We start from the raw sequence: 57,671 nt of genomic DNA, 5'->3' as shown, positions 1-57,671 counted from the left end.
ACGGGGCGAAGACGTTCGTCCTGCAGGACGAGGACGGCCAGACGGTCGAGTCGCACTCGATCTCCGCCGGACTCGACTACCCGGGTGTCGGCCCCGAGCACGCCTGGCTCGCCGACATCGGCCGCGCCCAGTACATCCCCGCGACGGATGCCGAAGCCATGGACGCGCTGCGCCTGCTGTCGCAGACAGAGGGCATCATTCCCGCCATCGAGTCCGCGCACGCGCTGGCCGGGGCGTTGCGTCTCGGCCGTGAGCTCGGCCCCGACGCCCTCATCGCCGTCAGCCTTTCGGGACGCGGCGACAAAGACATGGACACGGCCGCGCGCTGGTTCGGTCTCTACGACAAGGGGGCCACGGCATGAGCTCTCGCGTGGCCGCCGCCATCGATGCGGCGAAGGCGGAGGGACGCGGCGCGTTCGTCGGCTATCTGCCGCTCGGCTACCCCGATCTGCAGACGAGCATCGATGCCGCCGTCGCGCTGGCGGAGAACGGCGCCGACATCCTCGAGCTGGGCCCGCCCTACTCCGACCCGGTCATGGACGGGCTCGTCATCCAGGAGGCGACCCAGGCCGCACTCGCGGCAGGTTTCCGCCTGCGCGACACCTTCACCGCCGTGCGGGCGATCGCCGATCGGGTGGATGTGCCCATCCTCGTCATGACGTACTGGAACCCGGTGCTGCAGTACGGCGTCGAGCGCTTCGCCGACGATCTGGTCGCCGCCGGGGGCGCCGGTCTCATCACGCCGGACATCACTCCCGACGCCGCCCCCGACTGGATCGCCGCCTCCGAGCGCACCGGCCTCGACCGCGTCTTCCTGGCAGCTCCGACCTCGACCGATGAGCGACTGCGAATGATCGCCGAAGCCTCCACGGGCTTCGTCTACACGGTGTCGACGATGGGCATCACGGGCGAGCGCGCCGAACTGGATGCCGCCGCACGCACGCTCGTCGGGCGCCTGCGCGGATTCGGTGTGGAGCACGCGTGCGTCGGGATCGGCATCTCTACGCCGGACCAGGTGACCGGCGTGCTGGAGTACGCCGACGGCGCGATCGTCGGGACGGCGCTCGTGCGAGCGTTGCGTGACGGCGGGGTCGACGCACTCGCCGCCGAGACCCGCGCGCTCACGGCCGGCACCGGGCGCTGACGCCCCCGCGGCGACACGTGACGACGCTGGCAGCGAAGTAGACTGCCCCTCGTGCTTTCCTCCGCCTCCGTCGTCGCCAGCATCCCGAGCCCGCCGATCAGTTCCTTCCAGATCGGCCCGCTGACGATCCACTTCTACGCCCTGTGCATCCTCACGGGAATCGTCGTCGCGGCCTTCATCACCAACCACCGCCTCACCAAGCGCGGCGCGGAGTCGTGGGTCGTCATCGACATCTGCCTGCTCGCCGTGCCCCTGGCGATCATCGGCGCGCGAGCCTTTCACGTGGTGACGCACTGGGGCTTCTACTTCGAGCAAGGGCGCGCATGGTGGAACCCGTTCGTCCGCGACGCGATCTGGAACGTGTGGGACGGCGGCATCGCGATCTTCGGCGCGCTCATCGGCGGCGCCATCGGCGCCTGGCTCGGCTGCAAGTGGACCGGCATCCGGTTCTGGACCTTCGCCGATGCTCTCGCTCCGGGCCTGCTGCTCGCTCAGGCGCTCGGCCGGTTCGGCAACTGGTTCAACCAGGAGCTGTACGGGCTTCCCACCGACCTGCCCTGGGGTCTGCAGATCGACTACCCCAACCCGGCGTGGCCGGTGGGACTGCCCGTCGGCACACTGTTCCACCCGACCTTCCTCTACGAGGTCATCTGGAACACGATGGGCGTGATCGTGCTGCTGTGGGCCGGTCACCGCTTCCGTCTGCAGTGGGGACGCCTGTTCGCGCTCTACCTCGTCTGGTACAGCGCCGGGCGCATCGTGTGGGAGAGCATCCGCATCGACCCGAGCGAAGTGTTCTTCGGGCTGCGCACCAACGTCTGGGCGGCGATCTTCGGGGTGCTCGTCGGAGTCGTCATCTTCGTCGTGCAGACACGCCGCCACCCGGGCTTCGAGCCGTCGCCGTACATGCGCGGCCGTGAGCGGAGCGGGGCTGTACAATCGCAGAACACCGATGAATTCGTGGACGTCAGCGCACCCCCGACAGCCGAATCCATCGCGGACGCAGCCACAAGCACTGTCACGTCGAAGTAGCACCGCGCCGATGCGCACGATGCTTCGACTTCTCCTCCGCTGAATACACCTCCGCTGAATGCCCAGGGCCGACGTCGTCCCCGATCAGTTTGACCATGAGGACGGTTGCCATGGCTTCGAGCCCCCGTCGTGAGAAGACCCACGAAGAACCCGAGATGCGCCCCGCATCGGGTTTCCCCGCCAAGCAGGGGATGTACAACCCCGCTTTCGAGAAGGACGCCTGCGGCCTGGCGATGGTCGCCACGCTGCGCGGCGAGCCCGGCCATGACATCGTCGAGCTCGCGCTGACGGCGCTGCGCAACCTCGAGCACCGCGGCGCGATCGGCTCGGACGCGGGCACCGGTGACGGTGCCGGCATCCTGACCCAGATGCCCGACGCGTTCCTGCGGGCCGTCGTCGACTTCGAGCTGCCTCCGGTGGGGGAGTACGCGGCGGGCATGGCTTTCCTGCCGCTGGACGAGGCCACCCGCGCCGACACCAAGGCGGGCGTGGAGCGCGTCGCCGCCTCGGAAGGGCTCACCGTGCTCGGCTGGCGCGACGTGCCGACCGAGCAGGAGCACCTCGGCAAGCTGGCATACGAGGCCCGCCCGCACTTCGAGCAGCTCTTCGTCTCGCGCCCCGCCGTCGGTGACGCGCCCGCCCTGAGCGGAATCGACCTCGACCGCCGCGTGTACCGGCTGCGCAAGCGCGCCCGCCGCGAGCACGACGCCTACTTCGTGTCGCTGAGCTCGCGCACTCTCGGGTACAAGGGCATGGTCACGACCCTCCAGCTCGAGCCGTTCTACCCCGACCTGCAGGACGAGCGGTTCCAGAGCGAGCTCGCCGTCGTGCACTCGCGTTACTCGACCAACACGTTCCCGTCGTGGCCTCTCGCCCAGCCGCTGCGGATGCTCGCGCACAACGGCGAGATCAACACAGTCGGTGCCAACCGCAACTGGATGCGCGCCCGTCAGTCCCAGCTCGAGTCCGAGCTGATCGGCGACATCCGTCCGCTCCTGCCGATCTGCACCGAAGGCGCGAGCGACTCGGCATCCTTCGACGAGGTGCTCGAGCTGCTGACCCTGACCGGTCGCAGCCTGCCGCACGCGGTGATGATGATGGTGCCCGAGGCCTACGAGAAGCAGGCCGACATCGCGCCGGATCTCCGCGCGTTCTACGAGTACCACTCGATGCAGATGGAGCCCTGGGACGGCCCCGCCGCCCTCATCTTCACCGACGGCACGCTCGTCGGCGCGACGCTCGACCGCAACGGTCTGCGTCCGGGTCGCTGGACCGAGACCACCGACGGGCTCGTCGTCATCGGCAGCGAGACCGGTGTGCTCGACTTCGCCCCCGAGCGCATCAAGCGCCGCGGGCGCCTGCGCCCCGGCCGCATGTTCGTCGTCGACACCGCCCAGCGCCGCATCATCGAGGACGACGAGGTCAAGGCCGAGCTCGCCGCGCTGCAGCCGTGGCAGGAATGGCTGGATGCCGGTCGCGTGCGCCTGAAGGAGCTGCCCGAGCGCGAGCACATCGTGCACCCGATCGCCTCGATCACCCGCCGTCAGCGCACCTTCGGATACACCGAGGAGGAGGTGCGCATCCTCCTCACGCCCATGGGACAGAACGGCGCCGAGCCGCTCGGCGCGATGGGATCGGACACGCCGATCGCGGTGCTCAGCAAGCGTCCGCGCCTGCTGTTCGACTACTTCGTGCAGCAGTTCGCGCAGGTCACCAACCCGCCGCTGGACTCGATCCGTGAAGAGGTCGTCACCTCGCTCGCCCTCGGGCTCGGTCCCGAGCGCAACCTCCTGGAGTGGGGTCCCGAGCACACCCGCACGATCACCCTCGATTTCCCGGTGATCGACAACGACGAGCTGGCGAAGCTGCAGAACATCGACAAGGCGCTGCCCGGGCGTCGCTCCGTCACCATCCGCGGTCTGTACCACCTGGAGCACGGCGAGGATGCGCTCGAACGCCGACTCGAGGAGATCTCGGCCGAAGTGGATGCCGCGATCGCCGACGGCGCCGAGTTCATCATCCTCAGCGACCGCGACTCCAACAAGGATCTGGTACCGATCCCGTCGCTGCTCATGCTGTCGGCCGTGCACCACCACCTCATCCGCCAGGAGAACCGGATGAAGGTCGGTCTCGTCGTGGAGGCCGGGGACGTGCGCGAGGTGCACCACGTGGCCACGCTCATCGGCTACGGCGCCTCCGCCGTCAACCCGTACCTGGCGATGGAAACCGTCGAGTACCTCGTTCGGGCCGGGTTCATCACGGGGATCACTCCCGAGAAGGCCGTCAAGAACCTCATCTACGCGCTCGGCAAGGGCGTGCTGAAGATCATGTCGAAGATGGGCATCTCCACCGTCTCGTCCTACGCCGGATCGCAGGTCTTCGAGGCCGTGGGCCTGTCGGAAGAGTTCGTCCGGAAGTACTTCACCGGCACCGAGACGAAGCTCGGCGGCGTGGGTGTGCGCGAGATCGCGGTGGAGAACCAGGCTCGCCATGACTACGCCTACCCCGAGGACGGAGCCGCACGCGCCCACGAGCGGCTGTGGACCGGCGGCGAGTACCAGTGGCGCCGCGACGGTGCACCCCACCTGTTCACGCCCGACACCGTCTTCCGCCTGCAGCACTCGACGCGCACGCGCCGTTACGACGTCTTCCGGGAGTACACGAAGCTCGTCGACGACCAGGCGTCCGAGCTCAAGACGCTCCGCGGCATGTTCCGCCTCAAGACCGGTGTGCGTCCGCCCGTGCCGATCGACGAGGTCGAACCCGTCTCCTCGATCGTGAAGCGGTTCTCGACCGGCGCGATGAGCTACGGCTCGATCTCGAAGGAGGCGCACGAGACCCTCGCGATCGCCATGAACTCGATCGGCGCCAAGTCGAACACGGGGGAGGGCGGCGAGGACGTCGACCGTCTGCTGGACCCCGAGCGTCGCAGCGCCATCAAACAGGTCGCCTCGGGACGCTTCGGCGTGACGAGCATGTACCTCACGCATGCCGACGACATCCAGATCAAGCTCGCTCAGGGCGCCAAGCCCGGCGAGGGCGGTCAGCTGCCCCCCGGCAAGGTGTACCCGTGGATCGCACGCACCCGCGGGGGTACCCCCGGCGTCGGGCTCATCTCACCCCCGCCGCACCACGACATCTACTCGATCGAAGACCTCAAGCAGCTCATCTTCGACGTCAAGCGCGCGAACCCCAAGGCGCGCGTGCACGTCAAGCTCGTGAGCCAGTCGGGCATCGGCGCGGTGGCGGCGGGAACCGCCAAGGCTCTCGCCGACGTCATCCTCGTCTCGGGCCACGACGGCGGCACCGGCGCGAGCCCGTTGAACTCGCTCAAGCACGCCGGAACCCCGTGGGAGCTGGGCCTGGCCGAGACGCAGCAGACCCTCATGCTCAACGACATGCGCGATCGTGTCGTGGTGCAGGCGGACGGTCAGCTCAAGACCGGCCGCGACGTCGTGATCGCGGCCCTGCTCGGGGCTGAGGAGTTCGGCTTCGCGACCACGGCGCTGGTGGTCGAGGGCTGCATCATGATGCGCGTGTGCCATCTCGACACGTGCCCGGTCGGCGTCGCGACGCAGAACCCCGTGCTGCGCAGCCGCTTCACCGGCAAGCCCGAGTTCGTCGTCAACTTCATGGAGTTCCTCGCACAGGAAGTGCGCGAGTACCTCGCCGAGCTCGGCTTCCGCTCGATCGAAGAGGCGGTCGGCCACTCCGAGATGCTCGACATGAACGGCGCGATCGACCACTGGAAGGCCAGCGGGCTCGACCTGACCCCGATCCTCGAGGGTCCCGCTTTCGGACCCGATGCACCTCGCCGTCACCTGCGCGATCAGGACCACGAGCTGGACCAGCACTTCGATGTGCCGCTGATCGAACGCGCCCAGGACGTCATCGCGCACGGGGGACACTTCTCGATCGATCTGCCGATCCGCAACACCGAGCGTGCCGTCGGCACGATGCTCGGCAACCGCGTCACCCTCGCCCACGGCGAGCACGGCCTTCCCTCCGGCACCATCGAGATCAATCTCACCGGTTCCGCCGGTCAGTCCTTCGGCGCGTTCCTGCCGTCGGGAATCACCCTGCGACTGGAGGGCGACTCCAACGACTACGTGGGCAAAGGCCTGTCGGGCGGTGAGATCATCGTCCGTCCGCCCCGCGGGGCGAGCTTCGACGCTGCGCAGAACGTCATCGCCGGTAACGTCATCGGCTACGGCGCCACCCAGGGAACGCTGTTCCTGCGCGGCGTCGTGGGCGAACGCTTCCTCGTCCGCAACTCGGGAGCAACCGCCGTCGTCGAGGGCGTCGGTGACCACGCGCTGGAGTACATGACCGGCGGCCTGGCCGTCATCCTCGGGCCGACGGGACGCAACCTCGGCGCGGGCATGTCCGGCGGCAGCGCGTACATCTACAAGCTCGACCGCGCCCTCGTGAACCGAGAGGCACTCGCCAGCGGCGAGCTCGAGCTGCTCGAGATGGGCTCGGGCGACGTGGAGATTCTCCGTGATCTGCTCGAACGCCACGTGACCGAGACGGACTCGGCCCTGGCCGCCGCTCTCCTGGACGACCTCGAGGCCGAGGCCGCGAACTTCGTCCGTGTCCTGCCGCGCGACTACGCCGCGGTTCTGCAGACCCGCCAGGAGGCGGCCGCCGAGGGGCTCGACCCCGACGGCGACGTCGTCTGGACCCGCATCTTGGAGGTGACCGGTGGCTGACCCGAAGGGCTTCCTGAAGACCACCGAGCGTGAGCTCCCGGCGCGCCGGCCGGTTCCCGTGCGCATCATGGACTGGAAAGAGGTCTACGAGCCGGGCGACACCGCCGTCCTGCGCCGTCAGGCCGGCCGTTGCATGGACTGCGGCATCCCGTTCTGCCACAAGGGCTGTCCGCTCGGCAACCTCATTCCGGAGTGGAACGACCTCACCTGGCGCGGCGAGGGTCGCGCCGCGATCGAGCGACTCCACGCCACGAACAACTTCCCGGAGTTCACAGGGCGGCTGTGCCCGGCGCCGTGCGAGAGCTCGTGCGTGCTCGGTATCAACCAGCCGGCGGTCACGATCAAGCAGATCGAGGTCTCGACCATCGACGAGGCGTTCGCGAACGGCTGGGTCGAGCCGGAGCCGCCCGCACGCCTGACCGGTAAGACCGTCGCGGTCGTCGGCTCGGGCCCGGCCGGACTCGCCGCTGCCCAGCAGCTGACGCGCGCCGGCCACACCGTCGCCGTGTACGAGCGTGACGACCGCATCGGCGGTCTGCTGCGCTACGGCATCCCCGACTTCAAGATGGAAAAGCGCCACCTCGAGTCACGCCTGCGTCAGATGCAGGACGAGGGCACGCGGTTCCGCGCCGGCGTCGAGATCGGCAAGGACATCTCCTGGAGCGATCTGCGTGCCCGCTACGACGCGGTCGTCATCGCCACGGGAGCCACACTCCCGCGCGAGCTCGCCATCCCCGGGCGCGACCTGGCCGGCGTGCACTTCGCGATGGAGTACCTCATCGAGTCGAACAAGGCCGTCGCCGGCGACCAGGTTCCGCAGCAGATCCACGCCGAGGGCAAGCACGTGATCGTCATCGGCGGCGGTGACACCGGTGCGGACTGCATCGGTACCGCGCACCGCCAGGGCGCGCTCAGCGTCACGAACCTCGCCATCGGCAAGCAGCCGCCGGCGAACCGGCCCGACCACCAGCCGTGGCCGATGACGCCGACCGTCTTCGAGGTCTCTTCGGCACACGAGGAGGGCGGGCAGCGCAGCTTCCTGGCCTCGACGGTGGAGTTCCTGGGCAACGAGGCGGGGGAGGTGCGCGCCCTCCGCGTTGCGGAGACGGAGTACCTGCCCGACGGCCGCCGTGTTCCCCGCAGCGGCACCGAGCGCGAGATCCCCGCAGATCTCATCCTCATCGCGATGGGTTTTACCGGCCCCGAGCGCGCCGAACTCGAGTCGCAGCTGGATACCGTGTTCACGGGCCGCGGCAACGTCGAGCGCGGCGATGACTACCAGACGACCGCGCCCGGCGTGTTCGTTGCCGGAGACGCCGGTCGTGGCCAGTCCCTGATCGTCTGGGCGATCGCGGAAGGTCGCGCCGCGGCGGCAGCCGTCGACGAGTACCTCATGGGACGCACGAGCCTGCCGTCACCGGTGCGCCCGACCGACGTCGCGATCGGCCTTCAGCCCGCGTAGGCTGAAATCACCCCCGAACAACCCATAGAGACCGGAGAGTCTTCAGTGAGACGCGCGAAGATCGTCGCAACCCTGGGTCCGGCCACCGAATCGTATGAGATGATCCGCGCGATCATCGATGCGGGCGTGGACGTCACCCGAATGAACCTGAGCCACGGCTCGTACGCCGAGCACGAAGTCCGCTTCGCGAACGTGCGCAAGGCCGCCGACGACGCGGGCCGCGCCGTCGCCATCCTCGTCGACCTGCAGGGCCCCAAGATCCGCCTCGGCAAGTTCAGCGACGGACCCCACGACCTCGCCGTCGGCGAGACGTTCCGCATCACCACCGAAGACGTCGTCGGCACGCGCGACCTCGTCGGCACCACCTTCAAAGGTCTCGCCGGCGATGTGAAGCCGGGCGACTTCCTCCTCATCGACGACGGCAAGGTGCGCGTCCAGGTGGAGAGCGTTGACGGCCCCGTCGTCACGACCAAGGTCATCGTCGCGGGCACCGTCTCCAACAACAAGGGCATCAACCTTCCGGGCGTCGCCGTCAGTGTTCCGGCGCTGTCCGAGAAGGATGAGTCCGACCTCCGCTGGGGTCTCCAGGCCGGCGCCGACCTCATCGCGCTGTCGTTCGTGCGCGACGCGGCCGACATCACCCGCGTGCACGAGATCATGGCGGAGGAGGGACGCAAGGTGCCCGTCATCGCCAAGATCGAGAAGCCGCAGGCGGTGGACAATCTCGAGGAGATCATCGACGCGTTCGACGGCATCATGGTCGCCCGCGGCGACCTCGCGGTCGAGCTTCCGCTGGAGGCCGTGCCGGTCGTGCAGAAGCGCGCTGTCGAGATGTGCCGCCGGATGGCGAAGCCCGTCATCGTCGCGACGCAGATGCTCGAGTCGATGACCCACGCTCCGGTGCCCACGCGCGCCGAGGCCTCCGACGTCGCCAACGCCGTGCTCGACGGCGCGGACGCCGTCATGCTCTCCGGTGAGACCAGCGTCGGCGACTACCCGGTCGTGACGGTGCAGACCATGGCCCGCATCGTCGAGTCGACCGAGGAGCACGGTCTCGAGCGAATCCGTCCCTTCAGCGCCAAGCCCCGCACGCAGGGCGGCATCCTGACCCTCGCCGCGAACGAGGTGGCGGAGTTCATCGAGGCGAAGTACATCGCCATCTTCACGGAGTCCGGCGACACCGCGCGCCGCATGTCGCGCCTGCGCCCCGGCATCCCGATGATGGCCTTCGCCGTCGACCCGGCCATCCGCCGCCGCATGGCACTGACGTGGGGCGTGCAGTCGACGCTCGTGGAGCACGTCGCGCACACCGACATGATGTTCATGCAGGTCGACGAGTTCTTCCTCGGCCAGGGCCTCGCCACCGAAGGGGACAAGGTCGTCGTGATCTCCGGTTCCCCTCCCGGAATCATCGGCTCGACCAACGACATCCGGGTGCACCGGATCGGCGACGCCGTTCACGGCAAGGCGCCGATCTACCAGTCGGAGAAGTAGGTCGCACAGACACCAGAGGGCGGATGCCGGGATTGCCGGCATCCGCCCTCTGCGTTGCGTGCCGGTGGTGGGAGTCGTCCCCACGGCCCCTCCACACGCCGCTCCGCGGCGCCCGGAGCCTCCGGCCGCGTGGGCCCACCCACACGCGCGTCCGACCACGACACCACCGCAACGCAAAATGCGGCGCCCATGGGCACCGCATCTTCCGTGCCGGTGGTGGGAGTCGAACCCACACGTCCGAAGACAACCGAGTTTGAGTCGGTCGCGTCTGCCATTCCGCCACACCGGCGCACGCGGACGTTCATCAGCGCACGTCCGGGATTGACCATACCGTAGGATTCAAAGGTGACTGAGCAGGAACCGAGCACGACTCCCACGGCATCCTCCCCGCGACGCGTCGTCGTCGCCGAGGACGAATCGCTGATCCGCCTCGACATCGTCGAGATCCTCCGCGACAACGGCTTCGACGTCGTGGGGGAGGCCGGTGACGGCGAGACCGCCGTGCAGCTGGCCACCGAGCTGCGCCCGGACCTCGTCATCATGGACGTGAAGATGCCCGTCCTGGACGGCATCAGCGCCGCCGAGAAGCTCAGCAAGAACCACGTCGCCCCTGTCGTGCTGCTGACCGCCTTCAGCCAGAAGGAGCTCGTCGAGCGCGCCAGCGAGGCCGGTGCCCTGGCCTACGTCGTCAAGCCGTTCACCCCCAACGACCTGCTGCCGGCGATCGAGATCGCCCTCGCGCGCTACGAGCAGATCATCACGCTCGAGGCCGAGGTGGCCGACATGGTCGAGCGCTTCGAGACCCGCAAGCTCGTCGACCGCGCCAAGGGCCTGCTCAACGAGAAGATGGGCCTGAGCGAGCCTGAAGCCTTCCGCTGGATCCAGAAGGCGTCGATGGATCGCCGACTGACGATGCAGGATGTCGCCAAGGCGATCATCGAGCAGCTCTCGCCCAAGAAGGGCTGAGCCGCCACCTCGTGCGGGGGCGCCGGCTCAGGATGCCGAGCGCTCCCTGATCATGTTCGTGATGCGGATCGTCGAGCAGCGCCGCCCCTGATCGTCGGTCACGACGATCTCGTGGACCGTGAGGCTACGGCCGAGATGAACCGGTGTGCAGACCCCCGTGACGATGCCGCTCGTGGCGGATCGCGTGTGGGTCGCGTTGATGTCGACACCGACGGCGAGTCGCCCGGGCCCCGCGTGCAGGTTGGCGGCCATCGAGCCGAGGGACTCGCCGAGAACGACGTACGCACCGCCGTGCAGCAGTCCGACCGGCTGCGTGTTGCCCTCAACGGGCATGGTCGCGACAGAGCGCTCGATGCTGAACTCCGTGAACTCGATGCCCATCTTCTCGGCGAGGGCGCCCATTCCGCGCTGACGCGCCCAGTCCATGCCGTCGTCGACAGGGGAGTTCTCAGCGGTCATCGTCCACCTTCGGAAGTGATCGGGTTGAAAGTTCCGGTGTCCGCCCCCGCGTCTAGAGTTGCAGGGTGACGGACTCCGCAAAGCCTACTCTCCTCGTCGTGGACGGCCATTCGCTGGCCTACCGTGCCTTCTTCGCCCTTCCGGTGGACAACTTCACGACGCGCGACGGTCAGCACACGAACGGCATCTACGGCTTCCTGTCGATGTTCGTCAACCTCGTCAAGGCGGAGCAGCCGACGCATCTCGCCGTCGCGTTCGACACCTCCCGTCACTCGTTCCGTACCGACGAGTACCCCGAGTACAAGGCGAACCGCTCCGAGTCGCCGGCGGAGTTCAAGGGCCAGATCCCCCTGCTGCAGGAGTGCCTCGCCGCGATGAACGTGACGGTGCTCACGAAGGAGGGCATCGAGGCCGACGACATCCTCGCGACCCTCGCCACGCAGGGTGCGGCCGAAGGCTATGACGTGCTCGTCTGCTCCGGCGACCGCGACACCATCCAACTCGTCACCGACGACGTGACGCTGCTCTACCCCAGCGTGCAGGGTGTGTCGCAGCTCAAGCGCTACACGCCGGATGCCGTCGTCGAGAAATACGGCCTGCCGCCCGCCAACTACCCCGACATCGCCGCGCTGGTGGGCGAGACCAGCGACAACCTGCCCGGGGTGCCGAAAGTGGGCGAGAAGACCGCCGTCAAGTGGCTCACACAGTGGGGGAGCCTGGACGCTCTGCTCGAGAACGCCGACAAGATCACCGGTGTCGTGGGGGGCAACCTGCGCGATCACCTCGACGACGTGCGGCGCAACCGCACCCTGAACGCCCTGCTGCGCGATGTCGAGCTCGGCGTCGGACCGGTCGACCTCGCGGTCCGGCCGATCGATGCGCAGGCTGTCCGCGACATCTTCGCCCGACTGGAGTTCCGCACGCTCCTGCCGCGCGTCTTCGAGGCCGTCGGCGCCGACCCCGAGGACGGCGCCGACGACACCGCGAGCGTGGTGACGGCGCCGAAGGCCGTCGAAGCCGATGCCGCCGCGATCGAGCAGTGGATCACGGCTCGCGGCGCGGCATCCGAGTCCGCCGAGGTGGCCCTCACGCTCACGACGGAAGGCGGTCTTCCGGCGCGCCTGGGGCTCGCAACCGGCGACGAGGCCATCGAGACGACCTGGGCGGCGGACGTCTCCGCGGTGCTCGGGCCGTGGCTGAGCAGCGATGCTCCGAAGGTAATGGCCGACGCGAAGCCGCAGGTGAAGGCCCTCCGACGCGCGGGCGTGCGCCTGCGAGGACTGGTGTTCGACCCGATCCTCGCCGGGTGGCTGCTGCGGCCCAGCTTCCCCGACAAGGGGCTCGGCGACCTGGTCGACCGTTATCTTGACGAGAAGCTGCCCGAGGCCGACCCGACCCAGCTGGTGCCCGAGACCGAAGGTGCCACACCGGGTCAGCTGTCGTGGTACGCGCTGCGCGTCGCCGACGCGATGCGGGCGCAGATGCCCGCGCCCGTCGCGCGCGTGATGACCGAGATCGAGCTTCCCACCCTCGACACCCTGGCCGACATGGAGGTGGCCGGCGTCGCCGTCTCCCACGAGAAGCTCTCGGGATTCTCTGCCGAGCTCGGTGCGCGCGCTGACGCGGTCGCCCAGCTCGCCTACGCCGAGATCGGTCGGGAGGTGAACCTGGGCTCGCCCAAGCAGCTGCAGGACGTGCTGTTCGAGCAGCTCGAGCTGCCGAAGACCCGCAAGACGAAGACGGGCTACTCTACGGATGCCGCGGTGCTCGCCGACCTGCAGGAGTCGAATCCGCACCCCTTCCTCGATCTTCTCCTGCAGCATCGCGAGGCGACCAAACTCCGACAGATCATCGAGTCGCTCGATGCGTCGATCGGCAATGATCGCGCCGCCGGCTCCGACGGCCGCATCCATACGACGTACGTGCAGACGGGCAGCCAGACGGGGCGTCTGTCGAGCACCGACCCGAACCTGCAGAACATCCCGATCCGCACGGAGGAGTCTCGGCGCATCCGCGCCGCATTCGAGGTCGGCGAGGGCTACGAGACCCTGCTGACGGCGGACTACTCGCAGATCGAGATGCGCATCATGGCGCACCTGTCCGGCGACGAGGGTCTCATCGAGGCCTTCAACTCGGGCGAGGACCTGCACCGGTTCGTCGGCGCACGGGTGTTCGGCGTCGAGCCGGCCGACGTGACCCCGGCCATGCGCACGAAGGTCAAGGCGATGAGCTACGGCCTCGTGTACGGCCTCAGCGCGTTCGGCCTGTCCAAGCAGCTGCGCATCGAACAGTCTGAGGCGAAGCTGCTGATGACCGAGTACTTCGCCCGCTTCGGCGCGGTGCGCGACTACCTGCGCTCCTCCGTCGAGCAGGCCCGTATCGACGGCTACACGGAGACGATCTTCGGACGCCGCCGTCCCTTCCCCGATCTCGCGAGCCCCAACCGCGTGCTGCGTGAGAATGCGGAGCGCGCGGCGCTGAACGCCCCGATCCAGGGCAGTGCCGCGGACATCATGAAGATCGCCCTCTTCCGCATCCACGACGAGTTCCGCGCTCAGGGTGTCGCGTCTCGGGTGCTGCTCCAGATCCACGACGAGCTCGTGGTGGAGGTGGCACCGGGGGAGTGGGAGACGGTCGAGAAGATCGTCCACGACCGTATGGGCGACGCCGCAGAGCTGTCGGTGCCGCTCGATGTCCAGATCGGCCGGGGCGAGAACTGGGACATCGCGGGGCACTGAGAGGGCGCGGCCGCGGTGGCATCCGGTTCCGCGGTCGTCGGCATCCCGCCCCACGTCGAGGCCGTGTCGGGATTAGGCTCAAAGAATGACTGATTCCCCCCGCACCCCCACGCCGATCGACGCGATCGCCGAGGCATGGGTCGACACCTGTGCCGAGCTTTCCCCGGGATTGGCCACCTACATCGGACGCTTCGAGCACAACGGTCGACTCGACGACTACTCGCTCGCCGGCGCCGCCGCGCGCGTGGACGCTGCGCGCGCCACCCTCGCCGCCCTGCAGGCCGCCGAGCCGGTCGATGAGGTCGACGTCGTCACCAAGGCCGACCTGAGCGGAGACCTGGAGCTGTCGATCGCGCTGTACGAGGCGGGCGCCCACCTGCGCGACGTCAACGTCATCGCCTCGCCCGCGCAGGAGCTGCGCAGCGTCTTCGACCTCATGCCCACCGACACGATCGAGGACTGGGCGGTCATCGCCACGCGGCTGTCCGCCATCCCCGAGGCGATCGGCGGCTACATCGAGACCCTCCGCGAGGGGATCGCGACCGGGGTCGTCCCGGCCCGCCGCCAGGTCACCGAGGTCATCGGTCAGATCGCGCGCTACACGTCCGACAACGGCTTCTTCGCGACCTTCGCCGCCGACGCCGCCCCCGCCGAGGGGCAGCTGCCCGCCTCGCTCGCCAAGGCTCTGTCCGGTCATGCCGGTGCGGCCCGGGTCGCGTACGACGAGCTCGCGAACTTCCTGCGCACCGAGCTCGCTCCCGCAGCCTCCGAGGTGGACGGCGTCGGTCGTGAGCTGTATGCGCTGCACTCCCGGAGCTTCCTCGGAGCGGTCATCGACCTGGATGAGACCTACGAGTGGGGCCTGGAAGAGCTTGCCCGTATGGTCGCGGAGCAGGAGGCCATCGCGAACGAGATCCTCCCGGGTGCGACCGTCGAAGAGGCCGTGGCCTTCCTCGAGAACGACGAAGCGCGCAAGCTCCGCGGCACGCAGGCCCTGCAGGAGTGGATGCAAGCCACGAGCGACCGCGCGGTGGAAGAGCTCGGCAAGACCCACTTCGACATCCCGGAGCAGATCCGTCGTCTGGAGTGCATGATCGCGCCCACCAACGAGGGCGGCATCTACTACACGGGCCCCACGGACGACTTCTCCCGTCCCGGTCGCATGTGGTGGTCGGTGCCCGAGGGCGTCGACTCCTTCGACACGTGGCGCGAGCTGACCACGGTCTACCACGAGGGCGTTCCCGGCCACCACCTGCAGATCGCCCAGGCGGTCTACAACCGCGCGGAGCTCAACTCCTGGCGCCGCCTCCTCGCGGGCTCCAGCGGTCACGCGGAGGGCTGGGCCCTGTACGCGGAGCGCCTCATGGAGCAGCTGGGCTACCTCGACGACCCGGCCGATCGGCTCGGCATGCTCGACGGTCAGCGCATGCGGGCCGCTCGCGTCGTGCTCGACATCGGCGTGCACCTGGGCAAGCCCCGACCCGACGGCGAGGGCATCTGGGATGCCGACTTCGCGCTCGAGTTCATGCGCCGTAACGTCAACATGTCGGACGAGTTCATCCAGTTCGAGGTCAACCGCTACCTCGGCTGGCCGGGTCAGGCGCCCTCCTACAAGGTCGGCCAGCGCATCTGGGAGCAGATCCGCGACGAGACGGCCGAGCGCGAGGGCGCCGACTTCGACATCAAGCGCTTCCACATGCGCGCGCTGCGTCTGGGCGGTGTCGGTCTCGACACACTGCGGATGGCACTGGCTCAGGGCTGATCCGGCCGAGAATCTCCGCACGGAATGATCACGGCACACGGGAGGTTCTCATTCGTATGAATGCAGAACTGGGACTGGACACCTTCGGCGACGTCACCGTGGGCGAGGACGGCGAGCGCGTGAGCGACGCCCAGACGATCCGCGACATCGTGGATCAGGCGGTGCTCGCCGACCAGGTGGGGCTCTCCTTCTTCGGCGTGGGGGAGCACCACCGCCACGAGTTCGCCGTGTCCAGTCCCGAGCTGGTGCTGGCTGCGGCGGCGGCGCGTACCGAGAGAATCCACCTCGGTACGGCCGTCACCGTCCTCTCCAGTGATGACCCGGTGCGCGTGTACGAACGCTTCGCGACGCTGGACGCGCTGTCGTCGGGTCGCGCCGAGGTGATTCTCGGCCGGGGTTCGTTCATCGAGTCCTTCCCGCTGTTCGGCTATGACCTGGGCGACTACGAGGTGCTCTTCGAGGAGAAGCTCGACCTCTTCTCACAGTTGCTCACCGAGAAGCCCGTGACCTGGCAGGGCACGACCCGGGCGGCGCTGACCAATGCCGACGTGTTCCCGAAGACCGAGAACGGCATTCGCGCGTGGGTCGGAGTCGGCGGCTCGCCGGAGTCCGTCGTGCGCACGGCCCGCTACGGCTATGGGCTGATGCTCGCCATCATCGGCGGCTCGGCCGACCGCTTCCGTCCCTACGTCGACCTGTACCACCGCTCACTGGCGTCTTTCGGTCACACCGAGGCGATGCCCGTCGGCATCCACTCGCCCGGTCACATCGCCGACACCGACGCGCAGGCGTGGGATGAGCTGTACCCGGCGATGGAGGCCAACCGCAACGCCATCGGCGCCGAGCGCGGATGGCCGCCGTACAGCCGGCTGCAGTTCCAGCACGACATCGGCCCGGAGGGCGCCGTCTACGCGGGATCGCCGGAGACCGTCGCACGGAAGATCGCCGCCACGATGAAGACCCTCGGCGCGACCCGCTTCGACCTGAAGTACGCCAACGGCACCCTCTCGCATGCGAAGCTCATGCGCTCGATCGAGCTGTACGGCACGAAGGTCGCACCACTGGTGTCGGAGATGCTCTCGGCATCCTGAGTAGCATTCAGGCATGACGGATGCCGCTGCCTCTCCCTCTGCGCCGACGCCGACCGGCACCGACGTGGGGGAGAGGCTGGACGCTCTGCCGTTCACCCGCCGACACCTGCGCGTGCTGACCGGCTCCGGCCTCGGCTGGGCGCTCGACGCGATGGACGTCGGGCTCGTGTCGTTCGTTCTCACGGCATTGATCGCACAGTGGTCGTTGACCGGCGAGCAGGCGTCGTGGATCGCGTCGGCAGGGTTCGTAGGGATGGCGGTCGGCGCGAGCCTGGGCGGCCTCCTGGCGGACCGTTTCGGCCGCCGCTCGGTGTTCGCGGTCACGCTGCTCGTCTACGGTCTGGCGACCGGGGCGAGCGCCCTGGCCGGGGGACTTGCGGCGCTCATCGCGCTGCGCGTGATCGTCGGACTGGGTCTGGGCGCCGAGCTCCCGGTGGCGAGCACCTACGTCAGCGAGATCGCCCCGGCACGCATGCGCGGGCGACTCATCGTCATCCTCGAGGCGTTCTGGGCTTTGGGCTGGACGGCGGCCGCGCTCATCGGCTTCTTCGTGATCCCGGCATCCGCCGACGGCTGGCGCTGGGCCTTCGCGCTCGGGGCGATCCCCGCGATCTACGCGCTGATCGTGCGCTGGTCGCTGCCGGAGTCACCGCGATGGCTCGCGCGGCGTGGGCGCCACGTCGAGGCCGAGGCGGTCACGCGCGCGTTCGAATCATCCCCGGCCCTGCACGGCGCGCGTCGTCGCCACACCCCGGAAGCGGCCGCGGCGGGCGCGCAGCTTGCGGGTCGCGGCCTGCGCGCCCTGTGGTCGGGGGAGTTCCGCGTACGGACCGCGGCGCTGTGGGTCGTCTGGTTCTGCGTCAACTTCTCGTATTACGGTGCCTTCATCTGGATGCCGACGATCCTGTTCTCACAGGGGTTCGGACTCGTGAAGTCGTTCGGCTTCACCCTCATCATCACGCTCGCACAGCTGCCGGGGTACGCCGTGGCGGCCTGGCTCATCGAGGTGTGGGGACGGCGTGTGACGCTGTCGGTGTTCCTGGCGGGATCGGCGCTGGCCGCGATCGCTTTCGGGACCGCGACGGGCGAAGGCATGATCATCGCCGCGGGGATGGCGCTGTCGTTCTTCAACCTCGGGGCGTGGGGCGCACTGTATGCCGTCACCCCGGAGAACTACCCCACGTCGCTGCGTGCGACCGGAGCCGGATGGGCCGCGGGTGTCGGCCGCATCGCGTCCATCGTGGCGCCGCTGAGTGTGCCGCCCCTGCTCGCCGCCGGTGGCGCACCGCTGCTTTTCGTCGTGTTCGCCACGTTCTTCGTGCTCGCGGCGGCGGCCGCGTGGGCCCTTGCCGACCATCGCGGGGCGGCACTCGACGACCGCTGAGGCCGCGGCATCCACTGTCATCCGTCCTCTTCTGCCGCTTTCGCGCTCCCGACGCGACCAGAGCGGACCGATGAACCCCGGGTGGGTCGCGGCGTAGGCTGAACGGATGGCAGATGTGCGCTTCGTGGCGATCGGCGACTCGTTCACGGAGGGTGTCGGCGATGAGCTGCCCGACGGCCGCGTGCGCGGGTGGGCCGACCTCACCGCGCAGGGATGGGCGCACTCCCGCGGCGAACCCATCCAGTACGCCAACCTTGCGATCCGCGGCAAGCTCATCTGGCCGATCGTCGCCCAGCAGCTCGAGCCTGCTCTCGCACTCAAGCCCACCCACCTGTCGTTCAACGGTGGCGGCAACGACATGCTGCGACCGCGCACGTCGATCAGCCACATCGCCGATGCGTTCAGCCAGGTACTCCGGCGGTGCGATGAGGAAGGCGTCACACTGATTCTGCTGTCGGGCGCCAACCCTTCGGCGCAGCTGCCGATGAACCGGCTCATCCAGCGACGCGGCGATCTCATGTCGGATGCCGTCGTGCAGCGCATCGCCGAACGCCCCGATGTCATCCGCGCGCTGAACTGGCCGGATGCCGAGCTGTCGGATCCGTCGTTCTGGTCTCAGGATCGCCTGCATATGAACAGTCGTGGTCACCACCGCGTCGCCGCCCGCGTCCTGGAAGCCATCGGGGAGAGGGTCCCCGACGGCTGGTGGGCGATGCCGGAGCTGCCGGATGCCGTGCGCCTGGCGGAGCGCGAGTACCTGCGCGAACACCTGGGGCCGTGGGTGCGCCGGCGCCTGACCGGCACTTCGTCGGGCGACGGCCGGGAGCCGAAGTTCGGCGGGACCTGGAGCCTGGTGGAGCCTCACTAGCCGTCCGTAGCCGAGCCCGTCAAGGGCATGTGCGCGCGGGGGACGTTCCGCCACCATGAGGACGTCCCATCCCCGAACAAGGAGACGCACGTATGAGCATCGGAGCCGGAATCGCACTGTTCGTCATCGGAGCGATCCTCGTTTTCGCCGTCAACGCCGACGTGCCGTACGTCGACCTCGACATGATCGGCTACATCCTGATGGGCGCGGGCGTGCTCATCTTCGTCATCGGACTCGTCCTCATGCTGCGCCGTCGGTCGACGCAGCAGGTGACGCGTACCGTCGAGCCCGGTGTCGGCGAGCGGATCACGCAGACCGAGTCCCGCACCTCGGGCGACGGAACGGTCTGAGGCTGTCGGCTGCCGCACGGCCGCGCGACGATCAGTCGGCGCGCGGCCGACGTGGCGGGTCCATCCCCAGCAGCACCCGCGTCTTGCGGCGCTCGATGACGATGAATGTCCAGCCGAGCGCCCAGAGGGGCACCTGCGCGAGGAATGCCAACCGGAACGCGTCCAGCCGATAGGTCTCCGGAGTGCCGGCGCCTTGCAGGTCGAGCGCGATCCCGATCGCGAAGATCGCGACCAGTGCGGCGAGGAAGCCGCCGACGTTCGTGATTCCCGTCGCGGTGCTCAGCCGGTGGGCGGGGTTGTGCGTGCGCGCGTGATCGAAGGCGATCATCGAGGCGGGGCCGCCCATCGCCAGCGACACGGCGAGCCCGTACAGCAGCCACAGCGGCGCGGGCCCGGGCCACGCGATCACCACCGTCCACGCGACGAACTGGGTGCCCACGGCCGGAAGCACCAGCGCCCGCGAGCGCAGGTGGGGAATGCGGCGAGAGATGTCGCCCATGATCGGTCCGAGGGCCATTCCCACCACGACATAGGTCGACAGGACGCCCGCGGCTTGCGCGAGGCTGAGTCCCTCGCCGGCGGTGAGGAACGGCGTTCCCCAGAGCAGCACGAACGCGGTGCCGGCGAACGGCGCCGTGAAGTGCGACCAGAACGCGAGGCGCGTGCCGGGATGCGCCCAGGCGGCGCGGATGCCGACGCCGGTGTCCATCGACGAACGCACGACCCGGATCGCGCCGGTGTTCGTATCGACGGAGACGTCCACTCGCAGCTGGGGCGGGTGGTTGCGGATCACCGCCCACACCAGGATGCCGAACAACACACAGAGTCCGGCGATGCCGCCGAACACGATCTCCCAGCTGGTCGCATGGAGCATCGCCGCGAGCGGGGCCAGCGCCAGGAGCTGTCCGGCTTGGCCGACGAGACCCGTCAGCTGACTCATCAGCGGACCGCGCTGCGCGGGGAACCACACGGCGACCAGACGGAGCACGCCGGGGAAGATCGCGGCGTCCCCGGCACCCAGCAGCATGCGGGCGAAGATCGCGACGCCGACGCTGGGGGAGAAGGCGAGGGTGAGCTGCCCGGCTGCCATCAGCAGCATCCCGATGGTCATGATGGGGCGGGCGCCGTAGCGGTCGAGGAAGAGCCCGATCGGAATCTGCATGCCGCCGTAGACGGCGAGCTGGACGACGGCGAACATCGAGAGCGTCGCGGCATCCGCTCCGAAGCGCTGCGCCGTGTCGACTCCCACCGCAGACAGCGACGAACGGTTGATGACGGCGAGCATGTACGCGGCGACACCGACGCCCCAGATGAGCCACGCTCTGGCATCCGGCCCGACGGACGCGGGGGAGAGGCGGGGGGAGCTCACCCCACAACGCTACTCGCGTGCGAGCGTGTACTCGGACCCTGAGCGCGTGCGCTCCAGGATGCCGTGGTCGACCAGATAACGCCGAAGCACGGCGACGTCGCCGTTCGGTGCGTAGGGCTCGAGTCGTTCGTTGACCTCGCGCTCGTCCATGATCGCCCCGGGGGACAACGCCCGCTCGGACACGAAGCGCAGCAGTGACGCGCGCTCACCGGCCTGAGAGGGGTAGCGATCGATTCGGCCGTCACGATCGAGGAAGCGTTCGGGACCCTGCGGCCGGGGCGCAGTGGCGAGCAGGGCCCGCAACGGGGCGTCGTCGAAGCGGATCCCGTCGACGTCCACGTCTAGGAGACCAAGCGCCTGCAATCGCTTTTGAGCGCGCGCGCGTCGACGCGGAGACAATGGTGCGGATGCCGTTTCGCCCAGCACCGCGCGGACGTCGTCATCGCGCAGCGCGGCGATGATCGCCCGCCACGCCTCGGGGGAGTCGGTCACGCTTTCAGGGTAGCGACGCGACCGATCTGACCTCGAACCGGACGTCTCACGAAGTTGCGAGATCTTTGCGGCGCGGAAGCGAGCGAGCATCCCCGAGATCATCAGTCCCACGATCTGGTTGAACGCGAACAGCAGTCCGATCAGGATGATGACGCCACAGATCCCGGCGATGAGAATCACTGGAGGGAAGATGACCGCTGCCAGCCAGGATCCATCGTCCATGACGTCAGAGTAGGCCACTGAATAGCGAGCTCGCCGTCACCGCCAAGATCTCGCGCGAGAGGCTCTTTCCCCTCGTGAGGCTGGAGCGGGGGAAGACTCATTCCCGTTTTCTGACATAATGTGCATTATCGGCAATTGCACATTGTCGCCGAAAAGCTCAGACCTCCGACCGAAGCGAACGCCCGAGGCTTCGCACGATCTGCTCGAGGATCGGCTTCGGCGTCGCGAAGATGAGGCGCGCGAAGCCCCGGCCGACGGTGCCGCACATGGCCCCTTCGGTCAGAGCCACTGACGCTTCGCGCCGGAAGTACTCGGCCGGGTTCGGTCCCGCCGCGGTGTCGCGGAAGTCGATCCACCCGACGTATGTGCCTTCGGCGGTCGGCATCCATGCCTGCGGGATCTCCTCCGCGAGAAGCGTGTGCAGCGTGTCGCGATTGTCCTGCAGGTACGGCAGAAGGTCGGCCAGCCAGGGGCCGCCCTGCCGGTAGGCGACGGTGTTGGCGATCGCCCCGAGGTTGCTGGCGCCGTGTGCGGCGAACAGTCCGGCCTGCTGCCATGTGTCGCGATCGCGCTGGCTGGAGATCACCAGCTGCGCGCACTTCAAGCCCGGCAGGTTCCATGCCTTGGAGGCACTCATCGCGGTCACCGTGTGCTGGGCGGCGACGTCCGAGACGGACGCGTACGGGATGTGACGCGATCCACTGAAGACGAGCGGCGCCCAGATCTCGTCGGAGAACACGCGCCCGCCGTTTCTGTCGACGACGGCGGCGACGTCGAGCAGCTCCTGTTCCGTGAAGACACGCCCGACCGGGTTGTACGGGTTGCACAGCAGCAGGAGCTCTCCTCCGTCGTCGAAGGCGCGCTGGAGCGCGTCCAAGTCGAACTCATACCGCCCCTCCTTGAGTGCCAGCGGCACCTCGATGACCTCACGCCCGCGCAGGGGCGGCAACATGAGGAACGGCATATAGGCGGGAGTGGGGACGATGATCTTCGATCCCGGCGTCGACCAGTTCTCCATCGCCAGGTCCAGCACTTGGAGCACGTCCGCGGCCGGGAAGATGTCGCCGACGGGAACCGACCACCCGTAGCGGCTCTCGATGAACTCCGCCGTCGCCTCCGAGAGGTCGGCGGCGATCCGGCGCGGCATGTAGCCGAACGTCCCCGCCTCGACCGCGTCGTGGAGCGCTTTCGTGATGCGCGGATCGATTCCGAAGTCCATCTCGGCGGTGAAGGCGCCCACCGCACCGTCGTCCGCAGACCACTTCGTTGCCCCCGTTCGGCGGAGATCGTCGAGAGAGATGGCGTTCACTCGCTGGGCAAAGTCGTTCACGACGGCTCCTTCATTCGGTGGGTGGACTGTTCGTCCGCTTCGGAGATCTCATTGAGGTAGTTGTAGATGGTGAAGCGGCTCACCTGCAGCGCGGATGCCGCCTTCTCCGCGGCACCCTTCAGCATGAAGAAGCCGCCGTTGGAGAGCTCACGGACAATCGCGATCTTGTGCCGCTTGCGCATGAGATCGACGGGGACGCCCTGGACAGCCGTGGCCTTCTCGATCAGCTGGAGGGCGAGCTCGTCGACGTCGGTGGCGAAGATCTCTTCGGTGTGCCCGACGGATGCCGACTCGTGCGGCGCGGCCGGCTCGGGCAGGTGGGGCGCGAGCATCTGGCCTGCGATCCGACTGAGATCCGCCCAGACGGCCTGGTCGCTGTTGACACAGAGGGCCGCCACCGCGTCGCCGCACGAATCGCGCACGATGACCGTCGACGATCGCAGCTGGCGCCCGTCCGGAAGCTTGGTCTCGTAGCCGATACGAGTACGGAAGTCGCGACGAGCGGCGGAGGCGAGAAGGAGATCGGTCGCCGGATCCCCCACGTCACGGTTCGTGACGTTCCCGTGAATCGCGACGATGGAGTTCGGCAGCTTCGACAGATCGTGAAGCAGCATCTCGCTCGAGGCCGGCAGGATCGGGCCGAGCGCGTCGACCAGGGATTCCATCAGCCCGATGAGCAGTTCGTGCTCATCCAGGCGTCCTCCCATCGCATCCGTGATGCGACTCTGGCTACGCGTCATGTGTCCTCTTCTCGGCAGTAGAGAGAGTATTACACGAAATGTTGCCCACTTCCATATCTCGTTGACCCTCCGCTTCGCCACCACCCTGTCCCCTCACCGGCGTGCGACATCCGCGCTGTCAACATCACGTTGAGTATCTCTACTTTTTCTTGACAACATATGTGCGGTGTGGCAGAACAGTACCGATCGTTGCGACAGAAGACTTCACATGCGACAACGCCGACGATGCGACGCAACCGTCCCGGTTCACTTCAGGTCCCGAACAACGAAGGAAATCTGCACATGGAAACCACCTCGGCACGGCCGGGAGACCCGCATCCGGGCACCTCCTCCCCCGCCACCATCACCGCCGCCGTCATCGACGACGCCGACGGCAACTTCAAGCGCCGGCTCGGCTGGCTCAGCCTCGCATTCCTCACCTTCACCAGCATGATGGGGTCGGGATGGCTGTTCGCCGCGTACTACGCCGGCAGCATGGCCGGTCCGGCCGCACTACTGTCGTGGATCGTCGCGGCCGTCGCCACGGCGCTCGTCGCACTCACGTTCATCGAGCTCGGCGTCACCCGCCCCATCGCCGGAGGCAACACCCGATGGCCGTCGATGATGTCCGGCCCCTTCATGGGAATCATGGTCGGCTGGCTGACTCTCGTCTCGACGGCGTTCGGCATGCCGAGCGAGGCCTCCGGTCTCGTCCAGTACGCCAGCGGCTGGTGGCCCGCCGTCCTTCAGGACGGCAAGCTGAGCGCCATCGGCCTGACCGTGGCCGCCCTCGTCCTCGTGCTCGTCACGATCCTCAACATGTTCGGCGTGATGGTGATGACGCGCATCGCCATCGTGCTGACGATCTTCAAGATCGCGGTCCCGCTGCTCACCATCGCCCTGCTGCTGGCGTCGGGGTTCGACGGTTCGAACGTCGCCACCGGCGGCGGCTTCGCCCCCTTCGGCGCGGGAGGCGTGCTGACCGCCGTCGTCTCCGCGGGTCTCATCTACTCGTTCGGCGGCGTGCAGATCCCGGCCCTCATGGCCGGTGAGACCAAGAATCCGCGCCGGAACCTTCCGATCGGAACGTTCGTCGGATTCGGCGCCGCCTTCGTGGTCTACATGCTCCTGCAGGTCTCCTTCATCTGGACCGTCCCCAACAGCATGCTCGCCGAAGCCGGCTGGCACGGGCTCAACTTCGACTCGCCGTTCGCCCAGCTCGCCGGTCTTCTGGGCCTGAGCTGGTTGATCCAGCTCCTGCTGATCGACGCCGTCGTCTCCCCCGGCACCGGACTTCTGACCGGGATGGGCGTGGCCGGCCGCAACACCTACGGGCTCGGTCAGTCGCGCTTCCTCCCGGCGATGTTCGCGAAGGTCACGAAGAAGACGGGCATCCCGGTCAACGCCCTCATCTTCAACCTCGTCATCTCCATCGTCTTCCTGCTGATGTTCCAGTCCTGGCAGGGCCTCGTCGCCGCACTCGGGTTCTACTTCGCGGTGGGTTACGGCGTCATCGCGGTGGCCGCCAGCGTCAGCCAGAAGGACCCGCGCCTCGTCGCCCGACCGTGGATGAAGCGCGGCATGCCCACCGTCGCGGCGGTCTCCTTCATCATCTCGGGTCTGCTGATGTACTGGTCCGGATGGAACCAGGTCTGGGTGGGCGTCGCACTGTTCATCGTGGCGGTGCCGATCGCCGTCATCAAGATGCTGCAGGACAGGAAGGTGTTCACCCCGCGCCTGCTGCTTCGCGGACTGTGGTTCCCGGTGTACCTCATCGCGCTGCTCGGGCTGTCCGCGATCGGCTCCTTCGGAGGAACGGGCACGATTCCCGCGCCGTGGGACTCCGTTGTCGCCGCCGTGGTCGCCGGGCTCTTCTTCTGGTGGGGCCACCGGGACTCCGCCGCATGGCTGGCTTCCCCGGAGGCGGAGAAGGCGGTCGGCGTCTACTACTGAGCGACGGGACGGGGTCGGCGGCCGCCGCGCGTCACAGTCAGCGGCCGACCCTCAACCGCGCTACCCTGAAAGCATCTCCACTCACAGGAGATCTTCAGAAAGGGCTTCGCCATGACTGCTGAACCTACTCTCGAGAAGACGGCGACCAACGGCATCCGGACCGCTCTCGGTCTGGGTGGCGCGCTGTCCGTCATCCTCGGCATCGTCATTCTCATCTGGCCCGGAAAGACGGCGATGGTCGTGACCGCGATCATCGCGATCTACGCCATCGTCGCCGGTCTCGTGTACGCGGGAATGGGCATCTTCGCAACCGGAAAGGGCGGATGGTCGCGCGTCGGTCACGTGCTGCTCGGCGTGCTCTACGTCGTCGCCGGCATCGTCGCGTTCTCCAACCTGGGCCTGGCCGCACTCTCGCTGGCCGTCTTCCTCGGCATCCTCGTCGGCATCATGTGGGTCATCGAGGGCGTCGTCGCGCTGTCGACGCTCGATCTGGCGCCTTCGCGCGGGTGGACGATCTTCTACGCCGTCGTCTCGATCATCGCCGGTGTCACCCTGCTGTTCTCGCCCCTGTGGGGCGCGGTCGTGCTCTGGTGGCTCCTCGGGATCTCGGCCATCGTCATGGGTGTCGTCCAGATCGGACGCGCGTTCTCGTTCGGCAAGTGACTCACCACGAAGCGCCCCGCTCGCCGAGAGGCAGCGGGGCGCTTCGTCGTTTCGGACTTCGCGCGGCTCAGCGAGCCGGCAGGTGACGCGACCACCATTCGAGGACCGCGTCGAATCTCTCCACGCGGTGACGCGGCCGGCCCGAGCGCGTCAGTTCGTGGTTCTCCCCCGGGAAGATGAGCATCTCGGCATCCGCCCCCTGCCGCTTCAGCGCCGCGTAGTAGCGGGTCGCCTGTTCGAGGGGGCACCGGAAGTCCAGCTCTGAGTGCATGACGAGGGTCGGCGTCCGCACGGACGCGACGACGGCCATCGGGCTCTGGCGCGCCATGTCGTCGGGCTCCGTGCCGACGTACTCGTCGCCGAAGAACGAGCCGATGTCGCTGGTGCCCTGGAAACTCACCGGGTCGAGGAAGCCGCGCTCGACGATGGCGCCGGCGAACCGGTGGTCGTGCGCGATGATCCACGCGGTGAGATACCCGCCGTAAGAACCGCCCTGGATGCCGACGCGTGCGCCGTCCAGACGAGCATCGTCCTCCACGACGCCGTCGAGGAAATCGAGGACGTCGGCCATGTCGACGGTGCCCATGGCGCCACGGATGCTCCGCCCGTGCGCCCGACCATATCCGGCGCTCCCCCGCGGGTTGCAGTAGACGACGGCGTATCCGGCATCGACGAGGACCTGCGTCTCATCGAACAGATGTATACCGTACGACGCATACGGGCCGCCGTGGATCTGCAAGATCACCGGGAAGGGGCCCTCGCCCGCGGGAACGACCACCCAGCCGTGCACGGGGTAGCCGTCACGGGCGACGATCTCACGCTCCTCCGGCCGCGCGAGGACATGCGCGGCGGCGGCCTCCCCGAACGTCGTGAGCGGCCCGGCGCCGAGCAGCGACAGCTCGCCGAGGCTGCGACGCGTCGCGTGCGAGAACACCACGCGCTCCCCCGCCGCGGCGTGTCCGCCCACCTCGATGTCGCCGTCGACGAGCGCGTGGACGCTCCCGTCGCGCGTGACCCGCAGCAGTTCCACCCGTCCGCGGGTGCGGTTCTGGACGAGGAAGTCATCTCCGAGCGGTGTGATGTGGGAGCCCACTTCGCCGAGGTCGACGGTGTCGGGGTCGGTGAGCGCGCGCGGCGCGGGCGCAGACAGCGGCCCCTCGAGGACGTACAGCGCGACGTCCGGAGCGATGAAATCGATGCCGGACTCCCCCGGTCGGGAGGCCAGGATGGCGATCGTCGCGTCGGGAGCGACGCTCACGTCATCGATCGAGAAGCCCGCGGCACGAGAGAGCACCTCGATCGTGGCCGAGCCGTCGACGGCGACGGCGACGAGCGGCGTCCGCAGATCGCGGCGATCGTCTTCGATCTCGTCGAGGACTGTCAGCACGTGAGTACCGTCGGCTGTGAACACGACGCCGTGGTGCGAAGCGGCGCCGGCGGTGAGCGCCATCGCCTCCGCAGCGACGCGCGGTGCCTTGCCTGCCTCGTCCGTCGCCGTCGGTGCCGGCGCATAGAACGGCTCCGCACCGGTGTCGGGCACGTCGATGATGAACAGATGCGACGGCCGGTCGGCGACGTAGCCGAGCCCGTTGGCGTGCCAGCGGATCCCGGTGATGCGTCGCGGCGACTCCGCCTCGGCCGCGCGGCCCTCGACGGTGCCGTAGCGCCCCTGCTCGGGGACCCGTGCCGTGAACGCGATACGTCCCCCGTCGGGCGACCACGCGAAGGAGCCCACGCCGCCGCGCGCCTCGGTCGCCTGCACCGGCTCGCCACCGGATGCCGGGATCACGAAGATCTGCGAGGCGCCGTCGGCGTCGGCGCGCACGAAAGCGACGCGTTCACCGTCGGGCGACACCTGCGGCGACGAGTCCGACACCCCGCGCGTCAGACGCCGGGGCGCGCCGTCCGGCAGATCGATCCGCCAGATCTGACCGACGTTGCGGTCGGCGTCGAGGTCGGGACGCGACGTCGCGAAGACCGCGAAGGCGCCGTCCGGCGCGATGCTCGGGCGACCGACAGTGACGAGGGCGGAGATGTCGACGGCGCGCATGCTCACTCTCCGCCGAACGAGCTCACATCGCCGACGAGCCGTGTGTTGTCGGCGGGCACCGGCTCTACGGCGGCGAGGGCGACCTCGGCCGCGAACTCCGACACGTTGTAGAGCTTGCCGGCCGACTCCCGGCGATCGGCGATCGCGCCGGGGTTCGCGCGCTCGAGCAGCGTCGCCGTGATCGTGCCCTCGATCATGTCGCCGGAAACGACCACGAAGTCGATGCCCTGCGCCGCCAGGGCGGGGATCCGCTCGCGCAGCGCGTCCTCACCGGCGCGCTTGGACAACGCGACCGGCTCGTACTCGGGCATCGTGGGCGTCGTGCGGATGAAGTGGGCCTGGTGGCTCGTGACGAAGACCACCCGAGAGCCGTCGTGCAGCAGGGGCAGCGCCGCGTCGAGGACCCCCAGCTGGGCGTCGCGGTTGAGGACGAGCGCATAGTCGGCACCCATCCCGCTCTCCATGCCGCCGGACGCGTTGAGGACGAGCAGATCGAGAGTCCCGAACGTCTCCATGACGGCTTCCATCATCGCCGCGACCGAACCGGCATCGGTCAGATCGGCGCCGACGACCAGCACCTCGACGCCGAGTTCCCGCAGCTCGGCAGCGAGCTTCTCGGCCCGCGGCGCCTTGTTGCGGAAGTTGATGACGACGTTCGCGCCACCCTCGGCGAGGTAGCGAGCCGTGTCGGCACCGATGCCGCGCGAAGATCCGGTGACGAGGGCCGTCCGTCCGGCGAGCGAGCCGGCGGGGATGGGCTGGGACATGATTGCTCCTGCAAGAAGACGGATGCCGGGCGGGTGTCGCCGCAGCCTTCTCGACACTATCAACCGGTGCCCGACGAACACCCGGCGGCTGGCCACCGCATCGCGACGGCCGGGTGTTAGGGTTCGAACAAGACCCACGAAGGGAGCGCGCATGCTGCCCGATCTCACGCAATATCTCTGGATCGCCTGGATCGTGCTCGCCGTGGTCTTCGTGATCATCGAACTGCTGACCCTCGAGTTCACCTTCCTCATGCTCGCCGCCGGCGCGGTCATCGGCGGCCTCGGCGTGAACCTGCTCGGCGGCCCCTGGTGGCTTCAGGTACTCATCGCCGCTGCCGTGTCGGCACTGCTGCTGTTCACGATCCGCCCGCTCCTGCTCACCGCGCTGCGCCGATCGAGCCAGCCGCACCCGACGAACGTCGACGCGCTCTACGGCATGGCCGCACGCGTGACGGCGCCGTTCGTCGATGGTCGCGGCTTCGTCCGTCTCGACAACGGCGAGCAGTGGACGGCAGAGCTCGCCCCGGCGGCCACCGCACTGTCTCCCGGCGACCGGGCGGTGGTCACTGCGGTGCGCGGTGCCACGGTCGAAGTGGCGCCTGTCCCCTCCTCCCCCGCCACCGGCTCCCCGGCGGCATCCGACTCTCCCGAAAGGAGCACCGACTGATGGTCGACGTCGGAGCGTTCGTGGGTCAGATCTTCGTGATCGTCCTGCTCGTCGTGGTCGCGATCTTCGTGATCGTGGTCCTCTTCCGATCCATTCGGATCATCCCGCAGGCCTACACCGGAGTCGTCGAGCGGCTGGGCCGCTATCAGCGCACCCTCTCCCCCGGGCTCAACATCCTGGTGCCGTTCATCGACCGCCTGCGTCCCCTGGTCGACATGCGCGAGCAGGTGGTCTCCTTCCCGCCGCAGCCCGTCATCACCGAGGACAACCTCGTCGTCTCGATCGACACGGTCGTCTACTTCCAGGTGACCGACGCGCGCGCCGCGACGTATGAGATCGCCAACTACCTGTCGGCCGTCGAACAGCTCACGACGACCACACTCCGCAACGTCGTCGGCGGTCTCAACCTGGAAGAGGCGCTGACGAGTCGGGACAACATCAACGGGCAGCTGCGCGTCGTCCTCGATGAGGCAACCGGCAAGTGGGGCCTGCGGGTGTCGCGCGTCGAGCTGAAGGCCATCGACCCGCCCCACTCCATCCAGGACTCGATGGAGAAGCAGATGAGGGCCGAGCGCGAGCGTCGCGCGACCATCCTCACCGCCGAGGGATCGAAGCAGTCGCAGATCCTCGAGGCGGAGGGACGCCGTCAGGCGGCGATCCTGGGCGCAGAGGGTGACAAGCAGGCCGCGATCCTCCGTGCCGAGGGCGAGGCCGCCGCGATCCAGAACGTCTTCTCCGCGATCCACGCGGGCCGCCCCGACGACAAGCTCCTCGCGTACCAGTACCTGCAAACCCTGCCGAAGATCAGCGACAGCGCGTCGAGCAAGCTGTGGATCATCCCCAGTGAGTTCACGGAGGCGATGAAAGGTCTCGGAAGCGCGTTCGCCGCGCGCGCGGATGCCGGCGACGCACCGAGGCCGCCCGCGACGCCGGCCACGCCTCCCACCGATCTCTCGTGAGCCACCCGTGGTTCGCCGCCACCGCGGCTCCGCGTGTGCTGGCTCATCGAGGTTTCGTTCCGAGAGACGCCGAGGGCATCGTGGAGAACACGGTCGCCACTTTCGCCGCCGCGCATGCGATCGGCGCGAGGTATGTGGAATCGGACTGCCATCTGACCGCCGACGGCGTCGTGGTCTTCTTCCACGATGAGGATCTGCTGCGGGTGACCGGCGATCCTCGCAAGATCGCCGCCGTGCGTCATGACGAGCTCGCGGAGATCATGGCCGACCGCGGCGGTCTCGCCACCGCCGCCGACACGATCGAGGCGTTTCCGACGCTGCGCTTCAACATCGACGTCAAGTCGCCCGATGCTGCCAGCCCCCTGGGCCGCGTGGTCGCCGGGCACGCGGATCGCGTGCTGGTCACGAGCTTCTCGGACGCGCGCCGCAGGCGAGCGCTCGATGCGGCACGTCGTCTCGGCGGCGAACCGGCGACCTCGGCCGGCCGCGAGACCATCGCGAGACTGCTGGCTGCCGTCTCGACGGGATCGAGCGCCCTGGTCAGACGGGTGCTCCGCGGCGTGGATGCCGTGCAGATCCCCGAGCGCCAGGGACCGATCCGCATCGTCACGCCGCGCCTGCTGCATCTCGTGCACGACGCCGGCGTCGAGGTGCACGTGTGGACCGTGAACGACCGCGACGACATGGATCGCCTTCTGGCGCTGGGCGTCGACGGTCTCGTCACCGATCGTGCCGACCTCGCGCTGACCGCCACCGCGTCGCGCCCCTGATCAGGGCTGGGGATCCCCTGTGAAAGGGGGATATTGCACGGCCGTTCGGATGAGGCACACAGGTGCGCACGTTATACCTGACACGACGAGAGGACCACACAATGGCAGATCGCAGCCTGCGCGGCATCCGACTCGGCGCCTCGAGCCTACAGAGCGAAGAAGGCGTCGTGTTCCATGAGCGCGCCAACCACACCTATGTCTGCACGCAGTGCGGACGCGAGACCGTGATGACCTTTGCGGCCGATGCCGAGCTTCCCGACGCCTGGGAGTGCCGCACGTGCGGCGCCGAGGCCGTGCTCCGCGTGGGCGATTCGGTTGTCGAGGTCGACCACTCCGGGGACAAGGCTCCCCGCACCCACTGGGACATGCTGCTGGAGCGTCGTACCGTTCCCGAGCTGGAGGAGCTGCTCGAAGAGCGCCTCTCCCTGCTGCGCGCCCGTCGCGGCGCTGCGGACGACTCCCGCCTGAGCGCCTGACGCTCACTCCCCCGCTTCGACGCCGGCCCCTTCGGGGGTCGGCGTCTTCGGCGTGCGCGCGCGACGGCGGACGATGAGGCCGACCAGGGCCAGCGCCACCACACTGCCCCACCCGAGCAGGGTCTGGATGGCATCGCCCAGAAGGATGCCGGGGGTCAGACCGGTACGCAGTGGCACGTCGGTGACCATCGCACTCGGCTCGTCGGCGGGCAGCGCGTCGATCGTGCGGCCGTCGGGTCCGATGACCTGACTGGTGCCGACGGTCGACAGGTTGACGACGGCGCGGCCGCTCTCGACGGCTCGAATGCGGGCGAACGCGAGTTGCTGCAGGTTCTCGTCGGTTCCGCGGAAGTCGGCGTTGTTCGTCTGGAACATGTAGACCTGGGCCCCGGACACGGCGCCCTCGCGGATGACATCGTCGTAGATCACGTCGAAGCAGATGGCGAGCCCGACTCCCACTCCGTTCACGTCGAACATGGGCGTCGTCGTCCCCGGCGTGTACTCGCGCTGGATGAGGCCGATGAGATCCGGGGCGAGCATGTTGTAGAACCAACGGTCCGGCACGTACTCGCCGAACGGAACCGGGTGGCGCTTGTCATACAGCGCCGTCGGGTTCTGGGCCCCGGCCTTCCACAGCAGCGAGGAGTTGAAGTACTGATCGCCGCGTTGGGTGACGCCGCTGACCAGCAGCGGTGCGCCGACACGGTCTGCCAGGCCGTCCAGAGCTGTGCGCACCGACGTGTTCGACAGCGGGTCGGCATCGATCCCACCCTCCGGCCAGAGCAGCAGATCGATGTCGCGGTCTTCGATGGGTCGCGTCGCCGCAAGCTGCGCGCGGAACACGTCGTAGGCGGCACGCTGATCGAAGTAGCCGGCCGGCCCGTTGCCCTGCACGGCCCCCACGCGGATGCTGCCGGCATCCGTCGTGGGAAAGGCGGGAAGAAGAAAGAGCACCAGGACGGTGATCCCAGCCGGCAGGATCCGCAGCGCCGCGGCGGGCACACCGCGGGCTCGTCCGAGCCGCGCCGCCTCGATCGCCGCGGCGCAGGCGAACACGATCAGGAACGACAGACCGCTCATCCCCGTCCACGACGTGACGTGCACGAGCGGCGAGTCCGCCTGCGTCACGGCGATGCGGGTCCAGGGAAAGCCTCCGTAGGGGAACGTGCCCTGCAGTTCCTCCCGCGACACCCACAACCCCGCCACGAGAGCCGGCAGCGCGAGGAGGCGTCCCGCGGTGCCGGGTGCCCAGCGGGGTAGCCACCGATAGGCCCAGGCGATGGGAATGGCCATGACCGCCGTCAGCACCGACTCCAGCGTCGACAGCGCGATCCACGGCACCGGCCCGAGATAGCGGGCTGTGAAGGAGAAGTTCACGAAGAACAGGCCCACGCCGAAGAGGAGTCCGACCGTGAACGCGCCGCCGGTGCGCCGTCCGATGAGCGTCAGCAGCCCCAACGGCACGGCGACGAAGACCGCGGGCCACCACGACAGCGCGGGGAACGCGAGCGTGAGCACCAGGCCCGCGGCCGTGGCGACGACAGCTGCCGCCCACAGCGGAAGAAGCGGTCGCACCGGCGGGGCGGCAGGACGAAGTCGTTCGGGCACGGATCGAGCCTAGGCGAGCGGATTCAGGAGGAGCCGTACGCGACGATCCCGCGTCGGACGGCATCGAGGGCGGCGCGCGCCGTCGTGGCGAGCGGAGCGTCGGCGACCATCGACAGCTGATCGAGCAGATCGATGGTCTGCTTCGTCCAGCGGACGAAGTCGCCCGCGGCGAGATCCGCCCCGTGCAGCACACGGTCCAGCGAGGCCCCGCGCGCCCAGGAGTGCATGGCCTGAGCAAGCCCCGTGGCCACCGGGGACGACCCCGGCAGGCGATGGTCCTGCTCCAGATCGTCGAGGCGCGCCCACAGCTCCTGGGTCGCCGTCAAGGCCCCGCGGAACGTGCCGCGCGGAAGTCCGTGCTCGCCCGGGCCGCTCTCGTCGCGACGCGGCTCATACACGAGACAGCAGGCCAGGGCGGCCAGGCCGGATGGATCGAGGTCTTTCCAGATACCGGTGCGCAGAGACTCCGCCACAAGGAGATCCCGTTCCCCGTAGATCCGCTTCATCGTCGCACCGGCCGCCGTCAGCACGGTGGCTCCGTCGGCATCGACGTGCACATAGTCCAGCGCGGTGAGCACGTCGACGACCCGGTCGAAGATGCGGGCGACGGTTCCGGTGCGCATGTCGATCTGCTGACGCAGCTTGTCGCTGTGGCGCCGGAGCTTCCCGTACCGTTCGGCCCATCGGGCGTGCTTCTCGCGGTCGGGGCAGCTCTGGCACGGATGCCGCTTGAGGCTGCGCCGCAGCGACTCGATCTGCTCCTGACGCTGCTGGCGCACCTTCGAAGGGCCGGAGCGGTCGCCCTTGCGTTCGAGGTCGCCGAGCTCGCGTCTCATCCGGGCGAACTCGGCGAAGTCGCCCCGCTCGCACGCCATCGACGCCGCGTAGCCGGCCAGGGAGACCTCGGCATCCTTGACCTCGCGCGCGAGCCCGACAACGGCGCGGTCGGCCTGGAACTGAGCGAACGACGACTCGAGGATCTCGCGCGCTCGGGAACGACCGAACTGGTCGATGAGGTTGACCGCCATGTTGTACGTCGGGCGGAAGCTCGAGTTGAGCGGGTAGGTGCGCCGCGAGGCCAGGGCGGCCACGGCCTGGGGATCGAGATTCTCACTCCACTGGATGACCGCGTGGCCTTCGACATCGATGCCGCGCCGTCCCGCGCGTCCCGTCAGCTGCGTGTACTCGCCGGAAGTGATGGCGACCCGCGCCTCACCGTTGAACTTCTCGAGCTTTTCGAGGACGACGGTGCGCGCCGGCATGTTGATGCCGAGCGCGAGTGTCTCCGTCGCGAAGACGACCTTGACGAGCTTGCGCTGGAAGAGCTCCTCGACGATCTCCTTGAACGCGGGGAGCAGGCCCGCGTGGTGAGCTGCGACACCGCGTTCGAGGTTCTCCCGCCACTCCCAGAAGCCGAGCACGGCGAGATCCTCGTCGGGAAGCGTCAGCGTACGCTCGTCGACGATCCGGCGGATCTCATCGCGCTCGTCGCGGTCGGTCAGACGCACCCCGGAGCGTCGAACCTGCTGCACCGCGCCCTCGCAGCCCGCACGGCTGAAGATGAAGAAGATCGCCGGCAGGAGGTTCGCCCGCGCCAGCAGCTCCACCACCTGTGGCCGGTCGATGCGCTCGATGCGCTGCATGTTGGCAGAGCGCAGCGGCCGCGTTGCGCCCTTCGGGGGCCGCGGGCCGCCGGATCGATCGCCCTGCGACCGGTGACGCTGTGAGCGGTAATCCTGAGCCCGGCGATTGCTCTCGAACGTGGAGCCGCGCACCGATCGCAGGCGCATGAGCTCCTGATTGACCTGCGCGGTCGCGATGCCGGCCCGGTCGTCGAACAACGGCAGTAGATCGCCACGGACCAGCACATGCTGTTCGAGCGGAACGGGTCGGGTCTCGGAGACGATGACCGCGGTGTCACCACGCACGGTGTCGAGCCAGTCGCCGAACTCCTCGGCATTGGACACGGTGGCCGACAGCGACACCAGCTTCACGCGCGACGGCAGATGGATGATGACCTCCTCCCACACCGCGCCGCGGAACCGATCGGCGAGGTAGTGGACTTCGTCCATCACCACGTAGCGCAGACCGCGCAGCGCCGGGGAGTCGGCGTAGAGCATGTTGCGCAGCACCTCGGTGGTCATCACGACGACGCGGGCGTTGCCGTTGATGTTCGTGTCGCCCGTGAGCAGGCCCACCTCGTCCTCGCCGTACACCTGCTGCAGCTCGCGGAACTTCTGGTTCGACAGCGCCTTCATCGGCGTCGTGTAGAAGGCCTTCTCTCCGGGCTCGCGCATGGCCAGATGCACGGCGAACTCGCCGACGATGGTCTTTCCCGCGCCGGTGGGCGCAGCCACCAGCACGCTTCGACCGTCTTCGAGGGCGTGGCATCCCGCGATCTGGAAGGGATCGAGGTCGAAGCGCTGGCCGTCGGCGAAGGAGGCCGTGATCGGATGCGCCTGGCGGGCCTGGGCCTGCGCGTAGCGGCTGGCGGGATCCGTCACAGGTCGAGCCCGAGCGCCTTCTCGCGCTTGGCGCGTCGGCGATCGAAGAGCACCGACAGCCCAGCCGCGGCGAAGTAGAGCACGGTGAGGATGCCGGCCAGCAGCAGCATGCTGACGATGTCGGCGGCGGGCGTGGCGAGCGCCGCGAACAGTGACGCAACGAGAACGGCCACCCGCCAGCCCCTCAGGATCGCCATACCGCTCATCACACCGGCGAGGTTCAACGCGACCAGGAAGACGGGAAGCACGAAGGAGACGCCGACGACGAGCAGCAGCTTGAAGACGAAATCGTAGTAGTACTTCGAGTCGTAGATGTTCGACGCGCCCTGCGGAGTGAAGGAGGCCATGAGCTCCACGATGTGGGGCATGATCAGCCACCCGACGAACACGCCGGCGGCGAAAAGGGGCACGGCGGCGCTCACGAACCCGATGGTGTAGCGGACCTCCTTGCGGGTGAGGCCCGGAACGAGGAAAGCCCAGATCTGCCAGACCCACACCGGTGCGGAGAAGATGACACCGACGGCCAGTGCGATGCGCAGCCGCATATCGAACGGGCCCGTGATGCTCTGGTACATCAGAGTGACGACGTCGCCGTCGCCGCGTTGCGCGGCGACGACCCGGATCGGCTCGGTCATCGCCCAGATGATGGCATCAGTGAAGATCCACGCGATGATCATGCCGACGACGAGCGCGATGATGCCGATGATGAAGCGTCGGCGCAGCTCCGTGAGGTGCTCCGCCAGCGACATCCGGCGATCGCGACGGGGCGCGTCGTCCTCGCCGAGACGAGCGGACTCGACCGTGGCCACCGACGTCAGGGCTTGGCGTCGGGTCCGGGCTCGGCGCTCGAGGCGGCCGTCCCGGCTGCGCTTCCGGTCACCGGCGGTGCGGGCGGCGCCGCGGCGGCGTCGTCTTCCTTCATCGCCTTCATCTCGCCCTTGAAGACGCGTGCGGACTGACCGACGCTCTTGGCCAGCGCAGGGAGCTTCGCCGCTCCGAACAGGAGCAGGATGATGACGACAAGGGCCAGCAGGTGCCAGCCGGTCAAGCCTCCGAGCATGAGGGTCTCCTCGGGTCTGGGGATATCGCCCAGTCTACCTGTCGGTCCCGCCGCCGGGCTCAGGCGTACTGGGCGAGCCCCGCCTCGGCCCACGCCGCGGCGGCGTGACGCGCGGCATCCGGTCCGACGATCTCCAGATCTCCGCCGAGCTTCGCCGCGACACGCTTCAGGCTGCGCGCATCCCCCACGCGCACCCGTGCCGAGCGCACCGCGGCGCCGGCATCGGCCGGGTCGTCGATCACGACGTAGTCGGCCAGCAGGGGCGCAGCCGATGCCCGATAACGGACGACGACTTCGACGTCGCGGGAGGCACCCTCGAACAACGCGGGAACGCTGTCGTCGCCGTGGGTGCTCACGATGTCGGTGAGATGCACGTCGGAGACGCGATCGAGATGGAAGGTGCGCATCGCCTGACGCAGGTGACACCACCCCTGCAGGTACCACTGACCACCGGCGAGGTGGACCTTGACCGGGTCGACCGTGCGGGTGGTGGGCGCGGCATCCGGAGCTTGGTAGGTGAAGGCCACGGCGACGCCGTCGCGCAGCGCACGATCGACCGTCAGACGGACGTCGTCGACCTCGCCGGAGGCGACGATGACATCGGCCGGCACGCCCGAAGCGCCACGCGCGAGCTTGGCGAGCAGCCCCTGGATCACGCCGCTGTCGCCGACGCCGGGCAGCGAGGCCGCGACGCGGAGTCCGGCGAGCAGGGCCGCCGCCTCCGGTGCCGTCAGACGCGGGGTGCGCTCGAGCCCGACGGTGTTGGTGATGACGATGAGATCCTGCTGATCGAGAAGATCCCAATCGATGTCGAACAGGTCGTTCGCCATCTGCCAGAAGCCGCCGTCGCCGGGTAGCCCGATGACGGTCAGCTTCTCCACCATGGTCCGCATCTGCTCGAGCGTGACGTCGAACTCCTCTGCCGCCTCGGTGAGCGAAACCTCGCCCTTCCCGATCAGGTAGGGCACCAGCTGGAGGATCAGGGCGGCGCGATCGGTGGCGAGAAGAGGCTTACGCCGCGCGCTCATGATCGCTCCCCCGCGCCGGTGCCGTGCACACGCAGCGTGCGCTCCAACCGCGCGATCACCTGGTCGCGCAGTTCGCCCGGTTCGACCACGCGCACCTCCGGGCCGTACGAGGCCAGCTCGTCGGCGAAGATGTGGACGTCGACGTAGGGCACGCGGATTCCCTGGTCGGCGGGCGTCGCCCGGCGCGTGAGTCGCAGAGCGGCCTCGGTGCCCGGGGCGATCTCCAGCAGCGCCTGCTGACGGGCGGCGAGCTCCGCCAGTCCGGTCAGCGCCCGCTCGCCGGCGCCCTCGCGCAGGGCGAGATCGAACGTCGTCCGCGTGATCGCGACATCCGACACGATCCGCGACAGCAGGAACGTGCGCACGTCACCCTGAATCAGATCGAACCCGTAGACGTGCCACCGCGCCTCGTACTCGATCAACGCGTAGGGCTGCACGCGACGCACGCGCGCGCTCTCCTCTCCCGCCTTCAGATAGGAGAACTCGACGACGCGCCCCTGTTCGATCGCGCGCTGCATCGGCGCGAAGGCGGGCTCGCGCAGATTCACGCGCGGCGAGTAGCCGATGATCGGCGCGTCGACGTCGATGCCCAACGCCCGGATCTTGCGCAGGCCGCTGCGCGCATCGGCCGACATCGAGCTCTCGCTCCACACGCCGCCGGCGAGGTTCAGCACGGCCAGCTCCGCCGGCGTGAACTCGATGTCGGCGGGAAGCTCGTATTCTGCGGTGGGAATGCGGTACCGCGCCTCACGGAGATCGTCGGGGTCGGCGTAGTCGCCGATGGTCTCCACAGGGATGCCGAGCGAGCGGAGGTTCTCCTTGTCGCGCTCGAACATCTTCTCCAGCGCGTCCTTCGAAGCGCCCGCAGAGCCCTGCTCGCGGTAGCCGGCGACCGACGACAGAATCGTGTCCTTCGTCAGCCCCTGCTCCGTCGCCATGAGTGCGACCACGAGGTTGACGAGGCGCTCCTCGGGCGCGCTGCGGCTGGTCTCGGTGGGCACGCGTCAATCTTAGGCGCCGCCTGTGGAGCGACGGCGGTGCCGCGCGGCCGTGAGGGGACCGCGGGCGATCCGCACCCCGGACGGGTCAGGGCGCGGTGGGAGTGTCGACGCCGAGGACGTCGATCACGAAGACGAGCGTCGAGCCTGCCGGGATGGACGAGGTGGCCTTGTCTCCGTAGCCGAGGGTCGGCGGGATCACCACGAGGATCTGAGATCCGACGGTCTGCCCCTTCAGGGCCTGTGCGAAGCCGGGGACGACGGCGTCGAGCGTGACCGCGGTGGAGGCGCCCTTGTCCCAGGTCGAGTCGAAGACCTTGCGGTCGGCCCAGGTGACGCCGGTGTAGTTGATCCGGATCTGATCGCCGTCGCCGACCGCGGGGCCGTCGCCCTTCTTCAGCACCTCTACGGCCAGCTCGGACGGCGGCGCGGTGTCGGGGATGATGATCCCCGGTGTGCCGTTCGGAGCCAGCACCACCGAGGGCATCCCCCGGCGATCGTTGTACTGGGGTGTGCCGTCCGCAGCGGCGAGGTAGACCTTCTGCAGGTCGATCGCGACGACGATCGAGTCGGCGCCGGTGAGCCCCCACCCCTGAGCGGCCGGGGCCGACAGTGCGCTGGCCGGGACGGCGCCGAGGATGCGGGAGCCCTCGGTTGCGCAGGTCATCAGCTCGGCGAAGCCGGCGTACTGCTCGCGCCACTTCGACAGCGGCGTGACCTGCGTGCCCGAGGTCAGGATCTTCTGACCGGTCGACCCGCTCATGATCGTGATGGCGAACTGCACATCCTGCATGTCGGATGTGACCCGCGGGCCGGAGCCCACGTTCTCGTCGACGGCGACGGTGTGATCGACGTAGACCGGAGCGCTCAAGGTCACGTCGGGGGCGCCGACAGCGCCGGAGACGCTCACCGTGTTCAGCACGCCCGAGCTGTCGGCCGGGCGGTCGCACGACGCCGCCGATCCGGGCGTCGAAGCGCATCCGACGAGGGTCAGAGCAGACAGGCCGATGACGGCGAGGGCAGCAGGGATCCGGCGCACCGGATCAGTCTACGTCGTCCGCTGCGCCACCCCCGGCCGCGACGGTGTCGGCCGACGCCTGCCGAGCGCCGTCGGCCGCGCGCTGAGCCTCGCGCACGCGCTTGCGGAGATTCTTGTCCGTGATCTGGCGATCGCCCACGGCCCCGGGCGTCCAGAGTTCGACGTCCTCGTCGGCATAGCTGGGCTTCTTCAGCGCGCGCTTGCGCACGTCGGGGGGCGTCGCGCCCGGTGCAAGGCGGCGCGCCGTGATGAGGAACCCCGTGTGGGCGACCATCCGGTGATCCGGTCGCACCGCGAGTCCCTCGACGTGCCATCCGCGCACCATCGTCTCGGTCGCTTCGGGCTCGGTGAACAGGCCGGTGGCGCGGATGTACTCCGCGACACGGCTGAGCTGAGTCGCTGTGGCGATGTAACAGAGAACGACGCCGCCGGGCGTGAGAGCGTCAGCGACCGCGTCGATGCACTCCCACGGAGCGAGCATGTCCAGAACGACGCGGTCCACGGATGCCGGGCGCACCGCGCCGGGGAGCTCCTCGACGAGGTCTCCCACGACGACGTCCCAGCTGTCGGGTGTGTGCCCGAAGAACGTCTCGACGTTGGCCCGGGCCACCTCCGCGAATTCGTCGCGCCGCTCGAAGGAGACCAGCCGCCCGGCCGGACCGATCGTGCGCAGCAGCCACATCGACAGCGCACCCGATCCGACGCCGGCCTCGACGACCGTCGCGCCGGGGAAGATGTCGGCCGAGGCCAGGATCTGTGCGGCATCCTTCGGGTACACGATGGCCGCGCCGCGCGGCATCGACATGACGAAATCGCGCAGCAGCGGCCGCAAGGCCAGGTACTCGTGGCCGCCGGAGTTGGTGACCACCGAACCGTCGGGCTGTCCGAGGAGCTGTTCGTGCTTGAGAACACCGTGGTGCGTGTGCAGCTCGCCGCCCTCCCGGAGGGTGACGGTGTGCAGGCGCCCCTTGGGACCGGTCAGCTGCACGCGATCTCCGAGGCGGAACGGGCCGCTCGGGCGGAGGTCCACGAGGGATGTCGGCGTGGTCATACGTGCTCTCCTGTGCGGTGGGTGCGGTGCGCCGCGTGGACCGCGGCGATGTCGGCGGGCGTGCGCCCGGCGAGGGTCGGCCAGAGGGCGTGGGCGCCCGTGCCGACGAGCGAGACCATCAGCGGCACGCCGATCGTCGTGACGCCGGCGGCGACGGCGGCGCGCACGCCCGTGGGTGAGTCCTCGATCGCGATCGCGTCGGCAGGATCGACGCCGAGGGCGCTGCACGCTTGCAGATACGCGTCGGGGAACGGCTTGGGACGCGCGACGTCGTCGCCCGCGACGATGATCTCGAACAGGTCGGGGAAGGGCGCCACGACCTGCGCGGCCATCCTCCGCATCGACATCGTCACCAGCGCACAGCGGGTACCGGCGCCGTGCAGCGCCGCGAGCAACTCGTGGGCGCCGGGGCGCAGCGGGCTCCCCCGCTCGGCCAGCAGGCGCGTCACCTCGCCGGTGAGGTGATCGATGATGCCGGCGACCGGCATCCGCACGCCCGCCTCCTGCAGGATCGCGCCGGACGTCTCCAGTCCCTGTCCGACGAGCGTCAACGCCTGTTCGTGGGTCCAGGTACCGCCGAAGCTCTCGACGAGAGCCGTCTCGGCTTCCATCCAATAGGGCTCGGTGTCCACGAGGGTGCCGTCCATGTCCCAGAGAACGGCGGCGGGAAGGGCGGAACTCATCGGTCCATGCTACCGAGGCGCCTCGACGCTGCTGTTGCGTGCGGCACGCGGCACGTCCGCCCCCGGGTCGGCCTCGGCGCGTATCGTGGAGGAATCGATGCACCGTGCGAGAGGGGCGGAGTGGACGAACTGGGTAACCGCGTGCTGATCGTGGCCTTCGACGGCTGGAATGACGCGGGCGAAGCCGCCTCTGCCGCCGCGGCGCACATCAGGGAGTCCGGCGCGTACCGGGAGGTCTTCGCCGTCGACCCGGAGCTGTACTTCGACTACCAGTACACCCGCCCGCAGATCACGCTCGACGCCGACGGCTCGCGCACGCTGACCTGGCCGGACGCGACGCTGTGGCGACCGCTCCATCCCGCCGACGGCACCCGCCTCTGGGTGCTGTCGGGCGTGGAGCCGGCGCGCGCCTGGCAGTCCTTCGCCGCCGAGCTGGTGGATGCCGCGCTCACGGAAGGCATCACCGGCATCGTCGCGCTGGGCTCGATGATGTCCGATGTTCCGCACACCCGGCCGATCTCGGTGTTCGCCGGCAGCGACAACGACAGCCTCCGCGCCGCCCTCAGCCTGGAGAAGCCCACCTACGAGGGCCCGGCGGGCATTCTCAGCGTGCTCACGGCCGCCGCCGAGACCGCCGGCATCCCGACCGCGGCCCTGTGGGCCAATGTGCCCCATTACGTCGCCGGTCACACCCCGTCGCCCAAGGCCACGCTCGCTCTGCTGGACCGCGTCACCGATCTCACCGGGGCGGTCGTGGCGCGTGGGGAGCTGCCCGCCCAGGCGCTGGCCTGGGAGGCGTCGATCGACGCCGCCGCGGCCGACGATGAGGAGATGACGGAGTACATCCGCCAGCTGGAGCAGACGCGCGACACGTGGGATTCGCCCGAGGCGTCCGGCGACGCCATCGCGCAGGAGTTCGAGCGCTATCTCCGCCGCGGCGGCGAAGGGCCGGGCAAACCGGGTCCGCCGGACCCCCGCCGCTCCTGATCAGTACGCCTGCAACACGCCGAAGCTGAGCAGGATGATCAGCAGGATGCCGAGCGCGAGCCGATACAGCACGAACGGCAGGAAGCTGCCGCGCTTGAGGTAGCGCATCAGGAACGCGATCACGGCCAGACCCACCCCGAACGCGACGACCGTCGCAACACCGGTTTCGAACATGGTGTAGACCTGGTCGCCCGGATCCTTGATCGCCTGGATCAGCTCGTACAGGCCGCTGCCGAAGACGGCGGGAACGGCAAGCAGGAAGGCCACTTCCGCCGCCGCCGGCCGCGTGTAGCCCAGGGCCAGCCCCATCGTCGTCGTCGCGCCCGAGCGGGAGACGCCGGGGATGAGGGCGAGCATCTGCGCCAGGCCGAGGGAAAGACCGTGCCCGTACGTCAGATCCTCCTCCGTGCGGGTACGGCGTCCGAGAGCGTCGGCCGCCCCGAGGAGCAGACCGAAGACGATGAGAACGGTCGCCACGAGCCAGAGATTGCGGAACGTGTCGCGGATCACGTCCTGGAAGAGGTAGCCGGCGATGCCGATCGGAATGGTGCCGATGATGACGATCCATCCCATGCGGGCATCGGGATCGTTGCGCGGCACGCGACCGGTCAGCGACTTCGCCCACTGCGAGATGATGCGCACGATCTTGCCCCAGAAGTACACGAGCACCGCGAGTTCGGTGCCGATCTGGGTGATCGCGGTGAAGGTCGCGCCGGGGTCTTCGGCCGACGGGAGGAACTCGCCCATGATGCGCAGGTGGGCACTGGAGGAGACGGGAAGAAACTCGGTGAGTCCCTGGACAAGGCCCAGGATGATCGCCTCGAACAGATGCATGGGGGGCCTTTCAGTACGTGCGGATCAGATCGGTGAGCACGCGCTGCCCGAAGACCAACGCGTCGATGGGGACGCGTTCGTCCACACCGTGGAACATACCGGTGAAATCGAGATCGAGGGGAAGCCGCAGCGGAGCGAAACCGTATCCGGCGATCCCGAGCTCGGCGAGCGCCTTGTTGTCGGTGCCGCCGCCCATGAGATACGGCAGGACGGGCACGCCCGGATCGTGGCGTTCCAGAGCGCCGACCATCGCGTCCACGAGCGGTCCCGCGAACGGCACCTCCAGCCCGATGTCGCGATGCGACACCTCGACCACGACGTCCTCGCCCACGATCCGCTGGATCTCGGCGAGCACGCGCTCTTCATGCCCCGGAAGGGTGCGCACGTCGATCGTGGCGACCGCGGCATCCGGGATCACATTGTGCTTGTACCCCGCGACCAGGCCCGTCGGGTTGGCCGTCGTCCGGAACGTGGAGCGCAGAAAACCGGATGCCGGTCCCGTCGCGTCCGCGACGGCGTCGGGGTCGGCCGCGTCGACGCCGCAGAGGGCCGCCAGCCCGTCGACGGTCTGGCGCGTCGTGGTGGTCAACTCCAGCGGCCACGAGGAACGTCCGAGGGCGGCGACCGCCTCGGCCAGACGGGTGACGGCGTTGTCCGGGTGGAATCGACTGCCGTGCCCCGCGGCACCGTGCGCCCGCAGACGCAGCCAGACCAGGGCCTTCTCCCCCACCTGCAGCAGGTAGGCCCGCCGGTCGCCCACCGGGATCGAGTAGCCGCCGACCTCGCTGATCGCCTCGGTGGCACCGGCGAACCACTCCGGCCGATCGCGCACGACCAGCTGCGAGCCCTCGACGCCGCCGTTCTCCTCGTCGGCGAAGAACGTGACGATCAGGTCGCGAGCGGGCTGCTCCCCCGCGCGCAGCAGGTCGGCGACGGAGGTGAGGATCATCGCGTCCATGTCCTTCATGTCGACGGCGCCGCGTCCCCACAGCATCCCGTCCTTCACGACGCCGCCGAACGGATCGACGCTCCAGTCCTCGGCGACGGCCGGGACGACGTCGAGGTGTCCGTGCAGCACCAGGGCGGGCTTGTCGCGGTCACGGCCCGGCACACGGACGGTGAGGTTCGTGCGCCGCGGGATGGGCTCGTAGTACTCGGGGCGCAGTCCGAGGCCTTCGAGGTAGGCACCGACGTACTCCGCGGCCTCCCGTTCTCCCCGCGAGCGCCCCTCGCCGAAGTTCGTCGTGTCGAAGCGGATGAGATCGCGCGCGACGCGGGCGACCTCGGGCAGTTCGGAGTCGGACATGCCTCCACGCTAGCGCGCCCGACGCCCCGAACGGAGAGCGCACGAGGACTCCCCTGACAAAAGAAAAAGGCCCCTGACGGGACCTTTTTCCTTCTGTGCGCGAGGGGGGACTTGAACCCCCACGCCCTATACGGGCACTAGCACCTCAAGCTAGCGCGTCTACCTATTCCGCCACCCGCGCAGGTGGTTTTCGGTTTCGCAACCGAAGATCGACAGTACCAGATTCCGAGCCAGACGCGGAATCGGGGCCGGGCTCATCCCGCCGAGACGCCGAAGAGCAGACCGAGCACGTACGTCACCGCCGCCGCCCCGAAACCGATCGCCAGCTGCCGCAGCCCTCGCCGCAGCGGCGGCGCACCCGACAGCAGGCCCACCATCGCTCCCGTGCCCAGCAGCGCCGAACCGACGAGCACGAGAGCGACGACGACGGCGGGGATGCCGCTGAGCCCGAAGATCCAGGGAAGCACCGGAATGATCGCACCCGACGCGAAGAAGAGGAAGCTCGACCCGGCGGCGCCCAGAGCACTGCCGACCACTTCGTGATCGGCGCCGGCGGCGCGGTGCAAGCGGTACGGCTCACTGCGGTCGGCGGCCTGCGCGGCCGCGACGATCTGGCGCGCACGCTCCTCGGCGTCGCGTTCACCGAGACCCCGCGCACGGTAGACCAGAGCGAGCTCGTTGGCATCGAGGTCGAGGTCCGGCAGCACATGGTCGGCGTAGTCACTCGGCTCCGTGGCATCCAGCAGTTCCCGCTGTGAGCGCACCGACACGTACTCCCCCGCCCCCATGGACAGGGCGCCGGCGAGAAGGCCGGCGACGCCGCTGAACAGCACGAACTGCGCCCCCACGCCGGTGGCGCCGATGCCCATCACGAGAGCGAGGTTGGAGACGAGACCGTCGTTGGCACCGAACACCGCGGCGCGGAACGTGCCGGACAATCGCCGCCGCCCGCGGGCGGCCAGACCTCGCACGACCTCACGATGGATCTTCTCGTCAGCGACCATGCGTGCCGTCGCGAACGGCTCGCTCTCGTACGGCGAGCGCCCTTCCGCATTCTGGGCCAGAGCGAGCACGAAGATGGAGCCGAACCGCCGAGCCATCCATCCCAACAGGAGGGAGCCGAGGCCCGGAGAGGGCAGGCGCGACGGTTCGCCGCCGAGCAGTTCGAGCCAGTGCGCCTCGTGGCGCCCCTCGGCGTCGGCCAGGGCCAGCAGGATCTCGCGCTCCTCGCCTTCCCGGCGCTGCGCGAGGTCGCGGTACACCTGCGCTTCCGCGCGTTCGTCGGCGAGGTAGCGCGCCCAACGGCGGCGGTCACGAGGCGTGGGAACGGGCTGCGCGGTCACGGGAGTTCACGCTAGCCGCGCGTGGTGCCGGGTGACTCCCGATCGCCGGGATTGCCAGCATTTCGGACGTCCGAACCTCGCACGATCTCGGCCAGGAATCCGCGCTCGCCGCGGCGCATCACGATCGCGTGCGCGGCAGCGAACGCGGGGCGCAGAACGGGGCTCGCCACCCGCATCCACCGGCGGACGAGGGCCACCTCCCACACCCATGTGAGCCGCGTCCGCGCACCGGCGGCGCCGCCTTCGGGCGTGAGCCGGAGGCTCCCCCGACCGGCCAGGTCGCCCGTGCTCGCGGCCGCCAACAGTCGGGGCGGCGTGGCGGCGGTGATCGTGAGCGCGACCCGCAGACGATACCCCCAGGGGCTGCGCACCTGCAGCCGCACGACGTCGCCGGGCGTGGGCGGGTGGGGCTGGGGCTCGACGCGGACGGCCGGCCACCACGCGACGACGCCCGTCGTCAGGCTCCGCTCGCACAGGCGCCAGCACTCGTCGGCGGACGCCGGCACGAGCCAGTGCGAAGTGAAGGCGTACTCCCGCGACATGCGCGCGAGTGTAGCCGTCGCCGAGGCTCGATCAGGAGCGCACGCGCGAGCGCAGCACCTCGATCCGCGCTTGCAGTTGTGCCACCGTCGCTCGCGCGACCTCGGGTCCCCCGCAGATCCGGCGGAGTTCCGCGTGGACGGCTCCGTGCGGCTCTCCGCTCTGGCGCGCGTAGAGACCGACGAGGCTGTTGAGCAGCTGACGCTGTTCGCGCAGCGTGCGGTGCAGCGCCGGCGGCAGTGTCGACTCGGCATCCGGTGCCTCGGTGACCGCCGCGCCCTCCTTCGCCTCGCGGGCGCGGCGGTGCCGGCTCTGGCGGGACTGGCGCTGCATGAGCAGTTCGTGGACGTGCTCGGGCTCGAGCAGTCCCGGAAGGCCCAGGAACTCCTCCTCCTCGGGCGTTCCCGGCACCGCAAGCTGACCGAACTCCTTGCCGTCGTAGAGCACACGGTCGAAGTGGGCGACCGAACCGAGCGCCTGATAGGAGAACTCCTGCTCGAGGTCGTCGGAGGCCTTGTCCTCTCGTTCCGCCTCGGCGAGCAAGGTGTCTTCGAGCCCGTCGTCGTCGCCGCCCTCGCGGTCGAGGGCGTGGTCGCGCTCACGCTCCATCTCCCCCGCCAGCGTGAGCAGCACCGGCACGTTGGGAAGGAAGACGGATGCCGACTCGCCCCGACGCCGCGCCCGCACGAAGCGGCCGATCGCCTGCGCGAAGAACAGCGGCGTCGACGCGCTCGTGGCATAGACACCGACCGCGAGGCGGGGGACGTCGACGCCTTCGGACACCATGCGCACGGCGACCATCCAACGGGTCGTCGCATTTCCGAACGTCTCGATGCGTCCGGAGGCGGCCTTGTCGTCGGACAGGACGACGGTCGGCGCTTCGCCCGTGATCTCGCGGAGAATCGCCGCGTAGGCGCGTGCCGCCGTCTGATCCGTCGCGATGACCAGGCCCCCGGCATCCGGGACGTCCTGACGCACCTCGGTGAGACGGCGGTCGGCGCTGCGGAGCACGGCGGGGATCCAGTCGCCCTCCGGATCCAGCGCCGTGCGCCAGGCTTGGGCGGTGACGTCCTTCGTGTTGTCCTGCCCGAGATGCGCTTCGAGTTCGTCGCCGGCTTTCGTGCGCCAGCGCATCTTGCCGGCGTAGACGAGGAAGAGCACCGGGCGCACGACCCCGTCGGCGAGCGCGCGCCCGTAGCCGTAGTTGTAGTCGGTGCGCGAAAGGCGGATGCCCTTCTCGTTCGGGTGGTACTCGACGAACGGGATCGGCGCGGTGTCACTGCGAAACGGCGTTCCCGACAGCAACAGCCGGCGCGTCGCGCGCCCGTACGCCTCGCGGAGCGCATCGCCCCAACTGAGCGCATCGCCACCGTGGTGCACCTCGTCCAGGATCACCAGCGTGCGCGCATCCATCGTCAGCCGCTGGTGCACAGAGGCTTTCACCGCGACCTGCGCATAGGTGACGGCTACGCCGTGGAAGTGACGAGCCGGCGCGCTCTGACGGTTGGTGAAGCGCGGATCGAGGCGGATGCCGACACGTGCGGCCGCGTCGGCCCACTGTGTCTTGAGATGCTCGGTCGGCGCGACGACGACGAGGCGGTCCACGATGCCGCGGCGCAGCAGCTCACTGGCCAGACGCAGCGCGAAGGTCGTCTTGCCGGCGCCAGGGGTCGCCGCCGCGAGGAAGTCGCGCGGACCGGAACCCACTCCGTCCGGCCCGTCGGCGGAGAAGTAGGCCTCGAGCGCTTCGGCCTGCCACGCGCGGAGGTTCTGCGCCGTTCCCCACGGGGCGCGCTGGGGGAAGGCGGGCGAGAGGTGCTCGGCGGCGAAGTTGCCGAAGTGCTCCTGTCCTCGCTCGTCCGTCCCGTCCACGACTGACCACCCTAAACGACGCCTCCCCCACGGCGGCTCTCGGTGGGAAGGCCGCTCCCCGGTAGCCTCGAAGAAGACCACGAGTCAGGAGAGCCATGCGCAGGAACGAAGCAACCCCCGACGAGCACCGTTCGCCCTACATCCCCAACGAGAGTGCGCACCCCTGGCGTCGCATGGTGTCGATCGGCGACTCCTTCACCGAGGGCATCGGCGATCCCATCCCCGGCACCGCCGACGGTCACCGCGGATGGGCCGACCGCGTCGCCGAGGTGCTCGCCGCCCAGGTCGACGATTTCGCCTACGCCAACCTCGCGGTCCGCGGAAAGCTGATCACGCAGATCATGGCCGACCAGGTGGAGCCCGCCCTCGCCCTGAACCCCGACCTCATCACGTTCTCCGCCGGCGGAAACGACGTGCTGCGTCCCAACGGCGATCCCGACGCCGTGGCGCAGCAGTTCGAGGACGCCGTCGCGCGCCTGAGCTCCCAGGGGGCGACGCTTCTCGTCTTCACCGGTGTCGACACCGAGTTCACGCCGGTGTTCCGCGGCATCCGCGGGCGCGTCGCCATCTACAACGAGAACATCCGGGCGATCGCCGACCGTTACGACTGCATCGTCGCCGACCAGTGGGCGTTGAAGGAGGTGCAGGACATGCGATTCTTCGACGACGATCGCCTGCACTACAACGCGCTCGGCCATCACGAGATCGCCCGCATGGTGCTGCGCGCGCTCAACGTGCCGAACGAGCTGCAGCCCATGCAGCCCGATCCGCTGCCGCGGCTGACGTGGCGCGAGGCCCGCACCAACGACCTCGTCTGGGCGCGCACGCACTTCGTTCCCTGGGTGCTGCGACGCCTTCGTCACCAGTCCTCCGGCGACAACATCACCGCAAAGCGCCCCGAGCCGCTGCCGGTCACCGTCGAGGCTCCGGCCCGCGACCGCACCGCGGCCCCGGGTCGGCAGGCTTAGCGCAGGGCCCAGAGCGCCACGGCCGCGGCCGCCGCGACGTTGAGGGAGTCGACGCCGCCGGTCATCGGGATCGTGACGACCGTGTCGGCCGCGGCCAGCGCGCGCCGCGAGAGCCCGTCGCCTTCGGCGCCCATGAGCAGCGCGACCTGCGGCGGACGAGCGGCGGCGAACGCGTCGAGGGCGACCGCGTCGTCGGCGAGCGCGAGGGCGGCCAGGTGCAGCCCGGCATCGTGCAGCAGGTCGCGGCCCGCGCTCCAGCCCCCGTCCGCCTCGTCGGGCAGACGGGTCCACGGCACCTGGAACACGGTCCCCATGCTGACGCGGACGCTCCGACGGTAGAGCGGGTCGGCGCAGCGCTGCGTGACCAGCACGGCGTCGGCGCCGAGCCCGGCGGCCGCGCGGAACGCCGCCCCGACGTTGGTGTGGTCGACGATGTCCTCCAGGACGAGAACCAGGCGCGCACCGGCGACGACCTCCTCGACGGGCGGCAGAGCCGGCCGGTGCATCGCCGCGAGTGCTCCGCGGTGCACGGCGTAGCCGGTGAGTCGCTCGGCCACGTCGTCGTCGACCAGGTAGACGGGGGCGTCACCGGCGAGGTGCGCCGTATCGTCGAGCCACTTCTGCTGCACCAGCAGGGATCGTGGCCGGTGGCCCGCGGCGACGGCTCGGGCGATCACCTTCGACGACTCGGCGATGTACAGACCGCCCGCGGGCTCCAGCACACGCCGCAGGGCGACGTCGGTCAGGTCGCGGTAGTCCGCGAGACGGTCATCGGTCGGATCGTCGATGCGCACGACAGGCATCCGTCCATGCTGTCACGCCGCGCGCGGGTGCGGCGGGCCACCGCGTAACCTCCGCGAAAAGCGGGGCGCGTAGTCTCGAGGTGGGATCGATGGAGGGAGGACGCCATGTCGACGCTGCTGGATCACCCGCACGAGGCCGTACCGCACCTCGATCCGGAGACCGCGGATGCCGTCGAGCGCGCCGTGGATGCCCTCTCGGGTCGGCGCATCGCGGTGCTCACCGGCGCGGGTGTGTCGACGGACTCCGGCATTCCCGACTACCGCGGCAAGGGCGCTCCCACACGCACCCCGATGACGGCGCAGCAGTTCCTCTCGAGTGCGTCCTCTCGCCGACGGTACTGGGTCGGTAGCCACCTGGGATGGCGCGCTTTCGCCGCCGCTGAGCCGAACGACGGCCATCTCGCCCTCGCCGAGCTGGAGAGCCGCGGTATCGCGAGCGGTGTCGTCACCCAGAACGTCGACGGTCTGCACGTGCGCGCCGGAAGCCGCCGCGTCGTCGAGCTGCACGGCACGATGCGCAGGGTACTGTGCACCCACTGCGGGCAGGTGTTCGATCGCCGCGACCTGGCGGCGCGCGTGGAGGCGGACAACCCGTGGATCACGGTGCCGGATGCCGTCGAGCTCGGCCCCGACGGCGACGTCCTCCCCTCCTCGAGCGACGGCTTCGTCGTGCCGGAGTGCAGCGTGTGCCGCGGGATGCTCAAGCCCGACGTCGTCTTCTTCGGTGAGTACATCCCCGTCGCCAAGTTCACCGAGGCGGAGCAACTGGTCCAGACCAGTGAGGCACTCGTCATCGCCGGATCCTCTCTGGTCGTCAACTCCGGCATCCGGCTGCTCGAACGCGCACGACGCCGGAAGCTCCCGGTCGTGATCGTCAACCGCGGGCAGACTCGCGGCGATGCGCGCGCGACCGTGAAGATCGACGCGGGCACGACGGAGGTGCTGCGGGCCCTCGCCCGCGCGCTGCCCGCGAAGCGCTGAGCGGACGCCGACCTCGCCTAGGCTCGAAGCGTGACGACCCTCATCCTCGTGCGCCACGGCGAGACCGACTGGAACGCGGCGAGACGCATCCAGGGCTCCACCGACATCCCGCTCAACGACACCGGCCGCGCCCAGGCGCAGGAGGTCGCCGAGCGACTGCACCAAGAACTGGCGGACGCCGGCCCCGTGGTCGTCTCGTCGAGTGATCTGTCCCGCGCCGCCGAGACCGCGAAGATCATCGCCGCCACTCTCGCAGCGACGCCGCCGCGCACCTACCGGCAGCTGCGCGAGCGCTCGTACGGCATCGCCGAAGGCGCCAGCGTCGAGGAGTTCCGCGACCGCTGGGGGGCGTGGGCCGAGGCGGAGGTCCCCGAGGCGGAGACCTGGCCGCAGGTGCGCCGCCGCGCGCTGGCGGGGCTCCAACGCGCCGTCCGCGACGCGCGGCGCGATACCGCACCGCGTGCGCCCACGGTGCTCGTCGTCTCGCACGGCGCCCTCATCCGCGAAGTCATCCGGCATGCGTCCTCCGGCGCGTTCCCGCTCGAAGGTGAGCGTCTGGCCAACGCGTCCACGCATCGCTTCCTCCTGGAGCGCGACCGCCTCAGTGTGCAGTCGTACGCCGCGACCCCGATGACCTGACCCGCGCGCGATCCTTCGGCGGATGCCGCGGCCTCACACGTCGCGGGCGAGGAGGGTGCGGGCGTGACGCAGCACCGGTTCGTCGATCATCCGGCCGCGGAAGGCGAAGACGCCCCGCTCGCCGACGGCGGCGTCCAGCACGGCGCGGGCCCACGCGAGGGTGTCGGGGTCGGGCCGGTAGGCGGCGCGGATCGTCGCGACCTGCGCCGGATGAATGCATGCCGTGGCCTGGAAGCCGCTCGCGGCGGCATCCCGCGCCTCCTTCGCGAGGCCCTTCTCGTCACCGATGTCGAGGTGGACCGCATCGATCGCCGCGATACCCGCCGCCCCGGCCGCCAGCAGAAGACGCGATCGGGCGGCACGGGCGACGTCGCGGTACCGCCCCTTGGGCGTGCGACTCGACGTCCCTCCCAGGGAGGCGACGAGATCCTCCGCACCCCACATGAGCGCCACCACGCGGTCGTGAGCGGCGATCTTCTCCGCCGCGGCGATGCCGCGAGCGGTCTCGCACAGCGCGACGACGTCGAACCGCGGGTCGATGCGGGAGATCGCCTTCGCCGATTCCGCCTTGGCGACCATGACGCGCCGATAGTCGGTCTGGGAGAGCGAGGCGAGATCGGAGTCGATCTCTGCGGAGTCGAGGGCATTCACGCGCACGATGACCCGGTCGGGGTCCAGCTGCGAGTCGATGAGCGCGACCCGCGCCGCCACCTTGTCGGCGGGTGCGACCGCGTCCTCGAGGTCGAGGATCACCCCGTCTGCTCGCTCGAGGGCCTTCTCGTAGCGCTCGGGACGGTCGGCCGGGCAGAACAACAGGGCGGGCCCGAGGGTGAAGTCGGCGGTCATGCGTTCACGCTACCGGGCCGCTCGTGCACCGGCGCCGAGGCTGGTCAGTCCGAGCGCGCGGGCGATCACGAGGAGCTGGACCTCGGTCGTCCCCTCGCCGATCTCGAGGATCTTCGCATCGCGGTAGTGGCGCGCGACGGGGTACTCGTTCATGAAGCCGTTGCCACCGAAGATCTGCGTCGCGTCCCTCGCGTTGTCCATCGCCGCCTCGCCCGCCGTGAGCTTGGCCAGTGCGGCGGCGGTGCCGAACGCACGCCCCGCGTCGCGCAGGCGCGCCGCGTGGAGCCAGGCCAGCCGCGACACGTGCACGCGCTGCTGCATCCGTGCCAGCAGGAACTGGATCGACTGGCGCGAGCCCAGCGGCTCGGCGAACACGATGCGACTGCCGGCGTAGTCCAGGGCCGCCTCCAGACAGCCCTCCGCCGCGCCGGTGGCCAGAGCCGCGATGGCGATGCGGCCCTCGTCGAGGATGCTGAGGAAGTTGGCGAAGCCGCGGCCGCGCTCGCCGAGCAGGTTCTCGGCCGGGACGCGGGCGCCCGAGAAGCTCAGCGGATGGGTGTCGGACGCGTGCCACCCCACCTTGTCGTACGCCGGGCCCACCGTGAAACCGGGGGTTGCGGAGGGCACGATGATCGTGGAGATCTCTTTGCGCGCGCCGCTGTGGCCGGTCACCGCCGTGACGGTGACGAAGCGCGTGATGGCCGTGCCGGAGTTCGTGATGAACTGCTTGGCTCCATCGATGACCCACTCACCGCCTTCGAGACGAGCGGTGGTGCGGGTCGCGCCGGCATCCGATCCCGCTTCGGGTTCGGTGAGACCGAATCCGGCGAGCGCACGCCCGGCCAGCAGGTCGGGAAGGAGCACCTCTCGCTGTCTGTCGCTGCCGAAACGGTACACGGGCATGGCGCCGAGGCTGACGCCGGCCTCGAGCGTGATCGCGATCGACTGGTCGACGCGGGCCAGGGCCTCGATCGCGAGCCCGAGCGCGGTGTAGTCGCCGCCCTGCCCGCCGACGTCGTCGGGGAAAGGGAGTCCGAACAGCCCCATCTCCCCCATCTCGGCGACGATGTCCAGCGGCAGGGTCTTGGTGCGGTCGGCTTCATAGGCCTGCGGTGCGACCCGCTCGTCGGCGAAGGCACGGACCATCCCCGCCAACTCCCGCTCTTCGTCGCTCAATCCGTAGTCGTGGGGGTCGAGGATCGCCATGCCATCTCCTTCGATGTCGCGGTCGCGTAACGGCTCACGCGCGCGCGTGGCGCACGGACGAGCGTGTGGGTTAGTGTTCATTAACCCACCGGTCCAGGTTATCGAGGATTAACTGGAATGACAACGCACTCCCGGGCATCGCGCACCACTCGCGAGCGCGCCAAGGCGGAGCGTGCGGACGCACTCGTCGAGGCGGCAGCGCGCCTGTTCGCCCAGCACGGGTTCGACGGCGTGAGCCTCGAAGAGCTCGGCTCGGCCGTCGGCGTCAGCGGGCCCGCCGTCTACCGCCACTTCGACAGCAAGCGCGCGCTCCTCGGCGCCATCCTCCTGCGAGCCAGCGCCGATCTGCTCGCCGGCGGTCGCCGCGTGACGGCGGCAGGGTACGACGCCCAGCGCTGCCTCCGTGAGCTCGTCGATTTCCACGTCGACTTCGCGGTGCGAGGCGCCGATGTCATCCGCGTGCAGGACCGTGACCTCACCCGATTGAGCGATGAGGATCGCCGCACCGTCCGCCGGCTGCAGCGCGAGTACATGGAATTGTGGGTCGACGTGCTCCGCGCCGTGCACCCGGACCGCGGCGACACCGACCTGCGCGTCCGGGCCCACGCGGGGTTCGGGCTGATCAACTCCACGCCCTACGTCGTGCGCACACGCCGCGAGGTGGCGGTGGATGCCGAGACGGACGCACTCCTGCGTCAGATCCTCTCCGAGATGGCTTACGCAGCACTCGCCACACCCTGAACCGCGCGGCACCGCTCACCCGAACAGCAGCGCACGCCCCGGCTCGCGCAGGATGTCACCGACCGCCGTCAGGAAACGCGACGCCTGCTCCCCGTCGACGAGCCGGTGGTCGAATGACAGGCTCAGCGTCATCACGTCACGCAGCACAATGTCGCCCTCGTGCTCCCAGGGCCGACGGCGCACCGACCCCAGCCCGAGAATGCCGGCCTCGCCGGGGTTGAGGATGGGCGTGCCCGCGTCGACCCCGAAGACGCCGAAGTTGGTGATGGAGAACGTCCCGCCACTCAGGGCGGCCGGGCTCGTGCGTCCCGAGCGCGCGGTCTCCGCCAGACGACCGATCTCATCGGCGAGCTCGATCAGACTGAGGCTGTCGGCGTCGGCGACGTGCGGGACGACGAGGCCACGCTCCGTCGCGGCGGCGATGCCGAGGTTGACGTAGTGGTACTGGACGATCTCCGCGGCATCCTCGTCCCACGCGGCGTTCAGAGTCGGCTCGGCGCGCAGCGCCAGACACACGGCCTTCGCCGCCACCGCCATGATGCCGACGCGGTGACCGTCGAGTCGCCGGTCGGTGCGCAGGCTCGCGACGAACCGCGTCGCCTCCGTGACATCGACCTCCAGGAACGTCGTGACATGCGGCGCGGTGAAGGCGCTGCGCACCATCGCCGCGGCCGTGTGCTTGCGGACGCCGCGGATCGGCAGGCGCGTCTCCCGGTCTCCGGCCGCCCGTCCGGCCCCCGCGGGCGGCACCCGCTGCGCATCAGCCGGCGACGCGCCCGGTGCGCTCTGGGTGCGACCGGCGAGGAACTGGTCGATGTCGTCGCGTCGGATGATCCCGGTGACCCCGGATGCCTCGATGAGCGCGAGGTCGACGCCGCGCTCACGCGCATAGGCGCGCACCGGCGGAGTCGAGCGCGGACGCTCATCACGCACGTCGTCCCTCAGCGGCGTCACCACGTCATGCAGGGCGTCGTGCATGACCTGTGCGGCGACCGTCTGGGTGACCTGGAGCTCGTCGGGGCGGGCGCCCGCGCGGGCGCGGCGCTGCGGGCGTCCCGCGGCGCGTGGCGCAGCGCCGTAGCCGACGAGGTTCGGCAGCGGGGGCTCGGGCTCCGCTCGCCCGGCGCCCGCGGGCCCCGGCTCGGGCGCGGCACCGGGTGTCGAAGCGGGAGCTTCGACCTCGAACGCGATCAGAGGAGAGCCCACCTCCACGACATCCCCGGCAGCCGCGCGCAGCGCGCTCACGGTGCCGGCGAAGGGCGAGGGCAGCTCGACGATCGCCTTGGCGGTCTCGACTTCGGCGATGGGCTGGTTCAGACGCACGTCATCGCCCTGGGCGACGAGCCACTGCACGATCTCCGCTTCGGGCAGACCCTCGCCGAGGTCGGGAAGGAGGAACTCCGCGATCATCGCTCCACACCCGCCGTCGGCGTGAGGCTGTTCGGCCGGTCGAGAACGCGATCGACGGCGTCGAGGATCCGGTCGAGATCGGGCAGGTGGTGCTTCTCGAGCTTGGCCGGCGGATACGGGATGTCGTGTCCCGTGACGCGCAGCGGAGGCGCTTCGAGATAGTGGAAGCACTGCTCGGTGATACTGGCGATGACCTCGGCGCCCACGCCGGCCTCACCACCGGCCTCATGTGTGACCACCACGCGACCCGTCTTGCGGACGGATGCCGCGATGGTGCGGTAGTCGACGGGTGAGAGCGAGCGCAGGTCGATGACCTCGACCGAGATGCCGTCGTCTTCGGCGGCGATCGCGGCATCCAGCGCCGTCGCCACCTGCGCACCGTAGGCGAGCAGTGTGACGTCGGAGCCTTCGCGCTCGACACGGGCCAGACCCATCGGAGCGGCGTCGGCCACATCGCCGTCAAGGTCGACCTCGCCCTTGGTGTGATACAGCCGTTTGGGCTCGAAGAAGACCACGGGGTCATCGCTGGCGATCGCCTGCTGAAGCATGGTGTAGGCATCCTGCGGGTTCGACACGGCCACCACCCGCAGCCCCGCCGTGTGCACGAAGTACGCCTCGGGCGACTCCGAGTGGTGCTCGACAGCGCCGACGCCTCCGGCCCAGGGGATGCGGATGGTCAGCGGCATGCGGACGCGCCCGCGGGTGCGGTAGTGCAGCTTGGCCACCTGACAGACAATCTGGTCGAAGGCCGGGTACACGAATCCGTCGAACTGGATCTCCACGACCGGACGGAACCCCCGCATCGCGAGCCCGACGGCCGTGCCCACGATGCCGGATTCGGCGAGAGGGGTGTCGATGACGCGGGTGGGACCGAACTCGTCGAGGAGGCCGTCGGTGATGCGGAACACTCCGCCGAGGCGGCCGATGTCCTCGCCCATCACGATGACGCGCTCGTCGAAGGCCATCGCCCGATGCAGGCTCGCGGTGAGCGCCGCACCCATGCTCATCTGAGTCATCGCACACCCTCCGCGTCGTCCGCGAACGAGTCCAGATAGGCCGAGAAGCGTGCCCGCTGATGGTCCAGGCCGGTGTGCGCTTCGGCGTACACGTCATCGAACACCTCGATCGCCGGGCGCGTGCGCGCCGCGAGCACCGCCTCACGCATCTGGGCGGCGAGCCCGTCGGCCTCCCGGCCGATCGCGGCGATCGTGTCGTCGTCGAGGTCGCCGCCGGCGCGCAGGAACGCCTCCAGGCGCGTCAGCGGGTCACGCGCCCGCCACGCCTCGAGTTCGTCGCGCTCGCGGTAGCGCGTCGGGTCGTCCGAG

The 57,671-nt window shown here is 69.3% G+C and carries 51 protein-coding genes and 2 tRNA genes (2 of these 53 cut by a window edge); 24 read left to right on the top strand and 29 right to left on the bottom strand.

Annotated features, from left to right (window positions below; genetic code table 11):
* The 6 genes from trpB to pyk all read left to right on the top strand — a co-directional run.
* On the top strand, positions 1–362 hold the final stretch of the coding sequence (gene trpB / locus DEU37_RS08955; protein ID WP_121190344.1) for a tryptophan synthase subunit beta. The gene continues 847 nt to the left of window position 1, outside the view; the window shows 362 of its 1,209 coding nt (coding positions 848–1,209); its start codon lies off the left edge, out of view; it ends in the stop codon at positions 360–362.
* Positions 359–1,144, top strand: a complete 786-nt coding sequence (trpA, locus tag DEU37_RS08950) for a tryptophan synthase subunit alpha (protein ID WP_121190342.1) — start codon at positions 359–361, stop codon at positions 1,142–1,144. Before trpB ends, trpA begins: the two co-directional genes overlap by 4 nt.
* 51 nt (positions 1,145–1,195) lie before the next feature.
* Positions 1,196–2,176: a prolipoprotein diacylglyceryl transferase gene (lgt, locus tag DEU37_RS08945; RefSeq protein ID WP_121190340.1), complete on the top strand. Its 981-nt coding sequence runs from the start codon at positions 1,196–1,198 to the stop codon at positions 2,174–2,176.
* A 110-nt stretch (positions 2,177–2,286) separates the two neighbouring features.
* Positions 2,287–6,888, top strand: a complete 4,602-nt coding sequence (gene gltB, locus DEU37_RS08940; protein ID WP_121190338.1) for a glutamate synthase large subunit — start codon at positions 2,287–2,289, stop codon at positions 6,886–6,888.
* On the top strand, positions 6,881–8,350 hold the full coding sequence (locus tag DEU37_RS08935) for a glutamate synthase subunit beta (RefSeq protein ID WP_121190336.1): 1,470 nt from the start codon (positions 6,881–6,883) through the stop codon (positions 8,348–8,350). The genes gltB and DEU37_RS08935 overlap by 8 nt, the downstream gene beginning before the upstream one ends.
* Before the next feature lie 45 nt (positions 8,351–8,395).
* On the top strand, positions 8,396–9,844 hold the full coding sequence (pyk, locus tag DEU37_RS08930) for a pyruvate kinase (RefSeq protein ID WP_005055253.1): 1,449 nt from the start codon (positions 8,396–8,398) through the stop codon (positions 9,842–9,844).
* Positions 9,845–10,052: 208 nt separating this feature from the next.
* On the opposite strand, the gene DEU37_RS08925 is transcribed toward pyk, so the two are convergent.
* Positions 10,053–10,133, bottom strand: a tRNA-Leu gene (locus DEU37_RS08925).
* Positions 10,134–10,189: 56 nt separating this feature from the next.
* Here DEU37_RS08925 and DEU37_RS08920 point away from each other — a divergent pair.
* Positions 10,190–10,810: an ANTAR domain-containing response regulator gene (locus DEU37_RS08920; protein WP_005055255.1), complete on the top strand. Its 621-nt coding sequence runs from the start codon at positions 10,190–10,192 to the stop codon at positions 10,808–10,810.
* 27 nt (positions 10,811–10,837) lie between these two features.
* Here the strand turns inward: DEU37_RS08920 and DEU37_RS08915 are convergent, their stop codons facing one another.
* Positions 10,838–11,269: a hotdog fold thioesterase gene (locus DEU37_RS08915; protein ID WP_121190335.1), complete on the bottom strand. Its 432-nt coding sequence runs from the start codon at positions 11,267–11,269 to the stop codon at positions 10,838–10,840.
* A gap of 65 nt (positions 11,270–11,334) precedes the next feature.
* On the opposite strand from DEU37_RS08915, the gene polA reads away from it, so the two are divergent.
* From polA to DEU37_RS08885, 6 genes are all read left to right on the top strand, one after another.
* Positions 11,335–14,007 carry a DNA polymerase I gene (gene polA / locus DEU37_RS08910; RefSeq protein ID WP_121190333.1) on the top strand — a complete coding sequence of 891 codons (2,673 nt, stop codon included), beginning with the start codon at positions 11,335–11,337 and terminating at the stop codon, positions 14,005–14,007.
* A gap of 85 nt (positions 14,008–14,092) precedes the next feature.
* On the top strand, positions 14,093–15,769 hold the full coding sequence (locus tag DEU37_RS08905; protein ID WP_121190332.1) for a DUF885 domain-containing protein: 1,677 nt from the start codon (positions 14,093–14,095) through the stop codon (positions 15,767–15,769).
* Positions 15,770–15,825: 56 nt separating this feature from the next.
* Positions 15,826–16,860 carry an LLM class flavin-dependent oxidoreductase gene (locus DEU37_RS08900; protein WP_121190330.1) on the top strand — a complete coding sequence of 345 codons (1,035 nt, stop codon included), beginning with the start codon at positions 15,826–15,828 and terminating at the stop codon, positions 16,858–16,860.
* A 13-nt stretch (positions 16,861–16,873) separates the two neighbouring features.
* Positions 16,874–18,244 carry an MFS transporter gene (locus DEU37_RS08895; protein ID WP_121190328.1) on the top strand — a complete coding sequence of 457 codons (1,371 nt, stop codon included), beginning with the start codon at positions 16,874–16,876 and terminating at the stop codon, positions 18,242–18,244.
* A gap of 106 nt (positions 18,245–18,350) precedes the next feature.
* Positions 18,351–19,112 carry an SGNH/GDSL hydrolase family protein gene (locus DEU37_RS08890; protein ID WP_183043636.1) on the top strand — a complete coding sequence of 254 codons (762 nt, stop codon included), beginning with the start codon at positions 18,351–18,353 and terminating at the stop codon, positions 19,110–19,112.
* Between the two features lie 92 nt (positions 19,113–19,204).
* A complete protein-coding gene (locus tag DEU37_RS08885; RefSeq protein WP_005049366.1) occupies positions 19,205–19,462 on the top strand; it encodes a DUF6458 family protein in 258 nt (85 codons plus the stop codon).
* Between the two features lie 31 nt (positions 19,463–19,493).
* On the opposite strand, the gene DEU37_RS08880 is transcribed toward DEU37_RS08885, so the two are convergent.
* The 4 genes from DEU37_RS08880 to DEU37_RS08865 form a co-directional block, all read right to left on the bottom strand.
* Positions 19,494–20,831, bottom strand: a complete 1,338-nt coding sequence (locus DEU37_RS08880; protein WP_121190326.1) for a nitrate/nitrite transporter — start codon at positions 20,829–20,831, stop codon at positions 19,494–19,496.
* Positions 20,832–20,840: 9 nt separating this feature from the next.
* Entirely contained in the window at positions 20,841–21,545 is a 705-nt protein-coding gene (locus DEU37_RS15085) for a DUF2087 domain-containing protein (protein WP_259457225.1), read from the bottom strand.
* A 157-nt stretch (positions 21,546–21,702) separates the two neighbouring features.
* Positions 21,703–22,875: a MalY/PatB family protein gene (locus DEU37_RS08870; protein ID WP_121190324.1), complete on the bottom strand. Its 1,173-nt coding sequence runs from the start codon at positions 22,873–22,875 to the stop codon at positions 21,703–21,705.
* The gene (locus DEU37_RS08865; RefSeq protein WP_220699832.1) at positions 22,872–23,615 is read right to left on the bottom strand and encodes a transcriptional regulator; all 744 of its coding nucleotides are present in this window, start codon (positions 23,613–23,615) and stop codon (positions 22,872–22,874) included. The genes DEU37_RS08870 and DEU37_RS08865 overlap by 4 nt, the downstream gene beginning before the upstream one ends.
* A gap of 282 nt (positions 23,616–23,897) precedes the next feature.
* On the opposite strand from DEU37_RS08865, the gene DEU37_RS08860 reads away from it, so the two are divergent.
* Together DEU37_RS08860 and DEU37_RS08855 are read left to right on the top strand one after the other, a co-directional pair.
* Entirely contained in the window at positions 23,898–25,547 is a 1,650-nt protein-coding gene (locus tag DEU37_RS08860) for an APC family permease (protein WP_183043635.1), read from the top strand.
* A 111-nt stretch (positions 25,548–25,658) separates the two neighbouring features.
* On the top strand, positions 25,659–26,210 hold the full coding sequence (locus DEU37_RS08855; protein ID WP_121190321.1) for an HdeD family acid-resistance protein: 552 nt from the start codon (positions 25,659–25,661) through the stop codon (positions 26,208–26,210).
* Between the two features lie 67 nt (positions 26,211–26,277).
* Here the strand turns inward: DEU37_RS08855 and DEU37_RS08850 are convergent, their stop codons facing one another.
* Both DEU37_RS08850 and DEU37_RS08845 read right to left on the bottom strand, forming a co-directional pair.
* On the bottom strand, positions 26,278–28,260 hold the full coding sequence (locus DEU37_RS08850) for a S9 family peptidase (protein WP_121190319.1): 1,983 nt from the start codon (positions 28,258–28,260) through the stop codon (positions 26,278–26,280).
* A gap of 2 nt (positions 28,261–28,262) precedes the next feature.
* Complete coding sequence (locus DEU37_RS08845) at positions 28,263–29,027, bottom strand: SDR family oxidoreductase (RefSeq protein ID WP_121190317.1); 765 nt, start codon at positions 29,025–29,027, stop codon at positions 28,263–28,265.
* Positions 29,028–29,178: 151 nt separating this feature from the next.
* On the opposite strand from DEU37_RS08845, the gene DEU37_RS08840 reads away from it, so the two are divergent.
* From DEU37_RS08840 to DEU37_RS08825, 4 genes are all read left to right on the top strand, one after another.
* A complete protein-coding gene (locus tag DEU37_RS08840; protein WP_036287740.1) occupies positions 29,179–29,694 on the top strand; it encodes an NfeD family protein in 516 nt (171 codons plus the stop codon).
* The gene (locus tag DEU37_RS08835) at positions 29,694–30,653 is read left to right on the top strand and encodes an SPFH domain-containing protein (protein WP_121190315.1); all 960 of its coding nucleotides are present in this window, start codon (positions 29,694–29,696) and stop codon (positions 30,651–30,653) included. Before DEU37_RS08840 ends, DEU37_RS08835 begins: the two co-directional genes overlap by 1 nt.
* Positions 30,650–31,423 (top strand): glycerophosphodiester phosphodiesterase family protein, encoded by a 774-nt coding sequence (locus DEU37_RS08830; RefSeq protein ID WP_121190313.1) that lies wholly within the window; start codon positions 30,650–30,652, stop codon positions 31,421–31,423. Before DEU37_RS08835 ends, DEU37_RS08830 begins: the two co-directional genes overlap by 4 nt.
* Positions 31,424–31,524: 101 nt before the next feature.
* Complete coding sequence (locus DEU37_RS08825; protein WP_005049356.1) at positions 31,525–31,899, top strand: RNA polymerase-binding protein RbpA; 375 nt, start codon at positions 31,525–31,527, stop codon at positions 31,897–31,899.
* A 3-nt stretch (positions 31,900–31,902) separates the two neighbouring features.
* On the opposite strand, the gene lnt is transcribed toward DEU37_RS08825, so the two are convergent.
* The 9 genes from lnt to DEU37_RS08780 form a co-directional block, all read right to left on the bottom strand.
* Complete coding sequence (gene lnt / locus DEU37_RS08820) at positions 31,903–33,507, bottom strand: apolipoprotein N-acyltransferase (protein ID WP_121190312.1); 1,605 nt, start codon at positions 33,505–33,507, stop codon at positions 31,903–31,905.
* Positions 33,508–33,530: 23 nt separating this feature from the next.
* Positions 33,531–36,011 carry an RNA helicase gene (locus DEU37_RS08815; protein ID WP_121190310.1) on the bottom strand — a complete coding sequence of 827 codons (2,481 nt, stop codon included), beginning with the start codon at positions 36,009–36,011 and terminating at the stop codon, positions 33,531–33,533.
* Positions 36,008–36,760, bottom strand: coding sequence for a twin-arginine translocase subunit TatC (gene tatC, locus DEU37_RS08810; RefSeq protein ID WP_121190489.1), 753 nt, complete (start codon positions 36,758–36,760; stop codon positions 36,008–36,010). Before tatC ends, DEU37_RS08815 begins: the two co-directional genes overlap by 4 nt.
* A gap of 65 nt (positions 36,761–36,825) precedes the next feature.
* Positions 36,826–37,071: a twin-arginine translocase TatA/TatE family subunit gene (locus DEU37_RS08805; RefSeq protein ID WP_036287757.1), complete on the bottom strand. Its 246-nt coding sequence runs from the start codon at positions 37,069–37,071 to the stop codon at positions 36,826–36,828.
* A gap of 59 nt (positions 37,072–37,130) precedes the next feature.
* Positions 37,131–38,099 carry a YafY family protein gene (locus DEU37_RS08800; RefSeq protein WP_121190308.1) on the bottom strand — a complete coding sequence of 323 codons (969 nt, stop codon included), beginning with the start codon at positions 38,097–38,099 and terminating at the stop codon, positions 37,131–37,133.
* Positions 38,096–39,100: a YafY family protein gene (locus DEU37_RS08795; protein WP_036287763.1), complete on the bottom strand. Its 1,005-nt coding sequence runs from the start codon at positions 39,098–39,100 to the stop codon at positions 38,096–38,098. Before DEU37_RS08795 ends, DEU37_RS08800 begins: the two co-directional genes overlap by 4 nt.
* 85 nt (positions 39,101–39,185) lie before the next feature.
* Positions 39,186–40,136, bottom strand: coding sequence for an FKBP-type peptidyl-prolyl cis-trans isomerase (locus DEU37_RS08790; protein ID WP_121190307.1), 951 nt, complete (start codon positions 40,134–40,136; stop codon positions 39,186–39,188).
* Positions 40,137–40,140: 4 nt separating this feature from the next.
* A complete protein-coding gene (locus DEU37_RS08785; RefSeq protein WP_121190306.1) occupies positions 40,141–41,187 on the bottom strand; it encodes a tRNA (adenine-N1)-methyltransferase in 1,047 nt (348 codons plus the stop codon).
* Positions 41,184–41,870, bottom strand: coding sequence for an HAD family phosphatase (locus tag DEU37_RS08780; protein ID WP_121190304.1), 687 nt, complete (start codon positions 41,868–41,870; stop codon positions 41,184–41,186). Before DEU37_RS08780 ends, DEU37_RS08785 begins: the two co-directional genes overlap by 4 nt.
* Positions 41,871–41,990: 120 nt before the next feature.
* Here DEU37_RS08780 and DEU37_RS08775 point away from each other — a divergent pair, with 120 nt between their 5' ends.
* Positions 41,991–42,857 (top strand): PAC2 family protein, encoded by an 867-nt coding sequence (locus DEU37_RS08775; RefSeq protein ID WP_121190302.1) that lies wholly within the window; start codon positions 41,991–41,993, stop codon positions 42,855–42,857.
* Here the strand turns inward: DEU37_RS08775 and DEU37_RS08770 are convergent, their stop codons facing one another.
* From DEU37_RS08770 to DEU37_RS08745, 6 genes are all read right to left on the bottom strand, one after another.
* Positions 42,858–43,691 carry an undecaprenyl-diphosphate phosphatase gene (locus DEU37_RS08770; protein WP_121190300.1) on the bottom strand — a complete coding sequence of 278 codons (834 nt, stop codon included), beginning with the start codon at positions 43,689–43,691 and terminating at the stop codon, positions 42,858–42,860.
* A 10-nt stretch (positions 43,692–43,701) separates the two neighbouring features.
* Positions 43,702–44,997, bottom strand: coding sequence for a M20/M25/M40 family metallo-hydrolase (locus DEU37_RS08765; protein ID WP_121190298.1), 1,296 nt, complete (start codon positions 44,995–44,997; stop codon positions 43,702–43,704).
* A gap of 96 nt (positions 44,998–45,093) precedes the next feature.
* A tRNA-Leu gene (locus tag DEU37_RS08760) sits at positions 45,094–45,178 on the bottom strand.
* Between the two features lie 73 nt (positions 45,179–45,251).
* Complete coding sequence (locus DEU37_RS08755) at positions 45,252–46,340, bottom strand: VIT1/CCC1 family protein (RefSeq protein WP_121190296.1); 1,089 nt, start codon at positions 46,338–46,340, stop codon at positions 45,252–45,254.
* A gap of 11 nt (positions 46,341–46,351) precedes the next feature.
* Positions 46,352–46,882, bottom strand: a complete 531-nt coding sequence (locus DEU37_RS08750) for a hypothetical protein (RefSeq protein WP_121190294.1) — start codon at positions 46,880–46,882, stop codon at positions 46,352–46,354.
* A 31-nt stretch (positions 46,883–46,913) separates the two neighbouring features.
* A complete protein-coding gene (locus DEU37_RS08745; RefSeq protein ID WP_121190292.1) occupies positions 46,914–48,752 on the bottom strand; it encodes a DEAD/DEAH box helicase in 1,839 nt (612 codons plus the stop codon).
* A gap of 95 nt (positions 48,753–48,847) precedes the next feature.
* On the opposite strand from DEU37_RS08745, the gene DEU37_RS08740 reads away from it, so the two are divergent.
* Positions 48,848–49,720, top strand: a complete 873-nt coding sequence (locus tag DEU37_RS08740; protein WP_005049338.1) for an SGNH/GDSL hydrolase family protein — start codon at positions 48,848–48,850, stop codon at positions 49,718–49,720.
* Here DEU37_RS08740 and DEU37_RS08735 read toward each other — a convergent pair.
* The gene (locus tag DEU37_RS08735; RefSeq protein ID WP_005049337.1) at positions 49,717–50,523 is read right to left on the bottom strand and encodes an RNA methyltransferase; all 807 of its coding nucleotides are present in this window, start codon (positions 50,521–50,523) and stop codon (positions 49,717–49,719) included. The two genes, DEU37_RS08740 and DEU37_RS08735, sit on opposite strands and share 4 nt — an antisense overlap.
* Before the next feature lie 105 nt (positions 50,524–50,628).
* Here DEU37_RS08735 and DEU37_RS08730 point away from each other — a divergent pair, with 105 nt between their 5' ends.
* Together DEU37_RS08730 and DEU37_RS08725 are read left to right on the top strand one after the other, a co-directional pair.
* Positions 50,629–51,504, top strand: a complete 876-nt coding sequence (locus tag DEU37_RS08730; protein WP_121190290.1) for a Sir2 family NAD-dependent protein deacetylase — start codon at positions 50,629–50,631, stop codon at positions 51,502–51,504.
* A gap of 30 nt (positions 51,505–51,534) precedes the next feature.
* Positions 51,535–52,143: a histidine phosphatase family protein gene (locus tag DEU37_RS08725; RefSeq protein WP_121190289.1), complete on the top strand. Its 609-nt coding sequence runs from the start codon at positions 51,535–51,537 to the stop codon at positions 52,141–52,143.
* Positions 52,144–52,176: 33 nt separating this feature from the next.
* On the opposite strand, the gene DEU37_RS08720 is transcribed toward DEU37_RS08725, so the two are convergent.
* Both DEU37_RS08720 and DEU37_RS08715 read right to left on the bottom strand, forming a co-directional pair.
* A complete protein-coding gene (locus DEU37_RS08720) occupies positions 52,177–52,989 on the bottom strand; it encodes a CoA ester lyase (RefSeq protein ID WP_121190287.1) in 813 nt (270 codons plus the stop codon).
* A 9-nt stretch (positions 52,990–52,998) separates the two neighbouring features.
* A complete protein-coding gene (locus DEU37_RS08715; protein WP_121190286.1) occupies positions 52,999–54,195 on the bottom strand; it encodes an acyl-CoA dehydrogenase family protein in 1,197 nt (398 codons plus the stop codon).
* 117 nt (positions 54,196–54,312) lie between these two features.
* Here DEU37_RS08715 and DEU37_RS08710 point away from each other — a divergent pair, with 117 nt between their 5' ends.
* On the top strand, positions 54,313–54,936 hold the full coding sequence (locus DEU37_RS08710) for a TetR/AcrR family transcriptional regulator (protein WP_121190284.1): 624 nt from the start codon (positions 54,313–54,315) through the stop codon (positions 54,934–54,936).
* Positions 54,937–54,951: 15 nt separating this feature from the next.
* On the opposite strand, the gene DEU37_RS08705 is transcribed toward DEU37_RS08710, so the two are convergent.
* The 3 genes in view from DEU37_RS08705 to pdhA are tightly spaced (each overlapping or abutting the next) and all read right to left on the bottom strand, a layout consistent with a single transcriptional unit that may run on beyond the window.
* Positions 54,952–56,346, bottom strand: coding sequence for a dihydrolipoamide acetyltransferase family protein (locus tag DEU37_RS08705; protein WP_121190283.1), 1,395 nt, complete (start codon positions 56,344–56,346; stop codon positions 54,952–54,954).
* On the bottom strand, positions 56,343–57,362 hold the full coding sequence (locus DEU37_RS08700; protein ID WP_121190281.1) for an alpha-ketoacid dehydrogenase subunit beta: 1,020 nt from the start codon (positions 57,360–57,362) through the stop codon (positions 56,343–56,345). The genes DEU37_RS08705 and DEU37_RS08700 overlap by 4 nt, the downstream gene beginning before the upstream one ends.
* Positions 57,359–57,671 carry the 3' end of a pyruvate dehydrogenase (acetyl-transferring) E1 component subunit alpha gene (gene pdhA, locus DEU37_RS08695; RefSeq protein ID WP_121190488.1) on the bottom strand. Its footprint extends 809 nt past the window's final position, so 313 of the gene's 1,122 nt are visible here — the last part of the coding sequence; its start codon lies off the right edge, out of view; the stop codon is at positions 57,359–57,361. The genes DEU37_RS08700 and pdhA overlap by 4 nt, the downstream gene beginning before the upstream one ends.

This window comes from Microbacterium sp. AG790, assembly GCF_003634765.1.
GTDB lineage: Bacteria > Actinomycetota > Actinomycetes > Actinomycetales > Microbacteriaceae > Microbacterium.
This window is presented reverse-complemented; position numbering and strand designations above follow the sequence as displayed.

What these genes read in the sequence shown, in the direction of transcription:
- trpA (WP_121190342.1), top strand. Translation starts at nt 359, where the DNA reads ATGAGCTCTCGCGTGGCCGCCGCCATCGATGCGGCGAAGGCGGAGGGA.
- gltB (WP_121190338.1), top strand. Translation starts at nt 2,287, where the DNA reads ATGGCTTCGAGCCCCCGTCGTGAGAAGACCCACGAAGAACCCGAGATG.
- DEU37_RS08915 (WP_121190335.1), bottom strand. Translation starts at nt 11,269, where the DNA reads ATGACCGCTGAGAACTCCCCTGTCGACGACGGCATGGACTGGGCGCGT.
- DEU37_RS08905 (WP_121190332.1), top strand. Translation starts at nt 14,093, where the DNA reads ATGACTGATTCCCCCCGCACCCCCACGCCGATCGACGCGATCGCCGAG.
- DEU37_RS08900 (WP_121190330.1), top strand. Translation starts at nt 15,826, where the DNA reads ATGAATGCAGAACTGGGACTGGACACCTTCGGCGACGTCACCGTGGGC.
- DEU37_RS08895 (WP_121190328.1), top strand. Translation starts at nt 16,874, where the DNA reads ATGACGGATGCCGCTGCCTCTCCCTCTGCGCCGACGCCGACCGGCACC.
- DEU37_RS08890 (WP_183043636.1), top strand. Translation starts at nt 18,351, where the DNA reads ATGGCAGATGTGCGCTTCGTGGCGATCGGCGACTCGTTCACGGAGGGT.
- DEU37_RS08885 (WP_005049366.1), top strand. Translation starts at nt 19,205, where the DNA reads ATGAGCATCGGAGCCGGAATCGCACTGTTCGTCATCGGAGCGATCCTC.
- DEU37_RS15085 (WP_259457225.1), bottom strand. Translation starts at nt 21,545, where the DNA reads ATGGACGATGGATCCTGGCTGGCAGCGGTCATCTTCCCTCCAGTGATT.
- DEU37_RS08865 (WP_220699832.1), bottom strand. Translation starts at nt 23,615, where the DNA reads ATGACGCGTAGCCAGAGTCGCATCACGGATGCGATGGGAGGACGCCTG.
- DEU37_RS08860 (WP_183043635.1), top strand. Translation starts at nt 23,898, where the DNA reads ATGGAAACCACCTCGGCACGGCCGGGAGACCCGCATCCGGGCACCTCC.
- DEU37_RS08855 (WP_121190321.1), top strand. Translation starts at nt 25,659, where the DNA reads ATGACTGCTGAACCTACTCTCGAGAAGACGGCGACCAACGGCATCCGG.
- DEU37_RS08850 (WP_121190319.1), bottom strand. Translation starts at nt 28,260, where the DNA reads ATGCGCGCCGTCGACATCTCCGCCCTCGTCACTGTCGGTCGCCCGAGC.
- DEU37_RS08845 (WP_121190317.1), bottom strand. Translation starts at nt 29,027, where the DNA reads ATGTCCCAGCCCATCCCCGCCGGCTCGCTCGCCGGACGGACGGCCCTC.
- DEU37_RS08840 (WP_036287740.1), top strand. Translation starts at nt 29,179, where the DNA reads ATGCTGCCCGATCTCACGCAATATCTCTGGATCGCCTGGATCGTGCTC.
- DEU37_RS08835 (WP_121190315.1), top strand. Translation starts at nt 29,694, where the DNA reads ATGGTCGACGTCGGAGCGTTCGTGGGTCAGATCTTCGTGATCGTCCTG.
- DEU37_RS08825 (WP_005049356.1), top strand. Translation starts at nt 31,525, where the DNA reads ATGGCAGATCGCAGCCTGCGCGGCATCCGACTCGGCGCCTCGAGCCTA.
- tatC (WP_121190489.1), bottom strand. Translation starts at nt 36,760, where the DNA reads ATGTCGCTGGCGGAGCACCTCACGGAGCTGCGCCGACGCTTCATCATC.
- DEU37_RS08805 (WP_036287757.1), bottom strand. Translation starts at nt 37,071, where the DNA reads ATGCTCGGAGGCTTGACCGGCTGGCACCTGCTGGCCCTTGTCGTCATC.
- DEU37_RS08800 (WP_121190308.1), bottom strand. Translation starts at nt 38,099, where the DNA reads ATGAGCGCGCGGCGTAAGCCTCTTCTCGCCACCGATCGCGCCGCCCTG.
- DEU37_RS08785 (WP_121190306.1), bottom strand. Translation starts at nt 41,187, where the DNA reads ATGACCACGCCGACATCCCTCGTGGACCTCCGCCCGAGCGGCCCGTTC.
- DEU37_RS08780 (WP_121190304.1), bottom strand. Translation starts at nt 41,870, where the DNA reads ATGAGTTCCGCCCTTCCCGCCGCCGTTCTCTGGGACATGGACGGCACC.
- DEU37_RS08770 (WP_121190300.1), bottom strand. Translation starts at nt 43,691, where the DNA reads ATGCATCTGTTCGAGGCGATCATCCTGGGCCTTGTCCAGGGACTCACC.
- DEU37_RS08765 (WP_121190298.1), bottom strand. Translation starts at nt 44,997, where the DNA reads ATGTCCGACTCCGAACTGCCCGAGGTCGCCCGCGTCGCGCGCGATCTC.
- DEU37_RS08750 (WP_121190294.1), bottom strand. Translation starts at nt 46,882, where the DNA reads ATGTCGCGGGAGTACGCCTTCACTTCGCACTGGCTCGTGCCGGCGTCC.
- DEU37_RS08740 (WP_005049338.1), top strand. Translation starts at nt 48,848, where the DNA reads ATGCGCAGGAACGAAGCAACCCCCGACGAGCACCGTTCGCCCTACATC.
- DEU37_RS08735 (WP_005049337.1), bottom strand. Translation starts at nt 50,523, where the DNA reads ATGCCTGTCGTGCGCATCGACGATCCGACCGATGACCGTCTCGCGGAC.
- DEU37_RS08730 (WP_121190290.1), top strand. Translation starts at nt 50,629, where the DNA reads ATGTCGACGCTGCTGGATCACCCGCACGAGGCCGTACCGCACCTCGAT.
- DEU37_RS08720 (WP_121190287.1), bottom strand. Translation starts at nt 52,989, where the DNA reads ATGACCGCCGACTTCACCCTCGGGCCCGCCCTGTTGTTCTGCCCGGCC.
- DEU37_RS08715 (WP_121190286.1), bottom strand. Translation starts at nt 54,195, where the DNA reads ATGGCGATCCTCGACCCCCACGACTACGGATTGAGCGACGAAGAGCGG.
- DEU37_RS08710 (WP_121190284.1), top strand. Translation starts at nt 54,313, where the DNA reads ATGACAACGCACTCCCGGGCATCGCGCACCACTCGCGAGCGCGCCAAG.
- DEU37_RS08705 (WP_121190283.1), bottom strand. Translation starts at nt 56,346, where the DNA reads ATGATCGCGGAGTTCCTCCTTCCCGACCTCGGCGAGGGTCTGCCCGAA.
- DEU37_RS08700 (WP_121190281.1), bottom strand. Translation starts at nt 57,362, where the DNA reads ATGACTCAGATGAGCATGGGTGCGGCGCTCACCGCGAGCCTGCATCGG.